Consider the following 57,671-nt stretch of genomic DNA (forward strand, 5'->3'; position numbering starts at 1 on the left):
AAGTGTCCAACTTTAAGGGTTCACTTCACCAATACAAATATCAGAATTGTTCTTTTTTATTCCCGCTACAAGATTCTTAATGTTACTATTCGAAAGATAATCATCTGAATCTACAAAGACAACGTATTTTCCGTTTGCGTTTTCAAGTCCCGTATTACGGGCTAACCCAAGTCCCATATTTTTTTTATGTATTACCTTAATCCTATTTTCATTTGAGGAAAATTGATCACATATTTTCCCGCTGTGATCAGTTGATTCATCATCAACTAAAATTATTTCCAGGTTTTTATAAGTTTGGTTAAGAATAGAATCAATACATTGAACAAGGTATTTTTCAACGTTATAAACGGGTACAATCACACTAATCAAATCATCCATATATCTCCCTCGAAATATTTCTTGCTGGTACTCCTACTAGTATTGAGTTCTCTGGAAATGATTTAGTAACCACTGCATTCGCTCCAATTTTACTGTTACTTCCTATTTTAATATTCCCAATTATCTTTGCACCAGCACCTATTTCAACATTTTCACCGATTATCGGACATTCAGTATAATCAATTCCTTTATTTCCAATAGTCACCTGCTGTCGTATAATGCATCCATCTCCAATAACAGAATTACGATTGATAATTATTCCATAAGGATGATATAAATATATTCTACTGCTTATAGATTGTGAAACTTGAATCTCTGATCCGAAAAGCCCTAATATGAATACTATATCTAAAACCTTATAAACTTTATAGTTAAAATGATGCCAGAAACCAGATTGGCCATAATGCTTTTGGCCATATTTGTAGATATTTAAAATTAACTTACCTTTTTTATCTAATTCTTTCATCATAATCACCTTCTATTAACTTTAAAGTCGTCATAGCTCTTAATTAATTTATTTGCATTATCTTCAGAACTAAAACCATTTCTTAATAGATATTTTACGTTTTGATCTCTTCTATCAATTCTATTATCAGAAAAGCTAAAAAATTCTATTTCATTTTTCCAGGCTGTCACATCATCAATAGGAAGATAAGTCACATTCTTGGTAACATTTGTTTCTTGAGACACCTTATCAGAAACAAAACATGGTAGTCCAGCAGCTTGAGCCTCAATTAATGAAAATGGCTGTCCTTCATAAAAAGATGGTAATGCAAATATATCCATTGCATTTAAATAATCAATAACATCTCTAACGGCCCCTGTAAATAATACTTTCTTTAGCAGGCCTTTTTTTCAACAAGAAGTCGATCTTTCTTTAGATTTACACCATTACCAATTAAAATGACTCGATAACGATCATCAAGTTTTTCCGCTAATTCTATCAAAAACTCCTGATTTTTTTGAGAATTAAACTTTCCGATATGTCCTATTAAAATCTTATCATCACTGATTCCCAATTTAGACCTAATCTTTGTACGCACATTTTGATTAAGCTTATATTTATCAAAATCGATTCCGTTTTCGATTATAACGAAATCCTTACTCTTAAATAACCATTTCCCGGCTGCTTGATTGCAGGCAATTCGCCCATTTACTACCATCTCAAAGAACGGTCTCAATAATTGATTCGCCTTAACATGTCTAGTAGTCGTATTATGACTATGAGCAACCCGCACCTTTACACCTGCAAGTTTTGCAGCTGCTAATTCAATTGCCATGGTGGTACTATTTCCATTAACATGAACAACATCATACTGATTCTGTCGACAGAGTCGATAAATCTTAAAAAAATACCTAATAGGTTCTTGATTACGATTTAAATGTCCTATTAATGTTATACCTAAATCGTTTACCTGCTTCTGGATTTCGCCAGAAACATGATTAGGAGCCCCAATCGTAATGTCATAATTATGTTTGATTAATTCTTTACAAGTATTAAGTATGAAGGTTGAAATACCATTTTCTTCTAGGCCAACAGTATTTATAATGAATATTTTCATATTATCGTCCAACTAGTCTATTAACAATTTGTTCAAAATACTGATTGAATCGAGCATTATTTCCACTACTTATAGCACTCATGTTCTTAACAAGTTCATCATAATGCTCGATAACATTTGATAAGTTTTCAATGTCATAAACGGGAATTACATTATGCATCCGTTCATCAACCATTTTCAGAAAGTCCACTTGATGGTCATTAACGTGTTCATTATTAGTGGCTAATCGTGGAACAACTACTGGAATTTTACCCGCTTGTAAAACCTCAATGAAACTGGCCGGTCCACCATGGGTAATCACAATGTGAGCCTGGTTAATATAATCTTTCATCTTATTGTAATCAAGCATTGATTTTGCTTCACAATGCAGAGGTTGATATGTACAATAACCTGTTTGCATTATCACCTTTTCTTGGATTACTCCATTTCCAACAAGTTGGTCCACTTTTTCGATTAGGCGATTAAATGGCTGTTCATGCGTTCCTACTGTCACAAAAATCATTATATTCTCCTAAAAGATACTTCCCAGATTAATAGCCTTCGGGTAAACCTTTTTCTGTTCTTCCCATTGTACAATAAATTTATCAACAATCGGATAAACCATTTTACCAGTCATTGTTGGTTTATCGATACGATCAAACACTTCAATATAAACAAGCTTACAACCCATCAATTTACCTATATAAAAAAAAGGAACTGCCACCGCAGCTCCACTAGAAATAATCACATCCGATTTTTCCTTTCGGAGAACCTTAAATGCAAGTATTGTATTCTTGATTAAGGCCTTTAAACTACGGTTAGTTGGATAGTAACACCCATACATTTTTTCATTTTGTAATTTGCTTCGCGCATCGGCCTTGTTAAAGGTCATCCAAAACCGATCTTTGTCTTGCCAAAATGGCTTCAGCATATACAAATGAGTTAAATGTCCACCACTTGAACCAACTAAACAAACCTTCATCTCTTACTCCTTAATATGCTCCATTTGGCTTAAAAATCACCTTTACAGTACATAGGATAAGCCAAAAAACATACATTAAATTAGCCCGTTGAATATAAGTTAGGTCAATTCCTACCATATCCTTAAAACCAACAGTATTCCTAGCAGTTACCTGCCATAAACCGGTACAGCCAGGTTTAACCATCAAACGTTGCATATCATGTTCCGAATAATGTGCAACTTCAGCCGGTAGTGGTGGACGGGGACCCACTAGTGACATATCACCGATTAGGACATTCCACAGTTGGGGTAACTCATCTAAACTGGTTTTTCGAATAAATTTACCCGCTTTCGTGATTCGTGGAGCATCCTTCATCTTAAACATCGCCCCGTCAACTTCATTTTGTTCCATTACCTCATGTTTAAGCTCTTCAGCATTGGTTACCATCGAACGGAATTTATACATTTTAAATTCTTTTCCATCTTTTCCCACGCGGGTCTGTGAAAAGAATACCGGACCACGATCATCGATCTTAATCCAAATGATGATAATTAAAAATAACCAAGAAAGGCAAATCAATCCAATTAAAGAAAAGACAATATCGAAAAACCGCTTAAAAAATCGATAAGCATATCGTGATTCTACTTGCGACTTATCGACAATGGGAATTTCGATATTTCTCACTTCCATGATTGAACTCCTTTCTAAGTTAAAACAACCAAAATCGTTTCTTTTGCTTAATTGGCTCCCAGGTCATTCGGACTGGATCACCATTCAAAATATACTTAGCGTTTTGTTGATAATCTCCAGCCACTTTACGACCTAAATCTTTAGCTAACCGTCGCATGGCCGCTCCAAGTTCATAATCACGCTTTTCCATCACGTGAGCATCTGAAGCCATGACCGTACCTTGACCGGCATTCACCATCAATCTGGCAGCACGTTCGACATCTTTTCCAAAAGTACCTAAATAACTACTAGCCGTGATTTGACTTAAGCACCCTAGTTCCAATAAATCAGCTAAACGCTCCGGATGAGCGACCAACTCATTATTTCGTTCCGGGTGAACAATCACTGGGGTAATTCCCCGGGATTGGAGTTGATAAATCATCGACTTGGTATAGTGTGGCACTTCGTTGGACGGTAATTCCAGTAACATATATCGACCACCTTCATCCGCAAACAAAATGTCATCTTGATCTAAAGCCGCTAAAATCTTGTTAGACAGATGAACCTCCTGGCCTGGAAAAACTGTTAGGTCAATCCCTGCCTCGTTCAAAGCAGCTTGGAAGTAACTCGTAGCTTGCATCACCGTCTCTTTATGATTCACGTATCGCCGATTCAAATGGTGGGGTGTAACTAAGGCATGGCTGACACCATCCGCCACCGCATCACGCGCCAATTCAAGCGAAGCAGCCATACTAGGCGAACCATCATCTAAATTCGGTAATAAGTGACAATGTAAATCAACGTATCCCATGATTAATCTTCTGGTTCCACCGATCCGTAACCATACCCATAGCCGTAACCATATCCATAGCCATCATCATCGCCACTGGCCACATCATTCATAACGTAACCAAGTAAATTAGCTTTGGAAATGTTTAGCATTTCAACAGCCCGTTTGACGGCAACTTTTTGGGTCACCCCCGAGCGAACGACTAAGACAACCCCGTCTAACATACTCGACAGCACTTGTGTGTCATTCACTTCCAAAATCGGTGGCACATCGATGATCACCACATCATACATTTGCTCAAAGGTGGCGACTAGATCGCGCATCCGTTGCGAATTTAACAATCCGGTGGCATTCGGTGGAACCGGGCCCACCGTCAATACATCCAGGTTTGGTACTTCGGTTGCTTGAATGACATCTTGAGAATTAATGACATGCTCTTGATCCATCAAAAGGGTCGTTAATCCCTGCCGGTTATCAAGGTCAAAAGTTGAATGCATGGTTGGCCGCCGCAAATCGGCATCGACCATTAAGACCCGCTTATTATCCTGCGCCCAGGTCACCCCAACATTAGCTGTTACAGTGGACTTCCCTTCTGAAATGTTGGAGGACGTGAAAGCTAACGCCTTAATTGGATGATCAACCCCCATGAAGGTGATATTAGTCTTAATCGTCCGGAACTGTTCAGCCACCAAACTTTGCGGCTTGGTCAAGGTAACCAGGTTGGCCCCATTAACCATGGTGTCAACTGATTGAATTTTTTTACGTGAAAATAATCCCATGATGACACCTCCTAAACGCGTCGATTGCCACGGCTCTTTTGCCGCTTGTTCTTGCGATCATACCGCATGTGGGAAACTTGTCCTAAGTTAACCAAGTTTAATTCGTCGGTCATAAACTCGTTCGTCCGCACGGTTGTATCAAATAGTTCCTTGATCAATAAGTAACCAAAGGAAATCACAAAGCCAACCACGGCTCCCGCTAAAGCAAAGAGCTTAACATTAGGGAAGGACTTCGTCTTAGGCGTCGTTGCACTAGATACGATCGTGACGTTGTTGACATCCATGATCTTTTTAACCCGCTTCTTAAAAACGCTAGCCACTGTATTAGCCATCGCTTTGGCTTCAGTTGGGTTACTTGCCTCAGCATTTAAGGTAAAGACTTGTGAATTTGTTTGGGTCGAAACGGATAAGGCATCCTTTAATTCCGCGACCGATAGATCATAAGCTTTCCCATTAGCGTGACTAGTTTCAGGATTAGCCAGATACTTTGTAGCTTCTTGTAAGATCACTTGGTTAGTAATGATATCCTTATAAGTATTGATCAGTTGCACGTCGGCTTGTTGATTGTTATAAGCTTGGCCCGCTTGGTCCTTATTTTCCTTATTATTAACCAAAATCTGCGTTGAAGCAGTATATTTCGGTTGAATTAAGAATTCAGCATCTGCAGCTGCGATGATACCCAATCCTAAGGTCCAGACAATTAACATTAACAGATTCTTCCGGAGAATCTTAACTAATCGTCGTAAATCAATTGTGTTACTTGTTTCCATTAATATTTAGTCTCCGTCATGATTAATAACTACTACTGTCCGAATCATCATCGTCAGGTAAGGTCTTCGTTTGTAAACCTAGGGACTGCCGAATTAAATTGCTAATTCGTTGCCGCTCATTGTATGAAACCTGTTGGTATGAAACGCCATCTTCGTCATCGCTAGTCCCACTCGCATAGTCTTGCACGACCTTCGTAGCATCGCGATAATTTAGTGCTAGTTGAGTCATATTACTAAAGGTTAAGTTTGTTTGCATTCCACCGGAAAGGGTTTGTAAGAATTTCCGGTTAAGCACAGACTTATATGAAGCTGATTCTTTAATCAGGGCGGCAATAATCAAACGCTGCCGTGACTGCCGACCGTAATCGCCATCGGGATCATCGTAACGCATCCGGCTGAAAGCCAAAGCTTCCTTCCCATCCATATGGTAAGTCTTCCCCTTCTTAAAGGAATATCCTTCATATGTAAATGTTAATGGTGATTTAACATCTATCCCATCAACTTGATCGATCGCCTTTTCCATCGAACCCATGTTAACCAGTAAATAAGCATCCACCGGAATTCCGAATTGTTCCTTAATCACCTTAATAGTTTCTTTAACCCCGCCGTATGTGTAGGCTGAGTTAATCTTAGCAGGTGAATAGTCAGGATAATCCGGCAAATCAACCTTCATATCTCGCGGTAAGGAAACAATTGTCGTCTTATTCGTCTGGGTATTGATAGTCATCACCATAATGGTATCCGTCCGCCCTTTTTCAGTTCGACCAAGGGCCCCAGTGTCAGTACCCAACAAAAGAATACTGATCGGCTTCTTTTGCTTTAAGACACTCGAGATACTTCGTCCCGAGACACCAGATGATGAGTACATATCATTCGTTGCGTCGCGCAGGTTGCGCCAAGCCATCGCTGCAAAAATTACAGCGATAACAAAGACAATGCCGACTAAGGCCCACAGCCAACGTAACCAGTGATGCTTGTGACGTCGATGATGATGTTTAATCTCTTCTGAATCCATATACTAAACTCCCAAAATTTAATAAACCTTAAAAAGGTTTAGCATCGATTCACACATTTTTCAATAATAATCACAATATTAACATATTTTAGTAATATTGAAATACATTACATATACATAATAATGATATCCCGTCACTTTATCAAGATATCTCGGAAATTTTCTTTGGATGCTTGTTAAATAATGAATTGAATGCTAGAATTAGTAATCGTTAATGGAGAGTTGGCAGAGTGGTAATGCACCGGACTCGAAATCCGGCGAACCCGTGTTGAGCGGGCGCGCAGGTTCAAATCCTGTACTCTCCTTTCTTAAGCGGACCTTGTATTAAACGAGGTCCCTTTTTTGTTAACTGGTTAAAGGAGACACGAGATAAATAACAAAGCTGAATAGTAACCACCCCTTTCTGTATGACTACCATAATCCATGATCTGGTATTGATAGTTAAGCAGATACAGGAATTTTCATAAAGTTATTTTGTTATATTTATTTGTTTAATGTTTTAAAAAGGTCGTTGTCCATCTGGGCAACGACCTTTTCTGTCTATATACTACTATTTATTTGTATTCTCTTGCTTACTAATATCAACTGGGTGCGAGGTGTCTGCAGTTGAGTCGTAAGTTTCTTTGACTAATTTACCATTCCCATCCAGGGTGTAGGTAATCGCACCATCAGAAACGACTTGGTTCCTTACCATCCGTCCATTAGCGTCAAAATAGTAAGTACCATCGGCCGTTTGGACTAGTCCTGATCGGAACGATACCCCATTGTTCAAGAACAGGTAGGTTGATGTGTTTCCATCAACGGCAACGTCTACAAAGCGTGCGTTGGCAAGCATATTACCATTCTTATCAAAGTAGTACCAGTTTCCTGTTGCATCCTGAACAAATCCATCTTTCAATTCTTCCCCATCTTCGTTGTAGTAGTGATATTTACCATCATTACCTTTTACAAAACCATTCTTGTTGGCATCGACTGCTCCGGTGAGTTGAACTGGCAAGTACTTGGTGGTTGCTGAACCAAGGTTGTAATATTGACCACCATCTCCTTGTAGAACGTAACCAACCCCACGCCTTAAAATATTAGTGCCATTGAAGTACTTAGCTGACCATTCCGTAATTTTTATACTTGGGTCAATGGTCTTACCAGTCGTAACTTGGACCCGCTTGAAGATTTCAGGATATAGCTTTTGTAATTGACCTAAGAAGGCCCCACCATATTGTTTTTGGTATTGTCCACCACCAATGGTATTGGCAATGTATACTTTATTCTTAAGTTGAGAACTTGCCCAAGTCGTTCCATGTTCATCCACCCGGGTTGCCGTAACGGCTTCTTGTCCTGATAAATTATAGATCTGATCTGGGACCCAATCTGCCATTGCTTGTAAACCGGCTTTATGTAAGGCTTTAATAGCATTCCGCAGATCTTCAGCACTACCATACTTATTATCAGTACTCATTCCGAGATCATAACGGTCACTAAATGCATAACCATTATCAATCTTGGAATCTAGGAAGCTACCGTCCTTACTTGAAACATATTGTGGTGCTAATTCAAAAGAAGTGATCCCTATAGACTTAAAGAAATCGGCATTTTGGGCAATCTTTACATTGGCTTTTTCACTGTCAGTCGTTGGATAGTAAACAAAGTTTGAGAATCCTTCAAAGATTACGTTAGAATCCAAGGTTGCATTGGAACGATATGCTTCTTCCTTAGTATGTGCATCTGTGCTTGCTGCCGTCCGTGCATCTTGATCATCTGGCGCTCCTGCTGGCACCCAAATTGCTAGGTATCCAGTGACATCTGGGTTCGCATAACCTTTAATGGCCGTATTTGCTTGGGTTCCTTCAGCTGTAATCAGATCGCTCCCATAGAAGTGAAGATCACCATTAGCATCTGTATATGCAACTGGGGCCCCAGCATCACTAGAATAATTTTGCACCCCATCTGTAGTGGTTAACAGTAATGCACGATACTTTTGATTAGCATGCGCAGCCCCCATATGAAGAACAACAGAACTGCCACTCTTTAAAGCAAGATCAGTATTATTGGAAATAATGACCCCAATTCCTTCAGTCCGTGTTTCAGTAGTTCCTTTGTCGCTAGCGGTCATGGCCCCTTTCCCAAACCGAACACTCGTCAAGATTCCCTTATTATCATCATAGTTCAAGGTTTGACCACCAGAAACATACTTAATCCGGGCCTTCATCATATTGGTGATGGTTGGGTAATAACGGGTTTCTTGCGCCATGTATTGACCACCATCCGTATAAAGATCACCATAGTAAATCCGTGGAATAGTATCCTTATTAGTCAAAATATAGGCGTAGGAAGCCGGGATATTGTACTTATTCCACCGCTTCGTCGTCGAGTTTTGATCTTTAAGATAAGCTTCAATCCCCTTTTGTTCATCCTCAAAGTTGAAATCTCCATACCCCTTTCCGGTTACAGCCGCAATGGCTTGACGAATTTCGTCTTGTGACCCATTATCATGAGCCCGCACAAAAGAGTAATTTGGAATGGCAGTATTTTCAGTACTGTCATTTGCCCGACTAACCAACGATGATGAAATTAACTCACTCAATGACTTAACCTTGTCAGGAGCCGCTGCCAAAGTATCATGAATCCCGGTTAAGACCGTGTTATCCAAAGTCAATTGAGGATTTCCGATACTATTTGCATAATACGGGTCGCGCCCATTCCAGTCTTCTAGAATATTCAGACGTGCATTTGCCTTAGCATCACTTTCGTCCAAGCCATACGCTTGACGGAAATAATCACCAGCAATCGTTAATAGGTCCACATCAACATTATCAACTGCATCGATTCGGATACTATCAAAGTTGGCATCAGGATCATTAGCTGTAATCGTCCCAAAGTTAGTTAAGTAGTATAGCCAGTTTAACTGTTCGGCTTGAACTACTGGATTAGAGTTATCAATGTCATTAGCTAATAAGAATTCCGAGCCAGCTGATTTAGGTTGTCCTGGTTTAGTATCACCATTCAAGATATTATCAGCCGTCCAACCGATATATCGGTAATCCGAATTAGCATAACTGGTTAGGTCCGAGTTTACATATCTTAAAAAGCCACCTTGCAGTTGCAGGCCATTATAACTAACGTTTTCACTATTATCGTTCCAGATTGATTCAGTCTTTACAAAAGCACTCATTAAGGTCTTCAGCCAATCGGTGTTCCCCGCTTGAGAGATTTTCTTCTCAATATTTTCTTGAACCGTATCAACCGCATAACTCAAAGTAGAATTACTATCAGTCGAACTATAATCTTTATCCGCGGTAATCAAGCCATTCTTCTTCATGTAATTCAAGTAATCAACTTGGATATCCTTGCTTGGCCACCAAGTCATTAAAAGTGGCCGCAAATCACTAGCAGTTGAGTCAGTCCAGATGGTTCCGTCCTTTAAAATTTGCTTTGGTCGGTACCATGTATCTGCCGTCAAATAACCATTAACGTTTTGAATTGATGCATCTGTAAAGTCATAGGCCTGATTGCCATTCGCAAATTGCTGATCAACTGAAACCGTGCCGGATTGGAATTGAAGCTGTAAAGCATCGCTACCTTGTCCATTCTCAGCATTAAAGTAAATCCACTTGCCATTATCTTCTAACAAGAAGTTAGTCCGAACTTTACCGGTTGTCCCATCAATATAGTATACATGACCATCTTTATCGGTTGTAACGCCAGAAATCAAGACCCCGTCTTTACCAAAACCATACCCAAGACCGTCTAATTCAACTACTTTATTCTTCGCCATGATTCCGTTTGATGGATCAAAGTAATACCATTTAGCATTAATTTGGGTCTTTCCCTTCGCCATGACCCCGCCATCGCCAAAGTAATATGTATTATTATCCTTAGTTAAAAATTGATTTGTGTAACGGGCACCATCACTACCAAAGTAGTATGAATTACCCCAATTATTGTAAAAGCTATTCGTCAACAATTTACCTTGATCATCAAAATAAAAGAGTTGATTATCATTTGCCGTCAAGAATTGGTCACGAAGAGAAATAACACCTTGACCATCAAAGATGTAATTGGTGCCATCAATGTTCCTTGTTTGGTTCTTAACTAGCGCCCCATTATTATCAAAGTAGTATGCATTGCCCCAACGAACCATGAAGCGATTGTCCCAACGAGCACCATCACTACCGAAGTAATAGGTATTACCCCAGTTAGAATAGAATTGGTCCGTGTAACGAACACCACCATCACCGAAATAGTAGACATGGCCCCAGTTACTATAAAAACGGTTATCCCAACGGGCACCATCATCACCAAAGTAATACAAATTACCCCAGTTAGAATAGAATTGATCCGTATAACGAGCACCATCAGGGCCAAAATAATAAGTATGACCCCAATTAGTATAGAAGGCATCTTTATACTCCTTACCATCTAAACCGAAGTAGTATAATTTGCCATCTCGAGTTTGGAAGAAGTCTTTCTTCATTACTCCTTGGTCATCAAAAGAGTATGTTGCCCCATCAATATCAGCATTCGTGCTGGTTAAGCGAGCCCCATCTTTACCAAAGTAATATTTATTCCCCCAATTTTCATACCATTGATTTTGGTACATCGCACCGGTTTGGGGAGCAAAATAATATAACTTTCCATCTTGGGTTAGGAATTGATCAGCGAGGCGAACCCCATTAGCATCAAAGTAATATTTTTGTCCATTATCTTCTAACCAACGATTATCATAACGGGCACCGTCTGGACCAAATTAATAGGTGTTACCCCAGTTAGAGTAGTACTGGTTCTGATATTCCTTTCCATCCTTACCAAAGTAGTACATCTTCTCATTTTGCTTCAAGAAGTAGTTAGCTTGCATAATTCCTTCAGCATTAAAGTAGTAAGTATACAACTTGGTATCACTAGCATTATCCGGATCTAATGCTTGGGCAGTAGCAGCTTCCACCCGTACACCATCGGTACCGTAATAGTACTTATTCCCATTACTTTGGTACCATTGATTAATATATTCTGTCCCATTCTTGTGATAAGCATAGGTCTTTCCAGCAACGGTCTTTACCGTACTACTTGCATAATCTTGTTCCGGCGTTAGGTTGGTTGTTTGGTTATCCGATTGCTGATTTTGAGTCGAATCATCTTGCTTGACCTTATTGGTGTTTCCATTATTCTGATCTGACTGTCCGTTACTTTGTTGTCCTGTAACGGGAGTCTTATCCGTATTTGGCGTAGCATTTTGCAATGTACCTGTACTATCTTTTGATGTATTTTGATCAGATGTTATGTTTGATTTTTGGGCACTTTGCGTAGTTTGATCATTATTCGTTGCCGCTTGAGCTGGCATAGAGCTAACCAATACTCCAGTAGTTACTGCAGCAGTAACAATTGCAGCGCAACACCATTTCTTTCCACTTTTATAAAGCTTGAAACGTTTGATATAATCCATAAGAATCTTCCTTCTAAATTCATAATATTCACAACACCATCATATATTACCACACATTTTTCCGATTCTACGTAAATGTGTCATATTCAAAGAAGGAATGATAAGATTTTTATTAAGATTTGTTCGATTTTGTTTCACGTGTTTCGTAAAATCACTATGTCATTTTGTTCATCTGATACCAAACAAAAAAAGTTGAAAAACCATGATTATCTTATTTACATTTCTTCTTGTAAATGCCGCAGTGCTTGCGTTGTCACTTGGGAAACATTAATCTTATTTTCTTTTGCCCAATTATTCAATTCTTCTGGAATTGTAATATTCTTTCTGACCGTTTTTCCATATTGATTCAGCCATTTTGCCATATTAATGGTCACCCACATAATTGAGTCATTAGGGCCAAGATGCCACTTAGTTGGATCTTCTACTGTGGGATATTTAGTTCCTGCAATCATCGTTGCAATGGCATCTTCTGCATGTAAAATAGCTTCGGTCATGGTTTTCCCATCTGTCACCATCCCCTTAATATTGGGTGAGGATACGCCGTAATAATGTCCACTTTCATCGTTACATTCCGTTACAATAACCGGATAGATTAAAATTTGTTTTTGCATTACATTCACCTACTTCAATTTAATTCTTGCTTCTTCTAATATTTTACGTTGAGTATATGGTGAAAGTTCTCTACTATGCATAGGAACCTCCGTCATTCTTCCATCTGGATGAACAAATCTACGATGTCCACCACTTTTTGCGCATTCAACAAATCCAGCTCTAAGTAATATTCTTACCATTTTTGCAGGTTTTATAGTCATAATTATCCCCTTTTATTATACATATAAAAGTATGTATAAACCATTTTTTGCTGTATAGATATAAATACGCTATAAATTGTTTTGATTAACCTTTCCAAATAAAAATACCCAACCGCATTTCTGCCAATTGGGTATCTCATTTAATTGCTGGATGAAGAGGTTGATGAACTAGTGTCAACAATGTTGTAAGTTACTTGTCCATCCTTAACGGCCAACAAAGCCTTACTATTATCATTTGGTGACATTAATTGTAAGGTGTAACCATCACCAATAGATTTCTGAATACTTTGTGACGTCTTCTGTAAGTTACTGGTTAAATTTGGCCAACCAATTTGGTCCGCATAACTCGTATCACTTTCAAGAGCACTCAGCGCATTCGTGATATCATCACCTGACGGCGTAATAGTATAGGTCTTTGTCTTGCTATCATATGAAACTGTCCCTAACTTGGTAAAGTTCTTTTGCAATTGACCAAGAATATAGGAAGCTTTCGCACTTTGATTAGCAGTTGTTGAACTCGATAACAAACTACTAGATGACATTAAGGAACTAGCACTGGCCGACTCACTAGCACTTGAACTAGTCTTTTGATGCCAATAAGGTAAATTAATGGTTCCATAAATGACGCCCGCCAATGACAGAACGACGATAAAGGTCGCTAGTTTCCATTGTCGGTATTGCTGCCACGAGTTAACCAGATAAAAGATCCCCAAAATTAACACGATCGCCGCAATTACTACTAAAATTATCATTTGTCTCACCTTTCAAAATCATCTTTAATCATTGTCTATCATTTAACCCTTAGATACAATAGATTTGTACAATAAATAATTTATTAAGGAGTCTCATTATGCGTATTTATCTTGCTGGTCCTTTCTTCAGTCCAGAACAAATTGCCCGGATTGAAATTATCGAAACCGCCCTTCGCCAAAACTCCACGGTCGATGACTTCTTTAGTCCCCGCCTTGGTGAAGATGGTGGCGAATTCTCGGTGGGATCGCCCGAGTGGGCCAACAAAGTCTTTCATCTTGACGTTTCTGAAATTGATCGTGCTGACGCCCTGGTAGTCGTCGCTGACTATGTTAATGACAATATGGATTCGGGAACGGCCTTTGAAGTAGGTTATGCTTACAGCCATCAAAAACCTATCGTAGTCGTTCATGAATTACCCGAACCCCTTAACCTAATGATTGGGCAAGCCTTACAGTGCTACTTAACTGATGGTCATGAAGTTGCCAACCTAGATTTTAACAACCTTCCCCATCAACCATATACTGGTAAAACCTTCTAAAAATGAGGGTGGGAAGAGATGCTCATTGACATTTCTTCTCACCATCATTTTTGATTACAATCGGAATTACGGTCAAAAAGCGCGCCCCACGAGACTAACTACAACTCACGTTGGTCCGTTTCATACCAACATTCGTTCTGGGTTATCCCTATGGGACGCCTGGTTGCTTTTTCCTAATCAACCGATTTTAAAGCTTCTAGCATATCAACATCTCGAATTTTCCGATGCATGATAAAGGCTAATCCTAAGGTAATCAAGCACGGAATTACGGTTGAAATCAGGAAATTCAAAGGATACATACTATCATCAAACATCGCATTGTCGGGCGGTAAATTGATCATGATGAAGGCATGTAAGCCATAACCAAAGAGATAGCCGAATAGGATCCCTAAAGTCGTCAAAATAATCGTTTCCCGATAAATATACATCGTAACTTCCCGATCAAAGAAGCCTAATACCTTGATCGTCGACAATTCCCGAATCCGTTCGGAGACATTAATATTCGTCAGATTATACAAGACCACCATGGCCAGAATTGTCGCAATCGCAATCAATACCACAATCACGGTATTCAAACCATTGATGACACTCGCAATTAGCTGTTGATTTTCCAAATTTAAGGAAGTCGTTGTGACTGCACCAGTCCTTATAAATGATTGAGCTACTTTCTTCACCTGCTTGGAAGAATTATGTTTTAAGGTCACCAATTGCGCATTGGTTTGATAATTAGTCTTAAATGAATGTTCATATGCTGACCGACTCATAAAGAGATAATGGCCCATATACATTTGTGCAATCCCCATCACTTTGAAATGATGACTTTGACCATTGGCGTCTTTTAAGCTAACTTGACTCCCCTTTTTTGCCTTCAACAGGTCTGCCATCTTTTGGGTTAGGATTACCCCATTTTTAGGTAAAGATAATTCCTGCCCACTTGGGGATAGTAAGTTCACAAACTTGTTAAAGTGCTTTTGATTAGCCGGCACAATCATGGTAATGGTTTGGGTACTTTGATCACTTCCGGCAATCTTATTAAACTGTTGCGTATAAATTGCCTGATGTCGACGTACTTTATCACTATTCAATAGCTTCTGGTAGCTTTGACTTTCTTCCTCGGTTGGCGCAGTTTTTTGCGCCACAATCAGATCGTATTTGATGATCGTCTCATACTGCTTACTGATAATTCCAGATAAAGAATCCCGGATCCCAATTCCCATTACCAGTAAACCAACACAACCCGCTACCCCAAAAATCGTCATTAAGGCACGCGATTTGTAACGGAATAAATTCCGAAAAGTAACCTTATAATTAAAGGATAAATGACGCCATAAAGGAGTGAAATGCTCCAAGAGGATTTTACTCCCAGCCTTGGGAGGTTTTGGCAAGAGTAAGCTTGCTGGATGTTCTTGATAGTCTTTGCGTAAAGCATACAAGGCCGCCAAAGTCGTGGAACAAAGGGCAATGGCAATCACAATTAGTAAATAGGTCCACGAAAAATGCAATTGTAAACCTGAAATCGTCGAACTAGCTGCATACGCTTTAAAAATAATTTGCGGTAAGATGGTAAAACCGCCAATTGCCCCCAGTAGCACCCCAATGCCACTAGCCATAATACTATAAAGAATAAATTTCAATGAAATATCCCGGTGACTGTAACCTAGGGCACTAAAGGTCCCAATTGTAATCCGTTCCTCTTCGACAAAGCGCATCATGGTTGTCAGTGAAACCAAGGCCGCGATAACAAATAAGAAGACCGGAAAGACATTAGCTAAGACATCCACCCGCCGTGAGTTGGAGCGATAGACGCTATAACCCGGAAAACTGGACCGGGTTGAGACGGTATAGCTAGGATAACCAAGATTCTTAAGGTTATTTTCAGTACTGGTTAATTGAGCTTGGGCTTGACTGAGTTGGGTCTGCAAAGCTGGATTAGCACTAGCGGCTTGTTCCAGCTGAGTCACTTGATTTTGGGCAGTCGTAATTTGTGACTGATAATTCTGATATTTTGGGGCCCGTAATTTATTTAAGGCCGTCTGTAACTGCGTCTTTTTGTCATCCGTATATTCATTGTATCGATCCGAATAGGCATTCATCCGCTTGGTTGCACGATAAGTAACGCGGGCAATATTATAGTTGGTCGCATTAAAGGCATTTTTGGTCGTAACCGCAATCCCAGATAATTGACCAGTTCCGACATTGGTCTGACCATAATCCGTTCGACTAACGTATTCACTCGATTTAACAAATCCCACAACCTTAAATTTTTGATTTTTTAATTCCGTTGTGTGGCCTAAATTAATCGTTTGCCCTAATTTATATTTTCCCTGCAAGGAAGTAGATAAAGCAATCTCATTGACCTTCGTGGGCCGTTTTCCTGACACCAATTGATATTTTGAGATTTGTTTAGTGTTCGAATAGACCCGAATACTGGTTTGCGACTGATTAATAGCGGCATCTTGATAATAGCCAAAGGTCACCTGACGGACGCCAGCTTGATCTTTAATCGTTTGTTGATCAGTCTGATCTAGACCATATGTAGAAGTCACCGTTACATCAGCCAGATTATTTTGTTTAAAAAAATCTAAGGCCGTTTGGCGCATGTCCGGACCGGTAATCTTTAAACCAATAAAAGCAAAGGTCCCCAAGAGCATTAAAAGACTAATGGCGATAAAGCGTCCAAATGATCTGGGAATGGCTTGCCAGGCATCTTTCCATAAAATCTGTTTTGACATCTTAGCCACCTACCATTCCAAACTTGCAATATCTGCGGGGTGATCCTGACGATCAATTTGCTTAACTTGTCCATCATGAATATGAATAACTTGATCACCAATTGGTGCCAAGGCCGCATTATGAGTCACAATAATCACCGTGGAGCCATCTTTACGACTCATATCCTGTAAGATTTGAACCACCTGTTTCCCAGTTTCATAATCTAGAGCTCCAGTTGGTTCATCACACAAGAGGAGTTTTGGCTTTTTGGCAATCGCCCGGGCAATCGCTACTCGTTGTTGTTCCCCACCGGAAAGTTGGGCCGGGAAATTCCCTGTCCGGTCGGCTAAACCAACACTGGCTAAAGCCTGCTCAGCATCCATGGATTCTTTCACAATTTGTGAAGCCAATTCGACATTTTCTTTCGCGGTTAAATTAGGAACCAAATTATAGAATTGGAAAACAAAACCGACATCATTTCGCCGATAGGCTGTTAACTCTTTCCGACTATATAGAGCGATATCGTGACCATCGATGATCACTTGTCCACTGGTGTTAGTGTCCATCCCCCCTAAGATGTTTAAGAGGGTTGATTTCCCGGCCCCCGACGAACCCAAGATAATGACCAACTGTCCTTTTTCGATCTCAAATGATATATCATGGTTGGCATCCACCGTTGTTTCCCCGGATGGATAGGTTTTGGTATTATGCTTCACTTCAATATAAGCCATCTTTTTCTCCTTAGATAAACACCTGTTGAATTAACAACTATATTGTAATATACGATTTTTAGGTATACAATCACCAATAATTAACAAGTGTCGATTTAAGGAAATAAAATTATGACTATCAAACGCAATACTAAAACCAAAGCAAAAATTGAACGGGCTTTTTTACAATTAATGGAGGACAAAGGCTTTAATCAGCTGACCGTTAAAGATATTACTCAATTAGCGCAAATCAACCGGAGTACTTTTTATCTCAATTATGCTGATAAATATGATCTTTTGGCTAAAATTGAGGCAAAGCTCTTCCAGAATATCCATCAAATACTCAAATTAGACGATACCAATTCCTATTTTGATGAAGCTAGCATTCTAGCCGTTTTAAATTATGCTTTAGCAAACCAACGTTTAGTAAAGGTCCTCACTGAAGGCGACCTTGCTTCTCAAGTTGAATCGCTCTTAAAACAAGAGATTATCGCAATCGTCGAAGAACAACTTCACGTGAATTTCAATCAGGATCCGATAGTAAATTCACCATATGCCCGTGAAATTTTTGCCAGTTCCATCAGTGCAATCATTATTTTATGGATCAAACGCGATTTTCTGGAAAGTGTCGAAGAAATCATGCAAATTCTGGAATCTCTACGTCAGTATTCACTCGGCCAAATTATTAATGATCGAAAATAAAAAGCTAGACAACTGTTTTGTCTAGCCTTTTGGTTATATAAACTTTCTACATAAGTACAGGTCAGCTACTCTTTAATTGACCCATCAGTATAGATTCGTATACTCTTGGCTGTCCCGTCATGGAGCCATTGTTAAGGGATGATTTGGAGATCGCCTTTACAAAGTAATACTGATTATCAATTAGATAGCCATTATTATCGGATAAACAAACCCATTGCCAGTCCCCTTTATTATCACCGTAAACCGCTTTAGCTAAGGCGACTGCTTCATCGGCACTATTGATAGCATTCTTCGTGCCCGTGGAACTAGCCGCTGTTTGATGGTGATCTGATAAGTATTTGTCCAAATCAAGTTGTCCATTAACTTTCGTAAAGGTTTCCGTATTCCAACTACTATCCCCACTAATGGTTAAAGTCTGACCGCTTAATCTCCCCGTCAAGACACTCGTCACGTCAGCATCTTGCAGGTTAATAGCATAGGTACCATCCGAATTCTGGTGCCAAGTTAACTGATCATCTGTATCAGCATTGACTGGATCTGCATAGACATAGCGTCCCGTTCCATCAGAATTTAAGGTAATGGCCGCTTTATCGGCATCATCCTGATAGGAACCAACAAGCAGATTTTGCGCATTTGAACTTGAATTTGTGACTTGTGAAGCCGAGCTCGACGATTTAGTCGACGAGGTATTGTCAGTCTGATTCTTTCCGAATTGACAACCAGCCAAGCTAAGAATAACGATGACGCTACCAATCCCCGCCATGATTTTCTTCTTGTTCATCTTAACTACTCCCCGTAACATGATTAACTATTGATGAAACTATTCCCCAGAAAATTCCATCAAAGCTTTGACATCATAGTCCTTTAGTCGTTCCATCCCATGGAGATCTTTTAAATCAACCAAGAAGGCACAGCCGACCACGATGCCCCCCATTTGTTCGACTAAATCGATCGTTGCTAAAATTGTACCCCCAGTAGCTAATAAGTCATCCACCACTAATACCTTTTGGCCTGGCTTAATGGCATCATGCTCCATTTGTAAGGTCGCACTACCGTATTCCAGATCATAAGTTGCACTTACGGCTGGTCGGGGTAACTTGCCTTTTTTCCGCGCTGGTGCAAAACCAACACCTAAATCATAAGCGATTGGACAACCCACAATAAAGCCACGGGCTTCAGGTCCAACCACCATTTCCACGCCTCGTTCGCGTGCAAATTGGGCTAATTCTGCCGTAGCTTGTTTAAATGCTTCCCCGTTCGCCATTAAGGGTAAAATATCCCGAAAGACAATCCCCTTTTCTGGGAAATCAGGAATACTTTCTACATGATCATAAAGATTAACTGTCATTTGTTCTCCTCTAACTTATCACCCAACCAAGCCGAAATTTGTTGTCGTAGGCTGGTAGTGGGAACCGTTAATAATGTATTTTGCACCTTCAACCATTGTTGACGGCGTTGGTACCGTTGGGTCTTGGTTAAATCCACCGATTTGACATTTTTCACTGACTTCAACAAACCATTGTCTATTATAACAAATCCCGCTTCAATAAACACTTGGATCATAAAGATTAATTGATCGTTCGTGACCCTTAGATACTGTCCTAAAGCTGGTAATTGCGTGCGACTATTAATTACCGGCTGACTTTGCAGCGCCTGATAAAGGTGTACAAAATGCTGCCGATCAGGAACTTGGTCAACTGGTTGATGACTAGTGTATAGCCATAATTCAACAACCGATACCATCCCAATTTGGTTAATTACCTCAGCGAATTGATCTATGTCCGTGGGACAATCAACGATAATAAGTCGTTGTTCTTGCAGGCTGAGCTCGCCGATTGTTTGTGGACTGATAACCGGTCCGTTGGTATGTCCATCAATATTGGCTCGTAATTGATCATTAAATACTAAGTAGACGGCTATTTGTTGAAACATTTGTGGCGCTAATTGACTAGTCCGGTGATCTTCAATCATGATGCCCGTCGTCTCCGCGTCCTTAAACATCAGTTGCGCTGTCGTCTGACCTTTCCACCGATTTAAGGAGAGACACCCCACGAGATTAGCCGTTGAGCCGACAGTCATTTCACTGGCTAGTTGGGGTTGGTTAAAGGCTAGTACATTGATAGGCGGTTGATTGGTAAGGGTTAACTTCACGTGTTGGCGCTCTTTGCCAATCAGGATGGCCTGACTGACTTCAGCATTAGTAATTTCAATGATCGGTTCTTCATTGCCGGGGCCAAAAGGTGCTAAGCGATGAATTTGCTCATACATCTCCGCCGTGACCTGACTCGGCCTGACTTGACCCGCAATCTCTAATGATGGCTGCTGACTTGCATCAAAAGCTTGTTCCTGAGCGGCTGTTTCTAAGGCTTGCGCGAGGTCCGTAGTTTGATCGACTTCAAATGATAGACCACAAGCCATGGTGTGGCCCCCAAAGGAAGTCATTAGGTCTCGATGGTCATCTAAGGCCTGAAAAAGATCAAAACCTGCAACACCCCGACCGGACCCTTTGGCTAAAGTGCCATCCTCGTTAGTGCTAGCAATAATGGTTGGTTTCCCCGTGACCTGCACAATGTGACTAGCTACGATTCCTAGCACTCCCTGATGCCAGTCTTTGCCCACCAACAATAATGTTTGTCGATCACGATTAGGAGCTGCTTGGGCCATCTTTTCCGCAGCGAGATTGATCGCTTTCACCAAGGCTTGCCGCTCTTGGTTGGCTTGATCAACCTGTTGGGCAAGCTCCTTAGCAACCTCCTCATCAAAGGTGGTCAATAATTCCACCCCAGTAGCGGCATCCCCCATTCGTCCTAGGGCGTTCAACCGGGGTGCAATCTGAAAACCGACGTCTTGATCCGTCAAATGTTCTTCGTCCGCATTGGTCAACTTAATTAATTCATGTAAGCCCGTTCGCATCCCTGAGCGCAACTGCTGAAGACCGAAAGTGATTAAGGAACGATTTTCCCCTTGGACTGATACTAAATCAGCCAATTCACCAATGGCCACTAAGTCTAATAATTCATAGGGAAATTCACCTAAGAGGGCCCAGGCGACTTTAAAAGCAACGCCTACTCCAGATAAATCGGCGTAAGAATATTCATCTCCAGGATACTGAGGATGCACAATTGCCGCTGCTGCAGGTAACTGGGCTGGCAGAGAGTGGTGGTCGGTAATGACGACCTCAATGCCTTGGCGATTAGCGTAGTCAATCGCTTCATTCCCGGAAATCCCATTATCAACCGTCAAAATCAACTGCGTCCCTTGCTCAATCAACCGTTGATAAACCGCCTGATTTGGTCCATAACCATCGGTAAACCGATTCGGAATATAATAATCAACCTTTGCTCCAATATCGCGCAAGGTTTCATACATCAGGGCCGTACTAGTCAAACCATCGGCATCGTAATCGCCATAAACGGTGATCTGCCAATCTTGACTAATCGCCGCTTCAATTTTTTCAACAGCCGCTTCAATGCCGTGTAATTCCTCCGGGCCGTATAAATCTTGTAATTGGGGTTTTAAGAAATGTTGGGCTTGTTCTAATGAGTCACATCCCCGCTCCACCAATAATTGGGCTAAAAAGCTGGGAAGCTGACACTGTTCTTGAATAGTCTGAACTAAGTCTGTTTGGTCACTTGATAGTTGATGCCATTGATACTTTGCTTTCCGCATCTGTTTCACCTAAATTTTCCTGGTAATAATTAGCCTCCCGAAAATCAAATGACTTTCGAGAGGTTTTAAATTGCTTATAATTTCCACTTGTCTTGCTGGTAATTAAAGAGCCGCTTAATCCACCAATCACCCAGACCAGGGATTAAATTGTAAACCCAACTTAAAGCCGTCGTATAAGCGGGAACGTTTATTTCACGAGTTTTGTGACCAACATTATCCCAGACCTGACTAGCCAATTGTTCTGGTTCGATCTGGAGTTGCTCTGGTAACATGGCTAAATAATTACCGGTTGGATCCGCCTTTTGGAAAAACTCCGTCTTAACTGGACCTGGATTAACCGTTAAGACCTGCACTCCATAGTCAGCTACTTCCATCCGCAAGATATTATCAAATTGGACAATGCCGGCCTTTGTTGCAGAATAGACTCCACTGTGCGGTGTTGGAATCTTCCCAGCTAAGGAAGCAATATTAATGATTGCTCCATAGCCTTGGTCCATCATTTGCTTAGCCACCTTCCGACTTAAATACATGGTAGCGAGTAAGTTAACTTGGACCATTTTACTCATTGAAGTATATTTTTGCTTCACTACCGCAACCATATCACCCACCCCAGCACTATTAACAAGGACATCGATTGCGCCGACTTCATGCTGAATGGTCGTTAAAACTCGGTCAACCGCATCGGGATCGGTCACGTCTAATTGATAATGAAATGATGGACGACCCGATAAGATCATGCAGCGTTTCGCAACTAATTCTAGTTTCTCAACATTACGGGCACACACGACCACAATGGCCCCCCGACGAGCCGCTTCATTTGCTAACGCTTCTCCAATCCCTTGTGATCCGCCAGTAATTAAGACCACCTTATTTTTTAATGATCGTAATGACTTCAAACGTCGTAACATATTCTTCATTATCCATCACCGCCTTACTTAAATGGAATTTCGATTTCTTCAAAATCTTTGACTACCCGCGTATTCGGAAAAATATTTTGAACTTGGTAAGCTAACTGATTCGCCGCCTTTCCCACATAACGCGCTGAAATGTGATTTAACAATAAGCGCCCTACATGTGCTTGCTTGGCCACCGTCGCCGCTTGGGCACTAGTAGAATGATAGTAATTATGGGCCATCCGTTGCTCATTTTTAGCAAAGGTCCCTTCGTGAACTAAGACATCCGCATTTTTGGCCAATTTAACAGAATTTTCATTTACCCGGGTATCCGGAATGATCGCGACAATTCGCCCCTTTTGAGGAGCCCCAATAAAGTCCTGTCCGTTAATCTGACGACCATCTGGCAAGGTTACAGTTTGCCCCGCTTTAATTTGGCCATAGATTGGCCCCGCCGGAATCGCTAATTCCCGTAACTTTTCCACTTGTAATTCGCCCGGATGATCAGCTTCCACAATCCGGTAACCAAAACAGGCGATTTTGTGATCCATCCGCCGTGCTTCGACTTGGAAAGTTTGATCTTTAAAAATTTCACCGTCTTGTTTTATTTCGACATATTCAATCGGGTACGATAGTCTGGTTTCACTAATCTGCAAGGCCGTTTCAACAAAGGTCTTAATTCCCACCGGTCCATAAATGGTTAATGGTTCATCGCCCCCCTGAAAAGATCGTGAACTCAAAAGTCCCGGTAAGCCAAAAATATGATCACCATGCAAATGCGTAATAAAGATCTTTTCAATCTTTCGTGGTCGAATCGTGGTATGTAAGATTTGATGCTGGGTGGCTTCACCTACGTCAAATAACCACACGGCATTGCGTTCTTCTAATAACTTTAAAGCTAGACTGGAAACGTTGCGTTGCTTACTCGGCGAACCAGCTCCAGTCCCTAAAAATTCTAGTTGCATCGATATCCTGCTTTCAATTACTGAATAAACTCAAAGACAAAGTCTTCAATTCGAACTAAATCGCCACTTTGAATTCCCCGTTCACGAAGGGCCTCATCGACGCCCATTCCCCGCAATTGGCGGGCAAAGCGCATTTGGCTTTCCTCGTGATCTAAATTGGTCATGGCAAAGAGTCGGTCTAACTTCGCCCCACCAAGAACCCAAGTGCCATCGTCATCACGACTAATCGTAAAGGCTGGTTCTTGATCTTCACTTGGTCCCGTATATTCAACGACCATTTGTTCATCATGACTATTACTATCAAATTCCGGAGTAACTTCGAGCAAGTTAGCCGTGGTTTGCATTAATTCTTGGACTCCTGCGTGTGTCACAGCAGAAATCGCAAAAACTTCCGGCTGTTGGGCTAAGGTGTCATCAGTCGCCAGCATGGCTTCAAAGCGTTTTAGGTTCTCTGGCGCATCGGGAAAATCCATCTTCGTGGCCACCACAATTTGCGGCCGCTTTAATAATTCTGGGTCATAAGTCGCCAATTCGTGATTAATGGCATGGTATCGTTCAATCGCCTGATCTGGATCTTGGCTCCCCATATCAACTAAATGTAGCAAGACCCGGGTTCGTTCAATATGACGTAAGAACTGCAGCCCTAATCCCACTCCTTTGGAGGCTCCATCAATCAATCCAGGCATATCTGCCATGGCAAAATCCCGCCCATCGGGCAACATGACCATGCCCAGATTTGGCACTAAAGTCGTAAATTCATATGCCGCAATTTTAGGTTTTGCCCCCGTAACGACGGATAAGAGGGTTGATTTCCCGACAGACGGAAAGCCAATCAGGCCAACATCCGCCAGCATTTTCAACTCTAATTCAATCTCACGGCTTTCCCCCGGTTCCCCGTTCTCAGCAATTTCGGGAGCGGGATTTTTAGCGGTAGCAAAACGCATATTCCCGCGACCACCACGACCACCTTTGGCAATTACCAATTCTTGTCCCGACTCAACCAGGTCACCAATTAACTGTCCCGTGGTTAAATCACGTACCGTTGTCCCTTGGGGAACGGCAATCACCGTGTCCTGAGCATTGGCTCCCGTCATCTGCTTACTCATGCCATTTTGACCGTTTTTGGCCTTGAAAATACGGTGATAGCGAAAGTCCATCAGAGTGCGTAATCCTTCATCAACTTTTAAAATGATGCTGCCACCACGACCACCATCACCACCAGCCGGGCCCCCATTAGGAACATATTTTTCCCGGCGAAAGGCTACCATACCATTGCCACCGCGGCCCGCGTGAACCTCAATTTTAATTTGATCAACAAAAGTTGGCATTTATTTACTCCGTTCTTTTTATAATATCTCTAGTATATGAGATTCTCTCAGCGGCGTCAAAATCAGTCATGACTACTATCTTTTACCACCTCGGCTTGCTTTTGCAAACTTACCTTAATTAATTGTGCCGTGGCATGATTGATTCCCAAGGACTGGATATCTTCGACAGTTGCTTGAGCGATCTTATTAATCGATCCATATTCTTTCATCAGTTTATTCCGCGTCCGTGGGCCGACCCCTTTAATTTCATCTAATCGCGAACTCAAAGAATGTTTAGTGCGCACGTTGCGATGAAAATTAATCGCAAACCGGTGAACTTCATCTTGAATTCGTTGCACCAAATAAAAGCCTTGACTACGTGGGTCTAAATTAATGTGATGATCATCATCACCAAATAACAAGTCTGCCGTCTTGTGCTTATCGTTTTTGACCATACCTACGACCGGAATATCGAGATCCAATTCATTCTCAAGGACATCGCGCGCCGCATTCATCTGGATTTCGCCCCCATCCATCATGATGAGGTCCGGCATAGTTTCGCCCTCTTTTAATAATCGAGTATATCGACGGCGAATTACCTCTTTGGTAGAAGCCGTTTCATCGGCATGGTCGATGACCGTCGTTAATTTATACTTCCGATATAACTTTTTGGCGGGTTCGCCATTCACAAAGACGACCATGGCCGATACCGGATCTGAGCCTTGAATATGAGAATGATCAAAGGCTTCAATCTTATGACCCGCTGGCAGACCTAGAGCATCGGTAATTTCTTTCATGGCACCCGTGGTTTTTTGTGAATCCATTTCTAATAAGCGGAATTTTTCATCCAAAGAAATCTTAGCGTTATCTAAAGCCATATTCATGAGATCCCGGTTTTTCCCCCGTTGCGGCGTACGCACCGGAATCCCCAAAATTTCACTAATTTCTTTGGTCGGTAGCGTCGCTGGTAACAACAACTCCTTCGGTAATAATTGGTTCTTTTGTTGATAGAACTGAAGAATAAACGCAGTCATTTCATCTTCAGCATCATCGACCACTGGAAACATTCTTTTGACCCGTTTCATTAACCGAGATTGCCGCACAAAAAAGATCTGCAGGCTTAACCAGCCTTTATCAAGATAAAAGTTAATAATATCTCGGGGAGTTTTATCATTGGAAATAATCTTTTGCTTTTCCACCGTAACCTGAATATAGTGGATCAAATCCCGGATTTCAGCGGCCCGTTCAAATTCTAAATTCGCCGAAGCCGCCTGCATCTGCGTCTCTAAATCTTTCTTGATCGCTGCGGTATTGCCATTTAAAAATGACTTTATTTTCTTGATTTGCGCATCGTATTCTGCTTGTGGAACCTCACGGAAACACCCGCCTAAACATTGTCCCATATGATAATACAGACACGGGCGTCCTTGATGACCATGGCACCGCTTTAAAGGATAGACTTTCCACAAGAAATGTAAGGTTTCTTGGGCAGCATACACATTGGGATATGGGCCAAAATAGTATGCGCCATCATTTAATATTTGCGAGGTGATCTTTAATTCCGGATCCTTACCGCTGGTAATCTTCAGATAGGGATAACCAGAACCATTTTTCAATAAAATATTGAAATAGGGTTTATGCTTTTGGATTAAGGTCACTTCAAGCAGGAATGATTCTTTATTAGTTGCCGTAATAATCGTCTCAAAATCGGCAACCTCACTAACCATTTTCGCTACCTTGCCATCATGATGACTCTTAAAATAGGAACGCACCCGATTTTTCAGATTTTTAGCTTTTCCGACATAGATAATCTGTCCGTTGATGTTTTTCATTAGATAACACCCTGGACGATCAGGTAACAAAGCCAGTTTATGTTCGAGATATTCTGAAGCCATCGCCGCATCCCTCCTTTTCTTTCTAGCTAACCTATTTTATTACAAGTTACCACCTGCTTTCAATCAATCCACCTTCAGATATGTTACAATACAAGCATTAAGACGAAGGAGGTAAATTTCATGGGACTCGTAACTCGTCAGAGCGATAAATTAGATGATTTATTCAGTAGTTTTGCCGTTGACCCACAAAAAAAGGCTGGTAAAACTCCCGATGATCCTAAAAAGTCAACCAACGACAAAGAGGATGCTAAACAAAAATAAATGTCGAGGATGGAAAAATTTTCCATCTTCGACATTTTTCTTATGCTTGTTTATTAAACCCGTTCGGATAGCGCTCATTTAAGGTTTCAATATTCTTTTGAGCAACTTCTTCAAATGGAATATCAGCCCATTCGGCAACCTGCGACAAATACCATAAGACATCCCCCATTTCGTGTATTAAATCATCACGATCTAAGGGGTGCCCCTTAAAGGTATAATTCTTTACTAAATCAACTAGTTGTCCTGATTCCCCAGCTAATCCTAAGGCACAATTAGTTAATACTTGTTCATTCCCATATAAAGTCCGCTTTGCTGCTTCTTGATATTCATTAAATTCCATTAATCCGTTACTCCTGTTTGTTTTTCAATCCAATCCCAAACCTCTTGTGCTCCTCGCTTTGTTTGTGTCGAAAACAAGACCAAGGGAACTGATTGATCTAACCCTAAACCTTTAGTAATACTGGAAATTGACTTGGTATATGCACTTGATTTAACCTTATCAATCTTTGTTGCCACCACGAGCGTTGGAATCTGATAATAAGTCAACCATTGATACATCATCACATCGTCTTCCGTGGGCGCATGGCGACCATCAATTAATTGAACAACCCCCCGCAGTTGTTCACGTTCGGTCAAATAATGCTCAATCATCTTACCAAACTGTTCTCGTTGTTTCTTAGACACTTTGGCATATCCATAACCGGGAACATCAACAAAATAGAGTTGATGTTCCACTTCATAAAAGTTCAAAGTCTGCGTTTTCCCCGGCTGACTCGAAGTGTGAGCATAATTCTTCCGATTAATTAATACATTGGTCAACGAAGATTTCCCAACATTGGAACGACCTACCAAAGCAATTTCAGGATAATTAGTTGCGGGATATTGCTCCGCTTTGACAGCACTAATGGTCAATTCCACTTCATGTACTTGCATGTGTTACCTCTTATGAAGCTTCCTGTTTCAAAACATATCGTGGTGCCGTATGATGGGTCACGCAGCGCTTTTCAATCACGACTTTTGCAACATCTTGCCGGCTCGGTAGATCATACATGACATCACGCATCACGTCTTCAATAATCGACCGCAAGCCCCGAGCCCCAGTTTGGCGTTCAATAGCCAGTTGTGCCATCGCCTTTAAGGCCCCATCAGTAAATTCAAGTTCACAATCATCTAAGCCAATTAAGGTTTGATATTGCTTAACTAAGGCATTCTTAGGTTCCGTTAAAATTCGCACTAAATCATCTTCGTCTAATTTTTCCAAAGCCGTCATAACCGGTAAACGCCCGATAAATTCAGGGATTAAACCGAATTTCAAAAGATCTTCTGGGACCACGTGTTGTAAGACGTTTTTGTCCGTTACTGTATCAATCTCCCGTGAATTAGTTCCAAATCCAATCGTCTTATCGCCAAGCCGTTCCTTGACAATAGTTTCGATTCCATCAAAGGCTCCCCCCACGATAAAGAGGATATTACTGGTATTGACTTGAATAAACTCTTGTTGGGGATGTTTTCGACCACCTTGAGGCGGTACATTAGCAATTGTCCCTTCCAGGATCTTTAAAAGGGCTTGTTGAACCCCTTCGCCTGAAACATCTCGGGTAATAGAAACATTCTCGCTCTTCTTAGCAATCTTATCGATTTCATCAATGTAAATAATACCTTTTTCAGCCCGATCAATATCAAAATCGGCGGCTTGGAGCAACTTCAAGATGATGTTTTCTACATCCTCACCTACATACCCGGCTTCGGTCAAGGTAGTCGCATCCGCAATTGCAAATGGCACATTCAAGATCCGAGCTAAGGATTGAGCTAAATAAGTCTTTCCTGACCCAGTAGGTCCAATTACTGCAATATTACTCTTTTGTAATTCGGTATCGTTGTTGTCACCTTCGATCATTGCATTCACCCGCTTATAGTGATTATAAACGGCCACCGAAAGGGTCTTTTTAGCATCTTCTTGACCGATTACATAATCATCAAGCTGGGCCTTAATTTCAGCTGGGGTTAAGACCTTAAAGGTTTGTTGACCAGAACGTTCTTCGGCTAATTCTTGATCAATAATTTCTTGGCATAAAGCCACGCATTCATTACAGATATAGACACCGGGACCGGCGACAATTTTGGCAACGTCCGCTTGGGACTTGCCACAAAACGAACAATGAATATCTTGTCCATTAGTATCTTCAAACATTCGCTGAACCTCCTCTAAATTCTTACTTGATCTATCATACCAAATCCAAACCCATTTGGGAAAAGAAAAGACCGGGATCACTCCCGATCTCATCCACATAAAGAGCTAATTACTTAGCTTCTTCATCCTTTTTTAAAGTTTGCTTAGCTGAATCCGCAATCAAATCAACGGCCTTCTTAACTTCGATATCATGAGCTAACATGTCATCGCTTAAAGCTTGCTTGATAGCAGATTCTTCCATCCCATATTGTTCAGCCAAGTCTTTAACTTCTTGAGCGATTTCTTCTTCACTCGCTGTTAAGTTAGCATCCTTAACTACGGCTTCCAATAAGAGGTTGGTCTTAACCCGACTTTCGGCATCAGCACTAAATTGGTCCTTCAAATCATCTTCTGTGGTATTCGTGATTTGGAAGTACATTTGTGGGTTGATTCCTTGTTGTTGCATGCCAGCCAAGTATTGTTGAACTTGACGATTGGTATCGTCATCCAACATTGCTTGTGGAATAGCTTCAAAGTCAGCATTTTCGACGGCCTTTTGAATTGCTTCGTCTTCAATGGCCGCTTTAGCTGCAGCTTGCTTTTGTTCCTTGATGTTTTCCTTCGTCTTTTCCTTTAATTCATCTAAGGTGTCAACATCTTCATCAACATCCTTGGCGAATTCATCATCAAGTTCTGGTAATTGCTTTTCCTTGATTTCGTGAATGGTAACCTTAAATAAAGCATCCTTACCTTCTAATTCCTTAGCTTGGTATTCATCTGGGAAGGTTACGTTTACATCCACTACTTCATCAGTCTTGTGACCAACTAATTGGTCTTCAAATCCTGGAATAAATGAGTTAGAACCTAATTCTAATGAGTAGTTATCTGCTGAACCACCATCGAATTCTTCGCCATCAACGGTTCCAACGTAGTCAATTACGACTGTATCACCCTTTTCAGCAGCACCATCTTCTTTAAGTACTAATTCGGCTTGTTGTTGACGCTTCCGTTCTAGATCTTCGTCAACTTCAGCATTGCTAACCCGCGTGTTTTGACGAGTAACTTCAAGATCCTTGTAATCACCCAGCTTAACTTCTGGCTTAACAGCGACCTTAGCAGTTAAAGTCCAAGGTTGGCCCTTTTCCATGCTAACGATATCAATTTCGGGTTGATCAACTGGTTCAATTGCTGCTTCTTTGACCGCTGCATCATAGGCATCTGGCAATACTGCATTCAAGGCATCTTGGTATAGTGATTCTTCACCATACATTTGGTTAAAGATCGTCCGTGGAACGTGGCCCTTCCGGAATCCAGGAACCGCAATCCGCTTTTGCGTTTGCTTGAAAGCTTGGTCGATTCCCTTCTTAATAGTATCAACGTCAATATCAAACGTTAATGTCCCTTGGCTGGCTTCGCTTTCGCGTTCCCATTTAACTGACATTTCATTTCCTCCAATAATCTGAGATATTTTCATGTGCTATTTAATGCTCATGGCACCAATAGTCCTACATACTTACTGATTTTACCGTACTTAAACCGACATTTCAACCAATTCTATGCATAAAGAAAAAGAAGCTGAGATGAGCTCAACTTCTTTTATTAGGTAAAACCCTAAATTAGTCTAACACTTCTGATACCACACCGGCACCAACAGTGTGTCCACCTTCACGAATAGTGAACTTAAGACCCTTTTCAAGGGCAACTGGCTTTTGTAATTCAACAGTGAAAGTTACGTTATCACCAGGCATAACCATTTCTACACCATCTGGTAATTCGATCGTACCAGTAACATCAGTGGTGTGGAAGTAGAATTGTGGACGATAGTTTGAGAAGAATGGCGTGTGACGTCCCCCTTCTTCCTTCGTCATAACGTAGACTTCACCCTTGAATTGCTTGTGAGTTTGAATTGAACCAGGTTGTGCAAGCACTTGACCACGTTCGATTTGGTCGTGAGCAACCCCACGAAGAAGAACCCCAACATTGTCACCGGCTTCCCCAAGATCAAGCGTCTTGTGGAACATTTCAACACCAGTAACAGTAGTCTTAAGAACGTCTTCCTTCAAACCAACGATTTCAACTTCGTCCCCAACCTTAACAGTACCACGGTCAATCCGACCTGAAGCAACAGTACCACGACCAGTGATCGTGAAGACGTCTTCAACAGGCATCATGAATGGTAAGTCGGTTGGACGGTCTGGAGTTGGGATGTATTCATCAACAACATCCAATAAGTGTTCGATAACCTTTTCTTGTTCTGGGTCACCTTCAAGGGCCTTGAGGGCTGAACCACGAACGAATGGAATATCATCACCAGGGAAATCGTATTCAGAAAGCAAGTCACGAACTTCCATTTCAACCAAGTCAACTAATTCGTCATCGTCAACCAAGTCAGTCTTGTTCAAGAATACAACGATGTATTCAACACCAACTTGACGAGCAAGAAGAATGTGTTCACGAGTTTGTGGCATAGGACCATCAGTAGCGGCAACCACAAGGATTGCACCATCCATTTGAGCGGCCCCAGTGATCATGTTCTTAACGTAATCGGCGTGTCCTGGCGCATCGATGTGTGCGTAGTGACGCTTTTCAGTTTCGTATTCAACGTGGGCAGTGTTGATAGTGATACCACGTTCCTTTTCTTCAGGAGCAGCATCGATATCAGCGTAATCTTCCGCTTGTGCAAGTCCCTTAGCAGCTAACACCTTAGTGATTGCTGCAGTTAAAGTAGTCTTCCCGTGGTCAACGTGGCCAATAGTACCAATGTTAACGTGGGGCTTTGTCCGTTCATAATGTTCTTTTTCAGCCATTAATGAATTCCTCCTAAAAATAATTACAAGATTGATGTCAGTCTTCCTGACACACCCTTATGAAATATTGTACTACTTCTCGCAGATGATTTAAAGCATAAAAATCATTTTGGAGAAGAATTCTTAATTATAGTATCAGGTCACTTCTGGTTTGTAAACGAATTTACCTATTTCTTTACATCATTCGATTAATCAGCTTGGTAAGCCGATTCTGCCATTCTTTTGCTACTTGAATTGCTGGCTCATTGGTAGTCTGCGAATAGGCACATAAGGCAACATACCACGCCTGGGCATCAACAATGGTTTCTTCAATCCGTGGATATAATAGGGTTAACTGTAAATAGAATTCCTGTAAATAAGTCTGTAAAGTCACCGGATCGGATTGCCCATACCGATCCGAAAGTAATTTTTGCACTTCTATAACTATCGGATATTCATCGACAGGCTTTAATTTTGCTAAATCAACTGAATACTCTTGCTCGTCAATCCAATAGATTGTAATGATTTCCTTAACCTGTAATTGTTGAAGATTTTGGATAATACTGGCTCGGATTAATGGTCGGACAAAGGGATCACGGACCAGATACTTAGCTGCTTGAACATATTCATTTAAAGGCAATTGGTCGGCAGCATGAAAACGCTCCTGTTGACCGTTAAAGGCTTGATCTCCTAAATGAATAAATCGCCGCTGAATTCCTTGTAATGATTGCTGCATTGTCTCACGCATTTTGTCCTCAGCTTGATCTATTTGTCTCAATAATCGATCATCATGGTGGCTAGCTAAAGCTAACTTGCGCGCATTAATCATTTGGTGATTGACAAGCGCTACTTGAACAGCTAAAGCAGTGAGCTCAGCTGACTGTTGATAATCAGCTAAATGCTCATTTACTAAGGACCAAGCCTGACGATATTGTCCCATCTCATAAAGGGCTTTTACCAAGGAATGATTAATTACAAACAAATCAACCTCGTCGTTAAGTGGTGCTAAAATACGAGCCGCTTCTGAATATTGATGTTGATCAAGAGCCTGTTGTGCTTTTTCAAATTGAATTTGTTGATCTGAATTCATATCTCACCTAAGAGAGGCTGGCTAGAAACACATATAGGTATTTCTTCTCACCTCATTTTCTTTTGATTACACTGGTAATGACAGCCAAAAAGCACGCCCCACAAGTCTAACTTCAAACTCAGGTTGGATAATTTCGTACCAACATTCGTTCTAGGTTAGCCCTATGAGGCGTCCTATCGCTTTTCCCAGCTTCGTAGCGATTCTTAATTTTTATTTTTCTTTTTCCCACGGCCTCGACCACGATGTTTTTTCTCTTTTGCTTGGTCGTTAGCCGTTGGTTCATCTGCGGATTTATTAGAACGATTCTTGCGTTTTGGGTGTTGATTAATTTCCATAATCACTGGCAAGATCACCGGATGACGCTTGGTTTGATTAAAGAGGAAACGATTTAATTTGTCGCGTACTTCTTGTTTTAAGGTTCCCCAATCAAAATCTTTTTGATTTAGATTTTCTTGAACTACTTCTTCCACCAAACCTGCACTCTGCTTCATCAGTTGACGATTAGTCTTGACAAAGACAAAGCCTCGCGAAGTAATTTGCGGACGTGCGACGATCTTCTTTTTCTTCCGATCAATGGTCGCTACCACCACAAAAATCCCGTCTTCAGATAAGATGCGCCGGTCCCGTAAAACGATATTGCCAATATCACCAACGCCCGTGCCATCGATCATCACATTTCCGGCATTGACTTTTTCTCCTAAATGAAAATCACCGTCCGTATAAGTAAGGACATCTCCCCGACTCATGATAAAAATATTGTCCGGATCGACGCCAACTTCTTCGGCCAGTACTTCATGTTGATGGAGCATCCGATATTCCCCTTGAATCGGAACAAAGTACTTGGGATGCAACAAATTCAGCATTAATTGTTCATCATTTTGGCTAGCATGTCCAGATGGATTAAGGTCGTCAGCAATAAATTTAACCTCAGCATCGGCCTTATAAATCGCATCCTTGGCTTTTTGCATAACGGTTTCCACCGCATGTGAAGGCGTCGTGGTAACGAAAACTAAATCGCCCTCTTTAAACTTGATATCTGGATCTTCATCGTTAGCAATAGCCAACAAGGACTTAATTGGTTCTCCCATCCGTCCGGTAACCAAGATAACGACCTCATCATCTGGTAACTGGTTGGCCTCGTCTAACTTAATTAAGATATCATCCGTTGGTAAAGTTAAAAGTTCTAAATCTAAAGCCGTTTGCACAATTTGTTCAATGTCAGATCCTGATAAAACAACTTTCCGATTAGTGTTATGGGCCGCATCAAGGATTTGTTGAACCCGTAAAATGTTCGAAGCCACACTAGCCACGATAATCCGACTCATGGAATTTTCGAAGGTATCTTCGATGTATTGGCGGATATCAGTCTCCCGACTACTTGCCCCCGTGATCTCTGATCCAGCAGAATCACTTAAGAGTAAGAGAACCCCTTCTTGACCAATTTGGGCTAAACGTGCCAGGTCGGTTTGGTAGCCCTTGGTTGCCGCTTGATCAAACTTAAAGTCTCCTGTATAGACAATCTGACCATCTGGTGTTGCCAAGACAATCCCCAAAGTATCTGGAATTGAGTGGGTTGTTGGGAAGAATGAAACCGTCACATCATCAAAATCGATTTCGGTATTTTCGTCGACCACGTGAAAATCGTTAAACTTTTTGGATTCTTTATTTCTCTTTACCGCCAATTTAGCCAAAGCAATTGATAATTCGCTTCCGAAAACTGGAACGTCAAATTCAGCTAAAAAGTATGGTAAAGCCCCAATGGCATCAGCATGTCCTTGGGTTAAAAAGACTCCGACAATTTTATCCGCCAAATCATCCAAATAGCTCCAGTCAGGAATGACAAAATCAATCCCCATAAGCTCGTTTTCCGGATACTTTAAACCACAATCCAAAATAAAAATCTTATCCTTGACTTCCACGGCATACATATTTTTACCGTTTTCTCGCACCCCACCAAAGGGGATCATTTTAATATTACTCATGAATGCTCCTTCATCATTTATTCAACTGTAAACAGCCTATCACACCGGTGGTGCCTAGGTAATTTATTTATAACTGTCAAATTACTATGATTAATCTTACCACATCACTAGAGCTTGTTAAATTAAAAAAGCCGTGAAGAACGAAAATTCTCCACGGTTTTTCCTTATTCAACTAGCCCACTTGGTTCATAACTTCCTCGGAAAAGGTTGTTCTTTAAATCTTCGGCCGAAAGTGGGGTTTCCATATCCGCAAAACCGTTAAAGGTCCGCATGGCCATTAAAGCCCCATCTTGGTAATGGGCAGCTCGCTTGGTCATATATGGCAACAATGAACCATTTTCTAAATGCGCCACTAACTGACCACTAATGGTATTGGCCGGATTATCAAACCGATCCATCATCGTTTCCAAGGTTTCTAAGTATTCTGGTCCCAGTTGAATTTGATTTGCAAATTAAAAGAGCCGGTTTAAAAAATTCTTTCCCGCAATTTCATACTGAGAATGGGTCGTAGGGTCTTCCGTTGCTACTTCTTCGTTTATTTCATTGGCACGTTGAATCGTCGCCGACACATCCTTGGTTTGCATGCCCGGTGTCATAATGAAGTAACTCGCCATAATGCGTAGCAGGCGCAGCGTGTCTAATTTAACTCCAGTTGTACTGGTAGGATCAAGGTCTAGCATCCGCAATTCAATATAGCTGACCCCATTTTCTTCCATATCAGTAAGGTCGCCACTGGTTTTTAAACGAATGGCCCCATGAAATTGAGCTTCATCAATAATCTCGTCATTGGCAACCCCAGTTTCAATTCGCTCCACATAATTTGGGATCGTTGAATAATCACCCTTAAACCGCATGTCAAAACCATAATGGCTTTGGCGCAAACACCGAATTGGTCCTGTTGGTTGGTCATCTTCAGGATCAAAAAATCCGGCTTCGGCAACTGGACTTGCACCAAATAAATAAGTTAATACCCACCGATAGCGTACAAATCCTTGGGCTAATAACAAATAGAGATGATTTTTCAAAGCCGCTTTACTAGCAAAGCGACCACTATTTTGTTCCCAAATAATGTCAACCACATGATCATCAATACTTAAACTAATATGGGCACCACATGGCAAACCCTTATTAACCCGCCCCATGTTCTCCAGCACTCGTTCTAAATAGGCATGTTTTTCTGGGGTGGTCTGGGCCAATTCAATCTTACTAGCATCAGTAAAAGCTGGGGGCATTGATAAAGGCCACAAAACCTCGCCAGGAGCTAAAGCAGCTCGTAACGCATTTTGAATGCTGTATAAATAATGGATCGCATCTAATGAGTTACTAGCTGCCGGGGTCACGACTTCAGTCATGGTCTCGGTAAAATCCTTCGTTACCCATGGACTATTGAGACTGATTCCCGCAGGAGTTGGATCCGAGCTAATTCGCCCTTGACTATCTGCCCGGTGCATTTCAACTTCTAACCCCATATTGAAATCAGAGGTTTTGGCTACAACTTCGTGTTCAAAAATGGTTTCACCAATTTGACTGAACATTCCGATTCCCCCTCTTTGCAAATTTAAGTTAATTCATCAATTTGCCTTCTAATTTAATTTTAATCATTCTACATCCCTAATAATAGTTAGTCAAAAATATATGGCAATAAATTTAAATCGATTAACATATTTATTTTAATAAGGTCAAAATAAAAAGACACTCGCCAAATAGCCAGTGTCTTCCCATCGAAGTCGTAATGAATTACCGACGTAATCCAAGACGCTTGATTAATTCACGGTATGCTTGAACATCAGTCCGCCGTAGGTATGCTAACAAATTACGACGATGACCAATCTTCTTCATCAAGCCACGTTGTGAGTGGTAATCATGCTTGTGCACGCGAATGTGTTCGTTCAATTCGTTAATGTCAGCCGTCAAAACAGCAACTTGAACTTGAGTTGAACCAGTATCACCTTCGTGCGTTGCATATTCCTTGATGATTTCGTTCTTGCGTTCCTTTGAAATAGCCATAATACTATTTACCCACCTTTCAATTTATCAAAGTGCCCGATTCTAGGTAAAACGTCGGTGAGGATCGTTAAACCGAGAAAGGGTTTGTTGTTTTACAACGGTTTATACTATAACGGATCTGTCAATTGAATGCAAGTACCTTTCTTCCGTTAATCTATTGCATTCAAATTCGGGTTTATGTATAATGAAAGGCGTTGAAAAAAACTGGTCAACTTAAAACCAATGATACGGAGGTGAAATTGAAATGCCAATCATCAAGTCAGCAATTGAACGTGTACGTGTAAATGAAAAAGCAGCTGCTCGGAATGCTTCTCAAATGAGCGCAATGCGGACTGCCGTTAAGAAATTTGACAAGGCCAAGTTAGCAGGTGCCGACAACCTTGAAGAATTATACAAGAATGCCGTATCAGCTATCGATCGGGCCCACTCAAAGGGTTTGATTAAAGCTAATAAGGCTGCTCGTGACAAGTCACGTTTAGCAGCACGTTACGCTAAATAATTCATACTTATACTAAAGCAGCTGGCGAAGAATATTTCTTCGCCAGCTGCTTTTTTAATCGACTGCTTTATTGAACTTCAACATAAATAGTTGAAATAACAATTCTGGAGAACGACTAGTCGTCTTTAAATCCCGTTCAATTTGAATCAAGCCTTGATAAGCTTGACTCAATGTAGCTAAATCATATTTTTGAGCCGTCCTTTGTGCTAATTGCACCCGGTATGGATGGACCTTTAATTGCTGGATAATCGTACCTTGACTTAAGCCTCGTTGGCTAAGGATCTTAACCTGCAATAATAAACGAAATTGACTAACCAGCACAGCATTAATTTGTAACGGTTGCTGTTGAGCGGCTAATAACTGTTGGTAATCATCCAGAGCCGCTACTTGTTGTTGATCGAGAACTGCTTGAACTAGGTCAAACACATTTTCGTCTAACGACTGGGGCACCAACCCCTGCACAGCTGCAATCGTAATGTCTTTGCCTGGATAAGCATAGGTCTCTAACTGCTGGACGTGACTCATCATTTGCCCATAGTCCGCATTGGTCCGGCGAACGAGTTCATCCATGGCCCCATTTTGCATAGTAAAACCATCTTTTTGGAATCGTGCTTCCACTATATGACGTGCTTGGCTTTCATCCAATGGGGCTGCACTGACTTCGACGGCTACCTTTTTAAGACTTTTAACAACCCCCTTACGCCCATCAAGCTTTTCATAAGGTGCCATGATCACTAAAGTAGTCGTTGGTTCAGGATGGTTTAAGTATTCTTTTAACAGGTCAGGATCTTGCTTTAGGCTTCCCCGCCCCGTTGAACCAGTTAAAAAAGTCGGCTTATTCAAAAAAACCAGCCGTCGCTCACCAAAGAATGGGGCCGCCATAGCGTCCGCTAGGGCCTCGTCTAAAGGTGTCGCTTCAAGATCATACGAGGCGACATTCATTACTCGCTCTTCTGCGGGAATTAAATCCAAAAGGGCCTGTCTGGCCTCCGCTTGAAGTTCCATCTGGGTACCAACTACAGCATAAACCATGGCTGGACTAGCACCCTTTAATTGTTTTTTTAAGGTTGGGATATCCAAAATTTTTCATCTCCATTAAGCTTCGTCGTTAATTGATCATAAAAACCATAATAGCGGTACCGAATCATTCCATAATTTTGGGTAGATAATGGAACAATCTTACTTTGTTGCAATCGTTGCATGGTTTCTAGATTGGGGTGGTGGTATCGATTCCGTCGCCCCGCAGAAATAATCCCATAGTGGGGCTGAACCTGCTTTAAAAAAGCAAGATTACTCGATGTTTTACTGCCGTTATGACCGAGTTTTAAAATATCGGCCTGTAAATTGGGATATTGTTTCATAATAAGTTTTTCGCCATTTTGAGGAAGATCACCCATAAAGAGAAAGCGTAATTTCCCAAAATGGCCAAATAAAACTAATGAATCATCATTAGTTGCGGATCCAACCTGCATAGGATGAAGAATCTGTAGATCGGTCATCGGCGATGATTGATTAGTAACCGGGACCACTTTGACTGGATATGCTAGTCGGGATTGAAATTTGGGTAAAGTTTCCATCCCCGCGGGAACCAAAATTTGTTTAACTCAAAAGTTTTTCATGACCGTCGTTAAAAATCCGATATGATCAGCATCGCTATGAGTCAACCAGACACTATCAAGCTGATAGATCCCAAGACTCTTGAGATAATTAATACTGGTCCCCACTGATCGGTCGCGGCTAAAATGTCCCCGCGCCCAGGCTGGTTTTTGAATTTGCAAATCCCCACCCGTATCAATCAACATCACTCGATGATTAAAGGGCTCCCGAATAATAATACAATCCCCTTGACCAATATCGACGAATGTTACCTCTCCCGATAAAGGTCGGTGAATTCCAAGATAAATCCCAAGATAACAAAGTAGCAGAATCATCCATGAACGACCGGTAGCATGTTCAATCGCCCACCAGGTGATAATTAATAGGGTCAATGTTAGCAACACCCCTATTTTACCAAAATGAATCATTCCCGGAAACTTTGCTAACCAGACTAGGGATTGATCAAAAATCTCTAGCAAATGATTAAAGAATCCGGAAATTCCTGGTAAAAAGGGATAAAGTAAAGTGCTAATCATGGTGCCAGGAAAAATGATCCAACTAAAGAATGGAATCATTAAATAGTTAATTACGAGACTAAGCAAATGAAATTCAAAGACAAAATGTAATAGCGGCGGCAATCCTAAAGCCCCAAGTTTGAACGATTGCCATTTTACCTTTTGCCAATCGAACCAGCATAAGGCAAAAGACAGCAAATAGCTTAACTGTCCTCCTAAGGACATTAAAACGGTTGGTTGAATAAATTCTTGTATGAGCAGACTAATGGCCCAAGCATCCGGCTGGTTACGCCCAAATTGCTGACTCCATAGCTGACATTCAATCATTAAAATCGCACGTGTGAGGCTTAATGATCCGCCCCCAATCACCCAATAGAGGGGCAAAGTAACAATCAAGATCCAATTTAAAAAATGGCGATCATAGCCTATGATTCGCCCTCCGCCTTGCACGAGCAAACAAACTGAAGCCACATGTAAGCCGGAGAGACAAAAGAGATGAATCAGGCCCAGTTGTTTAACCGTTGTCATTTGCTCATCAGTTGCTGGATCTTGTAAGCCAATTAACAAACGTAAGGCATACCCACTTAAGGGCGTTGGCAACTGGTGAAAATAAGTAGCTAATTGATGACGAAGTTGATGCAAACAATCTACCAAAGAGTGATCCTTAACTGGTTGGCAGTTAATTAACTGACCCTTGATAACCATCTGCACGCCTTGGGTCCGATACCAAAATCGGCGATCAAATTCGTTAAAATTTGTTGCTGGGGAAATCGGCGTGGCATCACCTTTGATGGTAACTTGAACCGGCTCATGTAAACTTTCAAGATATTTTTGCTGACTTGGTTCTTTTAGGTAGGCTTGAATTAAGTACTTTTGCCTTTTCCCCTGGCCAATTGCCTGCACGAAGTCCCCATTGACCTTCCACTGATCTGGTTGAACCACCACCATTTGGCTTACTTGTGCTTGTGGTGAATGGGTTAACTGGATTTGACTCTCTTGCCAAATCCAAGCGCGGACACCAAACATGATACTGATTAGCATTACTAACCAACGCCCTGGTGACCCAACCAGAACTATCAGCCGCCAAATCAACCAACCTAATGGTACTAATAAAACCCAGTAATGCAAAATTACTAGGCCGCATCCTAAACTACTTAGCCCAGCTGCTAATAGCAATCGTTGGTTAATTATCGCTATCCAAGTATTGCTTTAAATTAACCTGGTCAATTGTATCAGCACTGAGCTTGATTTGTTGCAATTTAACGTGTTTGAGTTTAATTAATTCCATTGCATACTCATCATTATGATAATTTCGCAAATAGTTAATTTGTGTAATCCCTGCTTGTAATAAACTCTTGGTACATTGAAGGCATGGGAAATCAGTCACGTAAACTACCGCCCCATCCGTGGAAGTACCAAATTTCGCGCACTGTAAAAGGGCGTTCATTTCTGCATGAATGGTCCGCACACAGTGACCATCGCGTAGATAGCATTCACTATCAATACAATGCTCATCGCCTGAAACGGCTCCATTATATCCACTTCCAATAATTCGGCGATCACGGACTAAAACCGCACCAACCGAAAGACGTTTACACGTACTCCGCGACGATAACAAAGCCGCTTGCAACATAAAATACTGGTCCCAACCAATCCGCTGTGTCATGCTAAAACCCCCTTTTAATTTTATTTAGTATAGCAGAGATTTATTAACACGTTAAACTGATAGAGAAGATTGTAGTTTAGCGACCGTTTTATCACCAAAACCGTCAACTGATTTTAATTCCTCAACCGATTTGAACTCACCATGCTCCTGCCGATAGGCCAAGATTTTATCGGCCTTTTTTTCGCCAATCCCAGTGATGGTTTGGAGTTGTTCTTTTGTCGCCGTATTCAAATTAACAATGGGTTGATCCCCGTCGGCTGACGAACCTGTTTGGATGTTGTTAGCTCCTGCAATCTTTTCGCCCACTAAGGGAATATAAATAACCTGTTGATCCGTTAATTGTTTGGCCAGATTAACCTGATTCAAATCGGCAGTTGGCAAGCTGCCACCAGCCTGTTCGATGGCTTCTTTCACCCGGGCTTGCTTAGGCAAGGTATATACCCCTGGATGGGCTACTGCCCCTTTAATGTCAATTGACACTCGCCCATTTTGAGTGGTTGTCGAAGTCGCCATTCTAGAACTTACGGTCGAATTCATCATTGTCGGTGAATTGGTTGATACTGGAGTTGGCTTCTGATGCCAACAGAACAAACCAATACACATCAGTACCCCAGCTCCCAAGATCAGTTTGGTCCGTTGCGTTTCCCATAGGTCGATTAACCGCTCACGTAATTCTTCGATATCCATAAAAACCTCCTTTATTTATAGATACGAAAAAAGAGCGAGCCTGAACTAAACCATCCTGATTTAATTCAGCCCGCTCTTATTTAGCATGTTCATTTAAATAATCAACTGCATCTTGGAAACTAGTAACTGGGACCACTTTCATATTCGGCGCATATTTTTTAGCCGTTTTCTTTGCCAATTGATAGTTTGTCATATGTTGTTCTTCATATTTTAGTAACTCTTTAGTTGGTTTAACGTATGGGGCAAAGAAGATAGTTGCTCCGGCTTTATGAGCAGCTACTACTTTTTTATCAATACCACCAATCTCTCCTACACTCCCATCCGCTGCAATCGTGCCTGTCCCGGCAATTTGTTGACCGTGTCGAAGATCTTTACCCGAAATTTGTTGATAAATTTGTAAGGCAAACATTAATCCACCGGAAGGCCCACCAATTTCACCAGGATCAACTTTCACTGGAATGTCTGTAGTAACCTTTACATTATCGGTCAAGATAATCCCAATGCCGGCCTTACCAGTAGATAACTTCACCAGAGGTTCAGTAACTGTTTTGGTTTTACCATTATGAGTATAGGTCACACTTAATCGATGGCCGACCCCTTGTTTAGCAATGTATTTTTGATAACCCGCCGCCGTATTAAAGTGATGTCCGTCAACTTTGGTGATGGTATCACCAACCTTAATCTTCTTTTTGAACTTCGAATTTTTCTGAACTTCAAGGACGTAAATACCTAAATACTTTTTTGTGTACTGTTGTCCTGCCGCCTTATATGCAACCGAAATCGCCTGGTTAATCGCACTTTGCATATAAAAGTTTTGAACCTTGTCATAGGTCTTATCACTTTGCCCACCCGTGACATCCTCAGCACTTTCAATTGTCGCCAAAGGATTCATGAACTTTGCCCACAAGTATGTGACTGGGCGCGCACGTTGCAAATAAACCGATGTCAACATATAGCTACCCTTCCATTTATCAGGGTGCTTTTTAATCGTAACGTAAGACTTTAATGCATCCGCCGTCCCTGGAGTTTCAATATAGCTATTCAATGGCCATAAGAAGAACCACATGGCCACTAGAATCCCGAAAATAATTAAAATTAAGCGTCTAATCAGACGACGTTCTTGATTTTTCATTAACCTGTTTTACCCGTTCAATCATCCGATCGTGGATTTGTTTTTGCAGTGCTTGATTCAGATTTTCTGGTAAATAAGCCGATATATCCCCACCTTCAAGCGCGACCTCTTTTAAAAGGCTACTAGATAAATGTTGATATTTAGGATCCGTTAATAAAAAGACGGTTTCGATCTGATCATCCAAGTAATGATTCATCGCCGCGATATCCCGCTCATAACGAAAATCGGTTTCATTTCGTAAACCGCGTAGTAAGTAATCAGCCCCCATTTGATTCATTAAGTTCACGGTTAGCCCTTGGGCTGTAATTACGGAAACATTACTTAAGCCCGCAACGGCCGTTTCGATTTGATTAACCCGTTCTGGAACCGTAAACAAGGGATGCTTACTTGAATTATTCATGACGGCTACGGCCACCTGATCAAATAAATGACTGGCTCGCCGAATTAAGTCTAAATGCCCCATGGTTAATGGATCAAACGATCCTGGAAATAATGCTACTTTCATTTATACTTCCTCACCTGTAAAACGATAAATGGTCAGCACCGTGATGCCATATGTTTGCTGTCGAACTAATTCAAACTGGGATAAATCCGTCGGTAAATTGGCTTCTTGATTGGTTTCACAGACCACCAGTGCTCCATAATTCAATAAATTTAAATCCACCAAGGATTGAATATCCTTAATTATTTGTTGTTTAGCATACGGGGGATCAAGATAGATTAAATCCAATCGCACCCCTTGCCCCGCTATAACCGGTAAAATGCGTTGGGCATCTTGTTTAATAATCGTGAATTGATCTTCATGCTTGGTTAAAGCAACGTTATGTTTAATCGTTTTAATCGCTTGATACTGTCGATCTACCAAAAAAGCATGGTCGATTCCTCGTGAGACCCCTTCAATACTTAAACCACCACTCCCGGCATACAAATCTAAGGACTGTCCACCGTTGAAGTAGGGCCCAATCATATTAAATAACGACTCTTTAACTTTATCAGTTGTAGGACGCGTCGCCATCCCAGGAACGGCTTGTAATTTGCGTCCCCGAAATTTCCCTGATACTACTCGCATTGCTTACTCCTCTTCTGTTGAAGGAATTATTCCCGTTTCTGCAACCGATGAAATTGTCGGATCGACAGTGGACCATGGAGATGGTAAGACTCGATAAACATCATGCAGTTTTTCAATTTCCGGTTTAATTTCGGCAACTTGAGCTTGGTTCACATATAAGATGACATAATTTGCTCGGCGCGAAACATATTGAATATGCCCATAATGACGGAGAACTCGTAAAACGCGGCGTCCCCGAATATAAACAGATAGACTCGTTCTTTGTGGAATAGAATGTTCTGTTTCAACAGTCATTTAAGCCACCTCCTGTCGATGGCGCGCTTTTTGACGGCGCATTCGACGTTCCACATTAGCGACCAGGCCCAATGAAGCACTCAAGACAAACATACTGGAACCCCCATAACTAATAAAAGGTAAGGTCACTCCGGTAATTGGTAAGAGTCCACATACGGCCCCAACATTAAACATCGTTTCCACGGCAAAAAAAGTGCCAGTCCCATAACACAACAAAGTCTCATACAGGTTATTCGACCGGATACCTAACAGGATAATCCGACAAATTAAGGTTGCCAATAAGGCCAGAATAATTAAAACCGTGACCAATCCTAATTCTTCACTGATAATCGCTAAAATAAAATCAGTATTGGATTCTGGTAAGTACCCCATCTTTTGAATACTATTACCAATTCCACTACCAAAAATCCCCCCATTACTAATGGCATAGTAGGAGTTAACTAATTGCGTCCCCGATCCCGAGGCATTAGCAAAGGGATTCAGGTAGGCGACAAACCGGGCGGCTCGATACCCACCGATCTTAGCAAACAATTGCGCCACATATGGCAAGCCAATTAGTAGGGCTAGAACCCCCCCCACTAAAGCAGTTGCTCCATATTTCCAAGGTATACGGCTAGCCATGATAATAACCAAAAAAATCGAAGCATTAATTAAAGCTCCCCCTGTATCGGGTTGACTCAAAATCAACCCGATCAGGACTATTGTTAATATGATCGGTTTTCGAAGTTTACTTAAATAATCAGACCGTGATAAGTTTTCGTAACGTGCAAATTGATCGGCCAAATAGATGGTTAAAAAGAATTTACAAACTTCGGCGGGTTGGATACTGACCGGTCCCAGATTAACCCATCCGCGCGCCCCATTAACGGCTGCACCAAAAAAGCGAACATAAACTAAGAGCACGATCAGTAATCCCGAAAGGAAACCTAGGGTATATTTACTTCGCCAAAAGGTTAAATTGACTCGCGATAACAAAAAGAAGATCCCAATTCCTACCAAAGCAAAAATTGATTGCTTAACTAAATAACTGCGGGCTGTCCCCCCAACTTGCATGGCCACATCCGCACTAGCCGAATAAACCATCACAATCCCAATAATACATAAAATTAAATACGGGATCAGTAAATAGGGATCCCAGCCTAAGACTGAGCGTTTCTTTTGTTTATTCATGATGCTCTCCACTTAATATTAAATCATGGAAAATATTATACCACTAAAGTTTGGGCAATTAAAAAATGGACAGGAATTATTCCCGCCCATTCATTAAATTACTTTCGTGAAGCAGCTTTCCGACGCTTAGCCGCCTTTTCCCGTGCATTAGTTTCCAGAATTTGCTTCCGTAACCGCACGTTTTCTGGTGTAATTTCACAGTATTCATCTTCATTTAAGAATTCCAATGATTCTTCTAATGATAAATGCGTTGGAGTCTTGATTCGTGCCATATCGTCAGAACCAGCAGCCCGAACGTTAGTAAGGTTCTTCCCCTTAGTGATGTTAACCGTGATGTCATTCTCCCGACTATTTTCACCAACGATCATCCCTTCGTACACTTCTGTCCCAGGATCGATCAAAAGGGTTCCCCGACTTTCAATCCCCATCATAGCATAAGTTGTTGCCTTCCCAGCATTCATTGATACTAAAGTACCCTTTTGCCGACCAGGGTTCCAATTCTTAATCACTGGCTTGTATTGGTCAAAGACATGACTCATGATCCCATAACCACGCGTTAAGGACATGAATTCCGTTGAGTAACCAATCAATCCCCGTGAAGGAACTTCAAAAATCAACCGCGTTTGACCGTTGTTGGAAGGTTCCATGTTTTGCATTTCACCTTTCCGCTTAGACAAACTGTCAATAATGGAACCAGTATATTCATCTGGGGTATCAATTTGAACTTCTTCGTATGGTTCGCTCATTACCCCATCGATCTCACGGTAGATAACTTCTGGCCGTGATACTTGGAGTTCAAAGCCTTCCCGCCGAAGGGTTTCAATTAAGATGGATAAATGTAATTCACCCCGTCCAGAAACAACCCAAGCTCCAGGATCATCAGTATCTTCAACCCGCAAAGAAACATCCGTTTCCAATTCAGATTCTAGCCGGTTTTGTAATTGCCGCGAAGTCACAAATTTCCCTTCCCGACCAGCAAATGGAGAATCGTTAGTCCGGAATGTCATTTGTAAAGTAGGTGGATCAATCCGTAATGGAGTTAAAGCTTCTGGATGTTCTGGATCTACAACCGTTTCACCAACGTTGATATCTTCCATACCAGAAACCGCAATTAAGTCCCCAGCCTTAGCAGAATCAATTTCAATTCGCTTCAAGCCAACAAACCCAAAGAGTTTCGTGACCCGGAAGTTCTTAGTCGATCCATCAAGTTTCATTAAGGTAACTTGATCACCAACATGAATCTGTCCCCGGACAACCCGACCAATCCCAATCCGACCAACGAAGTCGTTGTAATCAAGAATTGAAACTTGGAATTGTAATGGTTCGTCTGAATTGTCAACTGGGGCTGGAATCTTTTCCACGATCGTGTCAAACAAAGGCTTCATCGTGTGTTCTTGAGTTGAAATATCAGAATCATAGCTAGAAGTCCCGTTCATCGCCGAAGCATAAATTACCGGGAAGTCTAGTTGATCTTCATCCGCGCCGAGTTCAATGAATAAGTCGAGCACTTCATCAACAACTTCTTCTGGACGAGCACCATCACGGTCAACTTTGTTAATAACCACGATTGGGGTTAAGTGTTGTTCTAAGGCCTTTTGCAAGACGAAGCGCGTTTGTGGCATAGTCCCTTCAAACGCATCCACCACTAAAAGAACCCCGTCAACCATCTTCATAACCCGTTCTACTTCACCACCAAAATCGGCGTGACCTGGGGTATCTAAAATGTTGATTTGGTAGTCACCATATTTCACGGCTGTGTTCTTGGAAAGAATCGTAATTCCACGTTCTTTTTCCAAATCATTAGTATCCATCGCCCGGTCTTGAATATCGAAGTGTTCAGGGAGCGTATTGGATTGCTTTAACATCTCGTTAACCAAGGTCGTCTTACCGTGGTCAACGTGAGCAATGATCGCAATGTTACGAATATCGTCACGTAATTTCAAAAGTCTATTCCTTCCATTTCCTTAAAGTATGGTCAATTCTCATAAAAAAACTGTGACATTGGTCACAGTTACTGCTAATTGATCAATTCCATGATATCTTTGGCAGCTTTTGGAGTAGCTACTAATACAAAGTTAGATGATAGCATATCAATCGGTTGTTCGTCAATCCGTTTGACGACTAAACCTTGGGCTTCGGCTAGGACCCGTCCTGGGGCTAAATCCCAAGGCTTTAAGTTAGTGATGTAGGCTCCCGTTCGTCCAGTTATTAATTGGGTCATCGAAATTCCGGCACTACCAAAGACCCGAATGCTGCGGGCAGCTTTGGCCGCGGTTTGGGCATGATGAAGATCATTCATTAAAATCCGGGAAGAAACGTCAATTAGTCCATCTCGCAAGCCACGATTTAAGGGCCTTGATAATTGATGATCATTTTCCCAGACACCCAGTGCAGGCCCCCCATGATATAAGAGACCTTTCATTACGTCCAAAATATAGCCTAAAGTTGGTTGCCCATCAATGTAGAGAGCCAACATAATCGCAAAATTTTCCCGTTCCATGATAAAATTCATCGTCCCATCGACGGGATCAACAATCCAAACGTGGCCATGAATATCGTGAACTTGATCACCAAAGCCTTCTTCGGAAATAATTTGCGCTGTTGGGTCAATTTCCCGAAGTCGTTGATTAATGATTTGTTCGTTTTGTTTGTCAACCGTCGTCACCAAATCATGAGGACTAGTTTTTTCATCAATAGTAAAATCGGCTTGCATGGCGGCTTTCGTCCGTTCGCCAACTTCACGAATTAAAGTTTGGATTTGCTGGTCAATCTCCGCTAACATGCTCATCCCTCCATTTTTATCTTACTACTCTCATCGGTTTGGGCCCTTCTAACAACCTGATAAATTTCATAGCCAGACACTTTTGCAAATTGCCGACTAAGTTGTTTTTCAAAAGCTTTCGAACTAACCACCTTTTTAAAGTCAGCGTATGCCTTTAAAATTTTTGAACGTGAGACCCCAATTTCATAGGCATCTTCGACAACTTGATATAAATTTGTAACGGCGATCAGCTCCTCCGTAGACCAACCCGAATCCAGTGGATATGCATAATTCCCCCCAGCCATCTGACCAACTCCTTCATTTATTACTAGTTACCATTTTAATGGATTTTCGACTGACATACCAGAATTTAAGTGTTTTCCTAAGGAATGTGCTAAAATACTTCATAAAAGAAAGAGAAATGAGGTCCATCATAATGATCACAATGGATGATATTGTACGTGATACAGACAACAACCCAGTATTGCGGACGCGGGCAGCCAAAGTTGACTTTCCTTTATCGGTAGAGAATCAACAACTTGCCCAACAATTAATGGAATATTTAGAAAACAGTCAGAATGAAGAAATTGCTGAAAAATACCAACTGCGCGCCGGAGTTGGTTTAGCAGCTCCTCAAGTTAATCATGGGGTACGCATGACTGCAGTCCTAATCCCTGGTGAAAACGAAGACGACGAACCAGCCTTTAAAGATGTATTAGTTAATCCAGTTATCCTTAGTGAATCAGTGCAAATGGCTGCATTAGCTGAAGGTGAAGGATGTCTCTCTGTTGATCGTGACGTCCCCGGCTATGTCCCACGTCATGATCGAATCACCTTGAAATATCAAAATCTGGCTGGTGAAACTAAGCAAGTACGATTAAAGCATTATCCAGCCATTGTCGTTCAACATGAACTCGATCACTTGATTGGCGTTTTATTCTATGATCACATTGATGAAAATGAGCCTTTCAATCATCCTGATGATTTAATACTCCTATCATAAAAATAAGTTGGTGAAATTTCACCAACTTATTTTTAGTTTGCCTTTTGATTTAACTTACTTAGGTCTTCAACATATTNGTTTGCCTTTTGATTTAACTTACTTAGGTCTTCAACATATTCACGGGTGGCTTCGTTTGAAACATAGGCTACATCAAAGTGTAGTTTTTGCTGATAGACCCACCAATCCGTAACCACGAAGGGAGCTGATTGAGCATTAAATCCTGCAATCTGTTTTTGTCTAGCGATCTCCTCAATGGCTTGTGATAAATTTTGATGGCTTAACCAACGTAACTCTTGTTCATCGCACAAATCAAAATGAATCTGGTATTCAAAGGCCTGAACCCCATTGCCCCATACTTCCGCCACAATGGAAGATTGATGATCGTAATGGTCACTAGCTAAATGATCTGCTAGGGCTGCCATTACCACTTGATCCGTTACCTGTTGAGCGGCAACTTGCTGTTGTTGATCATGACGCTTAACTAAGGTTCGATGAATGATCTGATAAATCACCAAAATAAGGATTAGTGTAATAATAATTACATATAGAAACGACATTGAATCACTCTCCTTTTTATCCATTATAAGGATACCATCCTCAATCGACTAGCGACACTACCATTTAAATGTGTTAGAATAACAGTACTGAAATTTATCATGAAGGAGTTCATAATGACTTTTAAAGTATATTATCAACCTACAAAAACTGAAACCCCTCGTCGGGAAAACACCCAATCACTATACATTGAAGCGGATTCTGAAGCCGAAGTTCGGGCCTTAGTAGAAGAAAACACCGACTATAATGTAGAATTAATTGAAGAACTTTCTGATGCCGCTTTAGCTTACGAAAAAGAAAGTGACGATTTTAAGTTAACGACGTTTTAATTGGCTGGGGCAACCCAGCTTTTTATTTGTGACCGAAAGGAGGTCGTGACGATGTACCTATCTTTTCTCATCAATCCCACTGTAAATCACGACCAAGGTCGCACGATCTGGCAAACGATTCAACCAATCTTAGATCAAGCCCGGTGTGCCTATGAATTTGCTTTTATCAAGGACTATCAGCATGCCCAACGCCTGGCCCATAAATCCTATGAACGCCTTCACCACCATCAGAATTTGATCGTAGTCGTGATCGGCAATGACGAATTAGTAAATGCCGTCATCAATGGGTTAATACCTCCGGTTCAACAAGAAGACAAAATTCCTTTTGCCTTTATTCCGACTAATCCGAATAGTTTTTTGGCTAAACAATTAAATGTTAACCATTCACCAAATACTTTAATTAATCGAATCTTAACGACTAAGAAACCGGTCGAAATCAATCTCGGCCACTATATTAATTCAGCAGATCAAGTCCAAGGTTATTTTATCAATCGTCTATCGATTGGTTTGTCAGCAGCGGTGGATCAATTAATTGGCCCTGGCCCCATTCGGACCTGGCGATATTTACGAACAGCTCAACAAGCTAGTAAGCAAATTGCCCCTTACAATTTAATGTTGAACGTTAATCGTCACCATATTATTTTTCCAAATGCTATCAATACCCAGGTCGTTAACTTTCCCTTCACTCGAACCTATCATTTTCGGAATAAGCAATATTTACGACCACCACTTGAAATTGCCATTGCTAAAGAACATCACCAATGGCGTCTTATCTGGGGGTTGTGGCTGATGTTTCGCCATCAACAGTTATTCTTACTTGGTAGCCAACGGTATCGGGAAAAATGGTTCCACTTTAGTGCTTCGAAGCCATTAACTATTACTACTGATCATGAAGTTAAAGGTAGTCACTTAGTTAACTTAACAATCGACAGCGTTCGGTATCCATTTTGGGATATCATTAAGGATTCTTAAAGAATTGGTTACTAAAAGTAAAGAATTATTTAATTAGCAGGTAAATCACTTTTCAATAAAAAAATTGTCACGTACAATAGATATATCTTGAAAGGAGTGATTTGGATGGTTACTTTATTTTTCCACACTAATGATCCATCAAAGCGTAAAGCCGTACAATGGCTTACCCAACACGGGATCACTGTTACTCAACGTAACATCGAAAAGGAACCTTTAACCCAAGCTGAAGTGCTTGATCTACTTGCCATCTCAATGGATGGGACCGAGGATCTTATCTCGAAGCGCTCCCGTGATACGAAAGCTTTAAAGATGGATTCTGAAAATGTCACAATTAATCAACTAACTGCAGCAGTGGCGACTAACCCACACATCTTGCGGAACCCAATTATTTTTAATGAAAACAAATTGGTAACTGGATTCGATCAAGAAAAAATGGGAGTATTTATTCCTAAGCGGCAACGTCGTCTCGAATTAAATCGCTTGCTTGGTAAGTTAACCCCTGCCATGGGGCCACAACCACAAGTTGAATATGCTCGTATTAAATAAGACTATATAAAAGGGATGCTGGTGAAATTTCATCAGCATCCCTTTTTTGGCCCTAAATTTTAAATAAGTGGTGAATTGATTGATGGTTATGAATCCGAATAATTGCTTCTGCTAATAATGGCGCCACCGATAATTGCTTTAATTTATCAAATTGCTTCGTTTCAGGAACAACAATCGTATCAGTTGTAACCATCTCTTTGATAGCTGAGGCTTGAATTCGCTCTGATGCATCCCCCGATAAGACTGGATGGGTTGCAACGGCAAAGACCTCCTTCGCACCTTTTTTGGAAACTAGTTCGGCCGAATTAGTTAGCCGATTTCCCGTATCAATAATATCATCAACGATAATCGCTACCTTATCCTTAACGTCCCCGATAATCATACTAGGCATGGTTAAATCAGGATTTTCGCGGGTATCTTCAGTCCGCTTATCAACAATGGCGACACTCACATCGTCACCTAGTAATTCTGCAAACCGCCTTGCCATCGTCATCCCTGCATGATCTGGCGATACAATCACGATATCGTCACTAATCGCTTGGCCCAAAAAGTATTTGGCCAAGGTTGGGGCCGCCTGTAAATGATCAACCGGAATATCAAAGAAGCCTTGTACCTGAGCGGCATGTAAATCAACCGCAATCAAGCGATCAATCTGATCCAATTCTAATAAATTAGCCACTAACTTGGCCGTAATTGGTTCCCGAGAGCGCGCCTTCCGGTCTTGACGAGCGTATCCATAATAAGGCAAAACCACGTTAATCTTTTTAGCACTCGCTCTACGTAAAGCGTCAATCATAATTAACAATTCCATTAAATTGTCATTGACCGGATCCGAGGTTGATTGGATCACGTAAACTTCCCGGCCCCGCACACTTTCATTAATGGTTATCGAAATTTCACCATCCGCAAAATGACTAACCGTACATTCTGAGAGCGGTAATCCTAGCTCTTCCGCAATTTTTTCGGCTAAGGGACGATTCGAGTTTAAAGCAAATAATCTTACATCGGCAGCATTCTGTAGTTCACTCATAATTGGTTCCTTTCCCACACATATAACTACTAATATTATTACAAGGATCCATCGGACTTGCAAGCAAGTTTAGAAATCTTGCGGTTTTATTCCAGTCATCCCGATCATTGGATCGACCTCTTCATTCAACACCATCTGAGCGGTAAGCACTCCCGGTCTTTTAAGCTGAACTCCTTGAGCATCCTTTCTATCTTCAGAAGCTACCTGTGATGCAGTTTCCTTAGCTTCTGAATTTTTCCATACAGATACCAGTCGTTTGGTTAACGATGTCGCACGATAAACAGTTGGCGATTGGGAACATTGGACGAACGCTTCGGGATCGCCCAACATCATCAAAGCTCGGGAAGTTCTCGTCACGGCCGTATATAAGAGATTCCGATGCAAGATCGTTTCATGTTGACTGGCACTATAGAATTGATCATTGAACAAAGGAATGATAACTACTGGTGATTGACTACCTTGCGATTTATGAATCGTCATGCAATAAGCTAGTTGCAAGGCGACTACTTGATTAGGACGTTCATACTCAATCTCCTGACCATCAAAATCAACGGTCATTTTGAGGCTGAATTTTTCCTGAGAGTCACCATTTAACACCGCATTGCCTTCAATTGTTTTAATAATCCCAACATCACCATTAAAGACATTTCGTTCGGCATCGTTAATTGTTTGCATGACCTTATCACCTATCCGCAGTTCACCTTGACTACTTCGATATACTGGTTGCTGGTCAGTAACTGGATTTAATAACTCTTGTAGATACTGATTTAATGAATCGGTTCCAGAGGCGCCACCATGAAAAGGCGTCAACACTTGGATATCCATTAATTGCTGTTGATACTTACTTTGGTACAGTTGAATTATTTCACCGATTCGACGGGCAACTACCTGACTAGAACAGCGAATAAACTGACGACGTGCATAACGATTGGCTGGGGTCGGCGCAAAAAAAACTGGATCAACTTGTCCCTGATTAATTCGTTGCGCTAAAGGAATAATTGAAGAGTCATCTCCTTGGCGATAAATATGTGATAGGCGACACTGCGGTAACTGATCAAAGGCTAACAAATCATGAAAAACCTGGCCTGGACCTACTGATGGTAGTTGATCAACATCACCCACTAGGATCAATTGGCAATTATTTTCTACTGCCGATAAGAGGGTCGCAAATAGGATGGTACTCGTCATCGACATTTCGTCCACAATTAATAAATCACCACTTATCGCGGTTAAGTCATTTCCTTGAAGTAATTCTTCAGCGGAATTATCTAAGGTTAGACCGAGTAATCGATGAATCGTGCTGGCATCAATCCCGGTTACCCCATTAATTTGTTTAGCCGCCCTTCCAGTCGGCGCTACTAAGCGGACATTACTTTCGGTCTTATCTGGATACAAGCGTAAATAACTTTGTACAATCCCATTTAAAATCGTAGTTTTACCGGTTCCTGGTCCCCCCGTAATCATCATAACCCGCGATGATAAAGCTAATTTAATTGCATCAATTTGAATTTCGTCATATTGAATATCTTGTTGATCACTAACGGTTTTAACCACTTCGGTAAGTTGGTCTTCATCAACTTCTATCGGATTAGCAGTTAAATCATGCAGCTCCTGGGCAATTTGCCATTCGGCTTGATACAGACTGGCTGGATAAACATCCGTTCCGTTTTCCTGATATAAACGTTTGTCCTCTAATAATATTTGTAGTTGGGTTTGCACTTGCCCTTGATCAACCGTTAACTTGGTGAAATTCAAACGTTGCTGAGCCTGTTGTAATAATTGGGAAACTTGCACATAAGTGCCCCCCTGTTGGTTTGTGAGATCGTCCGCTAGACACAAAAGAGCGCCTTGGATCCGACGAGCATCATCACCAGCAATGCCTAATGATTCCTGGGCAATTTGATCAACCATGAGAAAGGTTAGCCCCCATTCTTGCAAATCAACCGCATATTGATAAGGATTATCATCTAAGATTTGCAAAGCGCGCGTCCCATATTGATCAAAAATTAGGTTAACGAATCGTTCCGAAAAGCCTAAACCTTTGAGCCGCTGGATAATTTGACTCGTGGAACTACCAAAACTAAGTTGTTTGAATAACTTAATCAAAATTTGTTGATCAGCCGCATCCATTGTCTTAATTTCAGCCAAATCGGTCGGTTGCTCTAATAAATGATTGACCGCTTCTTTACCAAAATGATCAAATATTTGACGCGCAGCCGTTGCAACATGATTCAAAGGTAGGTGCCGCCCCCGCAAGAATCTAGTCAAGGTCTTAGCTGTATGCGGTAAAACCGCATGACAACCGTTACTATTAAATTGGAGACCATAACATGGATTATCAACTACCCGTCCATCAAATTCGTACTGATCACCTTCGTTGACTTCACCGAGTTGCCCAGTAACTGTAATCTTATCAGTATCCCATTCAAAATTAGCATCCTCAACCGAAACCGCCACAATAAAAAAAAGCCCCCGATTAAAAATCACTCGTTCAACCGTACCAGTAAACGAGGTGGGACCTGTGGTGGTGACATTTGCTAAATGCTGAATGGGAGTGTTGTAATCTGCTTGCGCCTTTTTTGCCATTGTTTTCTCCCTAAATTCAGCTTTATTGTTCGTCTAAATTCAATTGTTGCAAGGTTGCTTTAATCTCCGCAATCCGTTGTTCGCTAGCTTTATAATAATCAGGGTCTAACTGTTGTGCTTGCTCTAAATATTCCGTATATGGTTCATTCATGGCCATCGCCACTAGCCCCCGATTAAATTGCGTATCCGCTCGACCAGGATGGCGGGTTAAGATCTGATCATAATACTTAGCCGCTTCTTTAAATTCACCAGTCTCCAGTAAAGCATCCCCCAGTACTTGTGCAATCTCTGGATCTGAAGGTCGAGCTTCATAAGCGGTGAGTCCATATACAATTGCCCGTTTGTAATCATGTTTTTTTACATATGATTGGGCCATCATTAAGTAAGCATCTGCCTTTAAATTTTCATCAGAAACCTGATCATAGTACTTGATCGCCTCATCAACCTTGTCGACCGTGTAGTAAAGGTTACCCAAGCCATATTTCAAAAAATCCACGGCACGAGAATCATCGCGTTGTTCGAAAATCCCGAGTGCCTTCATAAACAACTCTTCAGCTTGCTCAAAATCTTGCAGTCGCGTTAATAATGAACCAAGTTCATAGTAATTATTGAATTTAGTTGGTTCCTGATCAATCGCTTGAACTAGGCTATGCACAAGTTTTTCAGATTGATTAGATTGTACTTTTGGATCCATTCTTTCACCCCCGTTAAATTGTATCAGTTGGATCAATAAATTGACGCTGTAAATATGAAGTTTCATTCCATTGTTGAAGTTCAAAGGTCATCCCTTGATCCTCAGTCGTTACAATCGTCGTTGAGGTATTACTCAAGCCCCCTCGATCTTTCAAATGCGCTAAGGGCACCCCTAAGATCCCGTTAATACCAGCGTTCAAGGCCGCCCCATGGGAAACCACTAAGACATTGCCAGTAGGATTGAAATGCGCATAATCCCGAACCGCTTCTTTAAATCGTTCGATGACGTGTGGAAAGCTCTCACCATGAATAATTTGTTCATTATAGCTATCAGCATGATAATGAAAATTATCAATTACCGTCGGCCATTGCTTTTGGGCATCACGGTAATACATCCCCTCCAGATCACCCAAATTAACTTCCGCAATCCGCTTATCCAAGGTCAACGGGATCGGCATCTCTAACTGATCAATCAGTTCGGTCGCCGTTTCCTGGGCGCGTAATAAGGGACTCGTATAGGCATGTTTAAACTCTGTTCCCCTTAAATATTGAGCCAACAATTTAATATCATGGTGGCTTTCCGGCAACAATGGTGAATTCCCATTAGCACCTTGGTAACGGCCCTGTAAGTTCCATTCTGTTTTGCCATGTCGAATAAAATAAAAGGTTGTCATCTTAAATCACTTTCCACCCGTTATACTTTTTTAATAATACCAAATTATCAGAATAATAGGGAATATTTTGCTGATTAAATTACCAAACTGCTAAGGCCACCGCCAAAATTAAAGCCCCAATCCCCACGATAATTTGCATGACCCGAGTGGGGACGTAGCGAACAATCCGGGGACCCACTAATCCACCAAAGAAGTACCCGACTGCCATTGGTAAGACGTACCCCCACAAAATGGTGGTTTCAAAGGCATAAATGATCACCGATAGAATATTAGTCACCGCAATGGAAACATTTTTAATGGC

General features: G+C 41.3%; 59 protein-coding genes, 1 tRNA gene and 2 pseudogenes (1 of these 62 running past the window's edge). 9 read left to right on the forward strand and 53 right to left on the reverse strand.

What is annotated here, in order from left to right; translation table 11 throughout:
- Positions 1-12: 12 nt before the first annotated feature.
- From FC60_RS02605 to FC60_RS02655, 11 genes are read right to left on the reverse strand one after another with little or no spacing between them, the layout of a single operon-like run.
- Entirely contained in the window at positions 13-378 is a 366-nt protein-coding gene (locus FC60_RS02605; protein WP_056936951.1) for a glycosyltransferase family 2 protein, read from the reverse strand.
- Complete coding sequence (locus FC60_RS02610) at positions 371-844, reverse strand: serine acetyltransferase (protein ID WP_162252172.1); 474 nt, start codon at positions 842-844, stop codon at positions 371-373. Before FC60_RS02610 ends, FC60_RS02605 begins: the two co-directional genes overlap by 8 nt.
- 5 nt (positions 845-849) lie before the next feature.
- The gene (locus FC60_RS02615) at positions 850-1,224 is read right to left on the reverse strand and encodes a glycosyltransferase (RefSeq protein ID WP_082601330.1); all 375 of its coding nucleotides are present in this window, start codon (positions 1,222-1,224) and stop codon (positions 850-852) included.
- A complete protein-coding gene (locus tag FC60_RS02620; RefSeq protein WP_056936954.1) occupies positions 1,218-1,940 on the reverse strand; it encodes a glycosyltransferase in 723 nt (240 codons plus the stop codon). Before FC60_RS02620 ends, FC60_RS02615 begins: the two co-directional genes overlap by 7 nt.
- A gap of 1 nt (position 1,941) precedes the next feature.
- Complete coding sequence (locus FC60_RS02625) at positions 1,942-2,442, reverse strand: glycosyltransferase (RefSeq protein WP_056936955.1); 501 nt, start codon at positions 2,440-2,442, stop codon at positions 1,942-1,944.
- Between the two features lie 9 nt (positions 2,443-2,451).
- A complete protein-coding gene (gene pssD, locus FC60_RS02630; RefSeq protein ID WP_056936956.1) occupies positions 2,452-2,901 on the reverse strand; it encodes a PssD/Cps14F family polysaccharide biosynthesis glycosyltransferase in 450 nt (149 codons plus the stop codon).
- A 10-nt stretch (positions 2,902-2,911) separates the two neighbouring features.
- Positions 2,912-3,571, reverse strand: coding sequence for a sugar transferase (locus FC60_RS02635; RefSeq protein ID WP_056936957.1), 660 nt, complete (start codon positions 3,569-3,571; stop codon positions 2,912-2,914).
- Between the two features lie 19 nt (positions 3,572-3,590).
- Positions 3,591-4,361 (reverse strand): tyrosine-protein phosphatase, encoded by a 771-nt coding sequence (locus FC60_RS02640; protein WP_056936958.1) that lies wholly within the window; start codon positions 4,359-4,361, stop codon positions 3,591-3,593.
- Positions 4,362-4,363: 2 nt separating this feature from the next.
- The gene (locus FC60_RS02645) at positions 4,364-5,119 is read right to left on the reverse strand and encodes a CpsD/CapB family tyrosine-protein kinase (protein WP_056936959.1); all 756 of its coding nucleotides are present in this window, start codon (positions 5,117-5,119) and stop codon (positions 4,364-4,366) included.
- A gap of 11 nt (positions 5,120-5,130) precedes the next feature.
- Positions 5,131-5,889, reverse strand: coding sequence for a YveK family protein (locus tag FC60_RS02650; RefSeq protein ID WP_056936960.1), 759 nt, complete (start codon positions 5,887-5,889; stop codon positions 5,131-5,133).
- A 22-nt stretch (positions 5,890-5,911) separates the two neighbouring features.
- Positions 5,912-6,904, reverse strand: coding sequence for an LCP family protein (locus FC60_RS02655; RefSeq protein WP_056936961.1), 993 nt, complete (start codon positions 6,902-6,904; stop codon positions 5,912-5,914).
- Positions 6,905-7,120: 216 nt separating this feature from the next.
- Here FC60_RS02655 and FC60_RS02660 point away from each other — a divergent pair.
- Positions 7,121-7,209: transfer RNA gene (locus FC60_RS02660), tRNA-Ser, on the forward strand.
- A gap of 245 nt (positions 7,210-7,454) precedes the next feature.
- Here FC60_RS02660 and FC60_RS02665 read toward each other — a convergent pair.
- The 6 genes and pseudogenes from FC60_RS02665 to FC60_RS02685 form a co-directional block, all read right to left on the reverse strand.
- Positions 7,455-11,501 (reverse strand): glycoside hydrolase family 70 protein, encoded by a 4,047-nt coding sequence (locus FC60_RS02665; RefSeq protein ID WP_056936962.1) that lies wholly within the window; start codon positions 11,499-11,501, stop codon positions 7,455-7,457.
- A pseudogene (locus FC60_RS09755) lies at positions 11,496-11,621 on the reverse strand (hypothetical protein); the annotation flags it as partial. The gene FC60_RS02665 and the pseudogene FC60_RS09755, both read right to left, overlap by 6 nt.
- A 27-nt stretch (positions 11,622-11,648) precedes the next feature.
- Positions 11,649-12,341, reverse strand: a complete 693-nt coding sequence (locus FC60_RS02670; protein WP_056936963.1) for a KxYKxGKxW signal peptide domain-containing protein — start codon at positions 12,339-12,341, stop codon at positions 11,649-11,651.
- A 215-nt stretch (positions 12,342-12,556) separates the two neighbouring features.
- The gene (locus FC60_RS02675; RefSeq protein ID WP_056936964.1) at positions 12,557-12,952 is read right to left on the reverse strand and encodes a type II toxin-antitoxin system HicB family antitoxin; all 396 of its coding nucleotides are present in this window, start codon (positions 12,950-12,952) and stop codon (positions 12,557-12,559) included.
- 9 nt (positions 12,953-12,961) lie between these two features.
- Positions 12,962-13,153 carry a type II toxin-antitoxin system HicA family toxin gene (locus FC60_RS02680; protein WP_056936965.1) on the reverse strand — a complete coding sequence of 64 codons (192 nt, stop codon included), beginning with the start codon at positions 13,151-13,153 and terminating at the stop codon, positions 12,962-12,964.
- Between the two features lie 140 nt (positions 13,154-13,293).
- Positions 13,294-13,905: a hypothetical protein gene (locus FC60_RS02685; protein WP_056936966.1), complete on the reverse strand. Its 612-nt coding sequence runs from the start codon at positions 13,903-13,905 to the stop codon at positions 13,294-13,296.
- A 98-nt stretch (positions 13,906-14,003) separates the two neighbouring features.
- Here FC60_RS02685 and FC60_RS02690 point away from each other — a divergent pair, with 98 nt between their 5' ends.
- Entirely contained in the window at positions 14,004-14,444 is a 441-nt protein-coding gene (locus FC60_RS02690; RefSeq protein ID WP_056936967.1) for a nucleoside 2-deoxyribosyltransferase, read from the forward strand.
- Between the two features lie 173 nt (positions 14,445-14,617).
- Here the strand turns inward: FC60_RS02690 and FC60_RS02695 are convergent, their stop codons facing one another.
- Both FC60_RS02695 and FC60_RS02700 read right to left on the reverse strand, forming a co-directional pair.
- Positions 14,618-17,176: an ABC transporter permease gene (locus FC60_RS02695; RefSeq protein WP_056936968.1), complete on the reverse strand. Its 2,559-nt coding sequence runs from the start codon at positions 17,174-17,176 to the stop codon at positions 14,618-14,620.
- 9 nt (positions 17,177-17,185) lie between these two features.
- Positions 17,186-17,887, reverse strand: a complete 702-nt coding sequence (locus FC60_RS02700; protein ID WP_056936969.1) for an ABC transporter ATP-binding protein — start codon at positions 17,885-17,887, stop codon at positions 17,186-17,188.
- A 111-nt stretch (positions 17,888-17,998) separates the two neighbouring features.
- On the opposite strand from FC60_RS02700, the gene FC60_RS02705 reads away from it, so the two are divergent.
- Positions 17,999-18,568 (forward strand): TetR/AcrR family transcriptional regulator, encoded by a 570-nt coding sequence (locus tag FC60_RS02705; RefSeq protein ID WP_056936970.1) that lies wholly within the window; start codon positions 17,999-18,001, stop codon positions 18,566-18,568.
- A 61-nt stretch (positions 18,569-18,629) separates the two neighbouring features.
- On the opposite strand, the gene FC60_RS02710 is transcribed toward FC60_RS02705, so the two are convergent.
- From FC60_RS02710 to uvrC, 7 genes are all read right to left on the reverse strand, one after another.
- Positions 18,630-19,349: a lipocalin/fatty acid-binding family protein gene (locus tag FC60_RS02710; protein ID WP_056936971.1), complete on the reverse strand. Its 720-nt coding sequence runs from the start codon at positions 19,347-19,349 to the stop codon at positions 18,630-18,632.
- A 39-nt stretch (positions 19,350-19,388) separates the two neighbouring features.
- On the reverse strand, positions 19,389-19,916 hold the full coding sequence (locus FC60_RS02715; protein WP_007122763.1) for an adenine phosphoribosyltransferase: 528 nt from the start codon (positions 19,914-19,916) through the stop codon (positions 19,389-19,391).
- The gene (gene recJ, locus FC60_RS02720) at positions 19,913-22,237 is read right to left on the reverse strand and encodes a single-stranded-DNA-specific exonuclease RecJ (RefSeq protein ID WP_056936972.1); all 2,325 of its coding nucleotides are present in this window, start codon (positions 22,235-22,237) and stop codon (positions 19,913-19,915) included. The genes FC60_RS02715 and recJ overlap by 4 nt, the downstream gene beginning before the upstream one ends.
- Before the next feature lie 74 nt (positions 22,238-22,311).
- Positions 22,312-23,145: an SDR family NAD(P)-dependent oxidoreductase gene (locus FC60_RS02725; RefSeq protein WP_056937034.1), complete on the reverse strand. Its 834-nt coding sequence runs from the start codon at positions 23,143-23,145 to the stop codon at positions 22,312-22,314.
- Between the two features lie 23 nt (positions 23,146-23,168).
- Positions 23,169-24,095 carry a ribonuclease Z gene (rnz, locus tag FC60_RS02730; RefSeq protein WP_056936973.1) on the reverse strand — a complete coding sequence of 309 codons (927 nt, stop codon included), beginning with the start codon at positions 24,093-24,095 and terminating at the stop codon, positions 23,169-23,171.
- Positions 24,096-24,112: 17 nt separating this feature from the next.
- Positions 24,113-25,423 (reverse strand): GTPase ObgE, encoded by a 1,311-nt coding sequence (gene obgE / locus FC60_RS02735; protein WP_056936974.1) that lies wholly within the window; start codon positions 25,421-25,423, stop codon positions 24,113-24,115.
- A gap of 62 nt (positions 25,424-25,485) precedes the next feature.
- Positions 25,486-27,297 (reverse strand): excinuclease ABC subunit UvrC, encoded by a 1,812-nt coding sequence (uvrC, locus tag FC60_RS02740; protein WP_056936975.1) that lies wholly within the window; start codon positions 27,295-27,297, stop codon positions 25,486-25,488.
- Between the two features lie 120 nt (positions 27,298-27,417).
- On the opposite strand from uvrC, the gene FC60_RS09580 reads away from it, so the two are divergent.
- Positions 27,418-27,558: an SPJ_0845 family protein gene (locus FC60_RS09580; protein WP_164477287.1), complete on the forward strand. Its 141-nt coding sequence runs from the start codon at positions 27,418-27,420 to the stop codon at positions 27,556-27,558.
- A gap of 40 nt (positions 27,559-27,598) precedes the next feature.
- On the opposite strand, the gene FC60_RS02745 is transcribed toward FC60_RS09580, so the two are convergent.
- The 9 genes and pseudogenes from FC60_RS02745 to rpsO all read right to left on the reverse strand — a co-directional run bounded on the left by FC60_RS02745 (position 27,599) and on the right by rpsO (position 37,593).
- Positions 27,599-27,898: a nucleoside triphosphate pyrophosphohydrolase family protein gene (locus FC60_RS02745; RefSeq protein WP_007122769.1), complete on the reverse strand. Its 300-nt coding sequence runs from the start codon at positions 27,896-27,898 to the stop codon at positions 27,599-27,601.
- Positions 27,898-28,491, reverse strand: coding sequence for a ribosome biogenesis GTP-binding protein YihA/YsxC (yihA, locus tag FC60_RS02750; protein WP_056936976.1), 594 nt, complete (start codon positions 28,489-28,491; stop codon positions 27,898-27,900). The genes FC60_RS02745 and yihA overlap by 1 nt, the downstream gene beginning before the upstream one ends.
- 10 nt (positions 28,492-28,501) lie before the next feature.
- On the reverse strand, positions 28,502-29,749 hold the full coding sequence (gene clpX / locus FC60_RS02755) for an ATP-dependent Clp protease ATP-binding subunit ClpX (protein WP_056936977.1): 1,248 nt from the start codon (positions 29,747-29,749) through the stop codon (positions 28,502-28,504).
- Positions 29,750-29,858: 109 nt separating this feature from the next.
- Positions 29,859-31,169 (reverse strand): trigger factor, encoded by a 1,311-nt coding sequence (gene tig, locus FC60_RS02760; protein ID WP_056936978.1) that lies wholly within the window; start codon positions 31,167-31,169, stop codon positions 29,859-29,861.
- A 175-nt stretch (positions 31,170-31,344) separates the two neighbouring features.
- Positions 31,345-32,535, reverse strand: coding sequence for an elongation factor Tu (gene tuf, locus FC60_RS02765; RefSeq protein ID WP_007122773.1), 1,191 nt, complete (start codon positions 32,533-32,535; stop codon positions 31,345-31,347).
- A 175-nt stretch (positions 32,536-32,710) separates the two neighbouring features.
- Complete coding sequence (locus FC60_RS02770; RefSeq protein ID WP_056936979.1) at positions 32,711-33,604, reverse strand: hypothetical protein; 894 nt, start codon at positions 33,602-33,604, stop codon at positions 32,711-32,713.
- A 203-nt stretch (positions 33,605-33,807) separates the two neighbouring features.
- Entirely contained in the window at positions 33,808-35,586 is a 1,779-nt protein-coding gene (locus FC60_RS02775; protein WP_056936980.1) for a ribonuclease J, read from the reverse strand.
- 164 nt (positions 35,587-35,750) lie between these two features.
- A pseudogene (locus FC60_RS02780) lies at positions 35,751-37,121 on the reverse strand (glutamate--cysteine ligase).
- 202 nt (positions 37,122-37,323) lie between these two features.
- Positions 37,324-37,593 (reverse strand): 30S ribosomal protein S15, encoded by a 270-nt coding sequence (gene rpsO / locus FC60_RS02785; RefSeq protein WP_007122777.1) that lies wholly within the window; start codon positions 37,591-37,593, stop codon positions 37,324-37,326.
- 244 nt (positions 37,594-37,837) lie between these two features.
- Here rpsO and rpsT point away from each other — a divergent pair, with 244 nt between their 5' ends.
- Entirely contained in the window at positions 37,838-38,092 is a 255-nt protein-coding gene (gene rpsT, locus FC60_RS02790; protein ID WP_007122778.1) for a 30S ribosomal protein S20, read from the forward strand.
- Between the two features lie 54 nt (positions 38,093-38,146).
- On the opposite strand, the gene holA is transcribed toward rpsT, so the two are convergent.
- The 13 genes from holA to FC60_RS02855 form a co-directional block, all read right to left on the reverse strand.
- Positions 38,147-39,172, reverse strand: a complete 1,026-nt coding sequence (holA, locus tag FC60_RS02795) for a DNA polymerase III subunit delta (RefSeq protein WP_056936981.1) — start codon at positions 39,170-39,172, stop codon at positions 38,147-38,149.
- Positions 39,154-39,669 (reverse strand): ComEC/Rec2 family competence protein, encoded by a 516-nt coding sequence (locus tag FC60_RS02800; protein WP_153672857.1) that lies wholly within the window; start codon positions 39,667-39,669, stop codon positions 39,154-39,156. The genes holA and FC60_RS02800 overlap by 19 nt, the downstream gene beginning before the upstream one ends.
- A gap of 27 nt (positions 39,670-39,696) precedes the next feature.
- The gene (locus FC60_RS02805) at positions 39,697-41,331 is read right to left on the reverse strand and encodes a ComEC/Rec2 family competence protein (RefSeq protein ID WP_056936983.1); all 1,635 of its coding nucleotides are present in this window, start codon (positions 41,329-41,331) and stop codon (positions 39,697-39,699) included.
- 55 nt (positions 41,332-41,386) lie between these two features.
- Positions 41,387-41,869, reverse strand: a complete 483-nt coding sequence (locus FC60_RS02810; RefSeq protein WP_007122781.1) for a ComE operon protein 2 — start codon at positions 41,867-41,869, stop codon at positions 41,387-41,389.
- A 51-nt stretch (positions 41,870-41,920) separates the two neighbouring features.
- Positions 41,921-42,556 carry a helix-hairpin-helix domain-containing protein gene (locus tag FC60_RS02815; protein ID WP_056936984.1) on the reverse strand — a complete coding sequence of 212 codons (636 nt, stop codon included), beginning with the start codon at positions 42,554-42,556 and terminating at the stop codon, positions 41,921-41,923.
- Between the two features lie 76 nt (positions 42,557-42,632).
- Positions 42,633-43,688, reverse strand: coding sequence for a SepM family pheromone-processing serine protease (locus FC60_RS02820; RefSeq protein WP_056936985.1), 1,056 nt, complete (start codon positions 43,686-43,688; stop codon positions 42,633-42,635).
- A complete protein-coding gene (gene coaD, locus FC60_RS02825) occupies positions 43,660-44,193 on the reverse strand; it encodes a pantetheine-phosphate adenylyltransferase (RefSeq protein ID WP_056936986.1) in 534 nt (177 codons plus the stop codon). Before coaD ends, FC60_RS02820 begins: the two co-directional genes overlap by 29 nt.
- Positions 44,194-44,757: a 16S rRNA (guanine(966)-N(2))-methyltransferase RsmD gene (gene rsmD / locus FC60_RS02830; protein ID WP_056936987.1), complete on the reverse strand. Its 564-nt coding sequence runs from the start codon at positions 44,755-44,757 to the stop codon at positions 44,194-44,196.
- Positions 44,758-44,760: 3 nt separating this feature from the next.
- Complete coding sequence (locus FC60_RS02835) at positions 44,761-45,051, reverse strand: DUF2129 domain-containing protein (RefSeq protein WP_056936988.1); 291 nt, start codon at positions 45,049-45,051, stop codon at positions 44,761-44,763.
- Entirely contained in the window at positions 45,052-46,221 is a 1,170-nt protein-coding gene (locus FC60_RS02840; protein ID WP_056936989.1) for an FtsW/RodA/SpoVE family cell cycle protein, read from the reverse strand.
- 98 nt (positions 46,222-46,319) lie between these two features.
- A complete protein-coding gene (gene typA / locus FC60_RS02845; protein ID WP_056936990.1) occupies positions 46,320-48,164 on the reverse strand; it encodes a translational GTPase TypA in 1,845 nt (614 codons plus the stop codon).
- Between the two features lie 74 nt (positions 48,165-48,238).
- On the reverse strand, positions 48,239-49,003 hold the full coding sequence (locus FC60_RS02850) for an inositol monophosphatase family protein (RefSeq protein WP_056936991.1): 765 nt from the start codon (positions 49,001-49,003) through the stop codon (positions 48,239-48,241).
- Positions 49,004-49,005: 2 nt separating this feature from the next.
- Entirely contained in the window at positions 49,006-49,287 is a 282-nt protein-coding gene (locus FC60_RS02855; protein ID WP_056936992.1) for a UPF0223 family protein, read from the reverse strand.
- A gap of 131 nt (positions 49,288-49,418) precedes the next feature.
- On the opposite strand from FC60_RS02855, the gene def reads away from it, so the two are divergent.
- The 4 genes from def (at position 49,419) to FC60_RS02880 (ending at position 52,387) form a co-directional block, all read left to right on the forward strand.
- The gene (gene def, locus FC60_RS02860; RefSeq protein ID WP_056936993.1) at positions 49,419-49,985 is read left to right on the forward strand and encodes a peptide deformylase; all 567 of its coding nucleotides are present in this window, start codon (positions 49,419-49,421) and stop codon (positions 49,983-49,985) included.
- Positions 49,986-50,656: 671 nt separating this feature from the next.
- On the forward strand, positions 50,657-50,869 hold the full coding sequence (locus FC60_RS02870; protein WP_056936995.1) for a DNA-directed RNA polymerase subunit epsilon: 213 nt from the start codon (positions 50,657-50,659) through the stop codon (positions 50,867-50,869).
- 51 nt (positions 50,870-50,920) lie between these two features.
- Positions 50,921-51,841 carry a diacylglycerol/lipid kinase family protein gene (locus FC60_RS02875; RefSeq protein ID WP_056936996.1) on the forward strand — a complete coding sequence of 307 codons (921 nt, stop codon included), beginning with the start codon at positions 50,921-50,923 and terminating at the stop codon, positions 51,839-51,841.
- A 105-nt stretch (positions 51,842-51,946) separates the two neighbouring features.
- Positions 51,947-52,387: a transcriptional regulator Spx gene (locus FC60_RS02880; RefSeq protein ID WP_007122791.1), complete on the forward strand. Its 441-nt coding sequence runs from the start codon at positions 51,947-51,949 to the stop codon at positions 52,385-52,387.
- 52 nt (positions 52,388-52,439) lie between these two features.
- Here the strand turns inward: FC60_RS02880 and FC60_RS02885 are convergent, their stop codons facing one another.
- The 5 genes from FC60_RS02885 to FC60_RS02905 form a co-directional block, all read right to left on the reverse strand.
- On the reverse strand, positions 52,440-53,417 hold the full coding sequence (locus FC60_RS02885) for a ribose-phosphate diphosphokinase (RefSeq protein ID WP_056936997.1): 978 nt from the start codon (positions 53,415-53,417) through the stop codon (positions 52,440-52,442).
- A gap of 69 nt (positions 53,418-53,486) precedes the next feature.
- Positions 53,487-56,003: an SF1B family DNA helicase RecD2 gene (gene recD2, locus FC60_RS02890; protein WP_056936998.1), complete on the reverse strand. Its 2,517-nt coding sequence runs from the start codon at positions 56,001-56,003 to the stop codon at positions 53,487-53,489.
- A gap of 22 nt (positions 56,004-56,025) precedes the next feature.
- Positions 56,026-56,697 carry a tetratricopeptide repeat protein gene (locus FC60_RS02895; RefSeq protein WP_056936999.1) on the reverse strand — a complete coding sequence of 224 codons (672 nt, stop codon included), beginning with the start codon at positions 56,695-56,697 and terminating at the stop codon, positions 56,026-56,028.
- Positions 56,698-56,710: 13 nt separating this feature from the next.
- On the reverse strand, positions 56,711-57,370 hold the full coding sequence (locus FC60_RS02900; protein WP_056937000.1) for a histidine phosphatase family protein: 660 nt from the start codon (positions 57,368-57,370) through the stop codon (positions 56,711-56,713).
- Positions 57,371-57,449: 79 nt separating this feature from the next.
- Positions 57,450-57,671 carry the 3' end of a sulfite exporter TauE/SafE family protein gene (locus tag FC60_RS02905; protein ID WP_056937001.1) on the reverse strand. The gene runs 552 nt beyond the window's last position, so only the last 222 of its 774 coding nucleotides appear in the window; its start codon lies beyond the right edge, outside the window — the gene reads right to left on this strand; its stop codon occupies positions 57,450-57,452.

Origin of the sequence: Limosilactobacillus gastricus DSM 16045 (genome assembly GCF_001434365.1) — a bacterium.
In the GTDB taxonomy this organism is placed as follows: Bacteria; Bacillota; Bacilli; order Lactobacillales; family Lactobacillaceae; genus Limosilactobacillus; species Limosilactobacillus gastricus.

Coding starts and splice junctions, on each gene's coding strand:
- FC60_RS02605 (WP_056936951.1), bottom strand. CDS start 378: ATGGATGATTTGATTAGTGTGATTGTACCCGTTTATAACGTTGAAAAA.
- FC60_RS02610 (WP_162252172.1), bottom strand. CDS start 844: ATGAAAGAATTAGATAAAAAAGGTAAGTTAATTTTAAATATCTACAAA.
- FC60_RS02620 (WP_056936954.1), bottom strand. CDS start 1,940: ATGAAAATATTCATTATAAATACTGTTGGCCTAGAAGAAAATGGTATT.
- FC60_RS02625 (WP_056936955.1), bottom strand. CDS start 2,442: ATGATTTTTGTGACAGTAGGAACGCATGAACAGCCATTTAATCGCCTA.
- pssD (WP_056936956.1), bottom strand. CDS start 2,901: ATGAAGGTTTGTTTAGTTGGTTCAAGTGGTGGACATTTAACTCATTTG.
- FC60_RS02635 (WP_056936957.1), bottom strand. CDS start 3,571: ATGGAAGTGAGAAATATCGAAATTCCCATTGTCGATAAGTCGCAAGTA.
- FC60_RS02640 (WP_056936958.1), bottom strand. CDS start 4,361: ATGGGATACGTTGATTTACATTGTCACTTATTACCGAATTTAGATGAT.
- FC60_RS02645 (WP_056936959.1), bottom strand. CDS start 5,119: ATGGGATTATTTTCACGTAAAAAAATTCAATCAGTTGACACCATGGTT.
- FC60_RS02650 (WP_056936960.1), bottom strand. CDS start 5,889: ATGGAAACAAGTAACACAATTGATTTACGACGATTAGTTAAGATTCTC.
- FC60_RS02655 (WP_056936961.1), bottom strand. CDS start 6,904: ATGGATTCAGAAGAGATTAAACATCATCATCGACGTCACAAGCATCAC.
- FC60_RS02665 (WP_056936962.1), bottom strand. CDS start 11,501: ATGTACCAAAATCAATGGTATGAAAATTGGGGGAATAAATATTACTTT.
- FC60_RS02670 (WP_056936963.1), bottom strand. CDS start 12,341: ATGGATTATATCAAACGTTTCAAGCTTTATAAAAGTGGAAAGAAATGG.
- FC60_RS02675 (WP_056936964.1), bottom strand. CDS start 12,952: ATGCAAAAACAAATTTTAATCTATCCGGTTATTGTAACGGAATGTAAC.
- FC60_RS02680 (WP_056936965.1), bottom strand. CDS start 13,153: ATGACTATAAAACCTGCAAAAATGGTAAGAATATTACTTAGAGCTGGA.
- FC60_RS02685 (WP_056936966.1), bottom strand. CDS start 13,905: ATGATAATTTTAGTAGTAATTGCGGCGATCGTGTTAATTTTGGGGATC.
- FC60_RS02690 (WP_056936967.1), top strand. CDS start 14,004: ATGCGTATTTATCTTGCTGGTCCTTTCTTCAGTCCAGAACAAATTGCC.
- FC60_RS02695 (WP_056936968.1), bottom strand. CDS start 17,176: ATGTCAAAACAGATTTTATGGAAAGATGCCTGGCAAGCCATTCCCAGA.
- FC60_RS02700 (WP_056936969.1), bottom strand. CDS start 17,887: ATGGCTTATATTGAAGTGAAGCATAATACCAAAACCTATCCATCCGGG.
- FC60_RS02705 (WP_056936970.1), top strand. CDS start 17,999: ATGACTATCAAACGCAATACTAAAACCAAAGCAAAAATTGAACGGGCT.
- FC60_RS02710 (WP_056936971.1), bottom strand. CDS start 19,349: ATGAACAAGAAGAAAATCATGGCGGGGATTGGTAGCGTCATCGTTATT.
- FC60_RS02715 (WP_007122763.1), bottom strand. CDS start 19,916: ATGACAGTTAATCTTTATGATCATGTAGAAAGTATTCCTGATTTCCCA.
- recJ (WP_056936972.1), bottom strand. CDS start 22,237: ATGCGGAAAGCAAAGTATCAATGGCATCAACTATCAAGTGACCAAACA.
- FC60_RS02725 (WP_056937034.1), bottom strand. CDS start 23,145: ATGTTACGACGTTTGAAGTCATTACGATCATTAAAAAATAAGGTGGTC.
- rnz (WP_056936973.1), bottom strand. CDS start 24,095: ATGCAACTAGAATTTTTAGGGACTGGAGCTGGTTCGCCGAGTAAGCAA.
- obgE (WP_056936974.1), bottom strand. CDS start 25,423: ATGCCAACTTTTGTTGATCAAATTAAAATTGAGGTTCACGCGGGCCGC.
- uvrC (WP_056936975.1), bottom strand. CDS start 27,297: ATGGCTTCAGAATATCTCGAACATAAACTGGCTTTGTTACCTGATCGT.
- FC60_RS09580 (WP_164477287.1), top strand. CDS start 27,418: ATGGGACTCGTAACTCGTCAGAGCGATAAATTAGATGATTTATTCAGT.
- FC60_RS02745 (WP_007122769.1), bottom strand. CDS start 27,898: ATGGAATTTAATGAATATCAAGAAGCAGCAAAGCGGACTTTATATGGG.
- yihA (WP_056936976.1), bottom strand. CDS start 28,491: ATGCAAGTACATGAAGTGGAATTGACCATTAGTGCTGTCAAAGCGGAG.
- clpX (WP_056936977.1), bottom strand. CDS start 29,749: ATGTTTGAAGATACTAATGGACAAGATATTCATTGTTCGTTTTGTGGC.
- tig (WP_056936978.1), bottom strand. CDS start 31,169: ATGTCAGTTAAATGGGAACGCGAAAGCGAAGCCAGCCAAGGGACATTA.
- tuf (WP_007122773.1), bottom strand. CDS start 32,535: ATGGCTGAAAAAGAACATTATGAACGGACAAAGCCCCACGTTAACATT.
- FC60_RS02770 (WP_056936979.1), bottom strand. CDS start 33,604: ATGAATTCAGATCAACAAATTCAATTTGAAAAAGCACAACAGGCTCTT.
- FC60_RS02775 (WP_056936980.1), bottom strand. CDS start 35,586: ATGAGTAATATTAAAATGATCCCCTTTGGTGGGGTGCGAGAAAACGGT.
- rpsO (WP_007122777.1), bottom strand. CDS start 37,593: ATGGCTATTTCAAAGGAACGCAAGAACGAAATCATCAAGGAATATGCA.
- rpsT (WP_007122778.1), top strand. CDS start 37,838: ATGCCAATCATCAAGTCAGCAATTGAACGTGTACGTGTAAATGAAAAA.
- FC60_RS02800 (WP_153672857.1), bottom strand. CDS start 39,669: ATGGAAACTTTACCCAAATTTCAATCCCGACTAGCATATCCAGTCAAA.
- FC60_RS02810 (WP_007122781.1), bottom strand. CDS start 41,869: ATGACACAGCGGATTGGTTGGGACCAGTATTTTATGTTGCAAGCGGCT.
- FC60_RS02815 (WP_056936984.1), bottom strand. CDS start 42,556: ATGGATATCGAAGAATTACGTGAGCGGTTAATCGACCTATGGGAAACG.
- FC60_RS02820 (WP_056936985.1), bottom strand. CDS start 43,688: ATGAAAAATCAAGAACGTCGTCTGATTAGACGCTTAATTTTAATTATT.
- coaD (WP_056936986.1), bottom strand. CDS start 44,193: ATGAAAGTAGCATTATTTCCAGGATCGTTTGATCCATTAACCATGGGG.
- rsmD (WP_056936987.1), bottom strand. CDS start 44,757: ATGCGAGTAGTATCAGGGAAATTTCGGGGACGCAAATTACAAGCCGTT.
- FC60_RS02835 (WP_056936988.1), bottom strand. CDS start 45,051: ATGACTGTTGAAACAGAACATTCTATTCCACAAAGAACGAGTCTATCT.
- FC60_RS02840 (WP_056936989.1), bottom strand. CDS start 46,221: ATGAATAAACAAAAGAAACGCTCAGTCTTAGGCTGGGATCCCTATTTA.
- FC60_RS02850 (WP_056936991.1), bottom strand. CDS start 49,003: ATGTTAGCGGAGATTGACCAGCAAATCCAAACTTTAATTCGTGAAGTT.
- FC60_RS02855 (WP_056936992.1), bottom strand. CDS start 49,287: ATGGCTGGGGGGAATTATGCATATCCACTGGATTCGGGTTGGTCTACG.
- def (WP_056936993.1), top strand. CDS start 49,419: ATGATCACAATGGATGATATTGTACGTGATACAGACAACAACCCAGTA.
- FC60_RS02870 (WP_056936995.1), top strand. CDS start 50,657: ATGACTTTTAAAGTATATTATCAACCTACAAAAACTGAAACCCCTCGT.
- FC60_RS02875 (WP_056936996.1), top strand. CDS start 50,921: ATGTACCTATCTTTTCTCATCAATCCCACTGTAAATCACGACCAAGGT.
- FC60_RS02880 (WP_007122791.1), top strand. CDS start 51,947: ATGGTTACTTTATTTTTCCACACTAATGATCCATCAAAGCGTAAAGCC.
- FC60_RS02885 (WP_056936997.1), bottom strand. CDS start 53,417: ATGAGTGAACTACAGAATGCTGCCGATGTAAGATTATTTGCTTTAAAC.
- recD2 (WP_056936998.1), bottom strand. CDS start 56,003: ATGGCAAAAAAGGCGCAAGCAGATTACAACACTCCCATTCAGCATTTA.
- FC60_RS02895 (WP_056936999.1), bottom strand. CDS start 56,697: ATGGATCCAAAAGTACAATCTAATCAATCTGAAAAACTTGTGCATAGC.
- FC60_RS02900 (WP_056937000.1), bottom strand. CDS start 57,370: ATGACAACCTTTTATTTTATTCGACATGGCAAAACAGAATGGAACTTA.